The organism is Bailinhaonella thermotolerans, assembly GCF_003594875.1.
GTDB classification, from domain to species: domain Bacteria; phylum Actinomycetota; class Actinomycetes; order Streptosporangiales; family Streptosporangiaceae; genus Bailinhaonella; species Bailinhaonella thermotolerans.
The window spans coordinates 169,519-225,760 of the sequence record NZ_QZEY01000003.1 but is presented as its reverse complement, the minus strand read 5'-3'; the positions used below and the strand labels follow the sequence as shown (position 1 = coordinate 225,760).

The following is a 56,242-nucleotide window of genomic DNA, read 5'->3' as shown; positions in this document are numbered from 1 at the left end:
CCCGGCGGCGCGGCGCGCTGGAGGCCGTACGGCAGGCCTGCGAGCGAGCGGCCGCGCTCTCGGCGGATCGGGAGCGCCGGGTGCGCCGCCTGGTACGGGCGGCCGACGCGGCGCGCCTGTCCGGGCGGGCCGAGGAGGCCATGGCGCTGCTCACCCAGGCCGGGGAACCCGTGTCCGCTCGGACGCGGGGTGAGATCGAGCGGGTGCGCGCCCAGATCCTGCAGATCCGCGCCGCGCCCGCGGAGGTCGCCGAGGAACTGGCCGCGATCGCCGCCGGCCTCCGCCGCGAGGAACCCGAGGGGTCCGAAAGGTCCGAAAGGTCCGAAGGGGCCGGAGGGGCCGGAGGGGCCGGAGGGGCCGGAGGGGCCGGAGGGGCCGGAGGGGCCGGAGGGGCCGGAGGGGCCGGAGGGGCCGGAGGGGCCGGAGGGGCCGGAGGGGCCGGAGGGGCCGGAGGGGCCGGAGGGGCCGGAGGGGCCGGAGGGGCCGGAGGGGCCGGAGGGGCCGGAGGGGCCGGAGGGGCCGGAGGGGCCGGAGGGGCCGGAGGGGCCGGAGGGGCCGGAGGGGCCGGAGGGGCCGGAGGGGCCGGAGGGGCCGGAGGGGCCGGAGGGGCCGGAGGGGCCGGAGGGGCCGGAGGGGCCGGAGGGGCCGGAGGGGCCGGAGGGGCCGGAGGGGCCGGAGGGGCCGGAGGGGCCGGAGAAGCCAAACAGGCCGGGAAGTCTGATGGGTCCGGGGAATCCGGGAAGCCGGGGAAGTCCGAGGAGATCGCCGGCCTGCTCGCGACCGCGGCCTCCGCGGCGGTGATGGGGGGCCGCGTCGGCCGGGCGGCGAACCTGGCCGAGGAGGCGTACACGCTCTCCCCCGCCCTCGCGCCCGTGGTGATGCGCGCCTACACCTCGCTGCTCCAGGGGCGCGAGTCCGCTGCCTCGGACCTGCTCGGGAGGCACCGGGAGGAGCTGTTCGCCGCGGACCCGCTCCGGCACGGGGCCGAGACCTTCGGCTTCTCGTGCCTGACCCTGACCTGGCTCGACGAGCACGACACGGCGGAACGGCTCGCCGAGGCCCTGCTCGGCCGCATGGACGAGATCGGCGCCCTGGCGCAGCGGTCCGTGCTGGGCAGCGCCGTCGCGGAACTGGAGTTCCGGCGCGGACGCTGGAACTCCGCCTACGCGCGGGCCGCCCGCGCCGCCGCGCTCGCGGGCGAGCTGGGCCAGCCGGCCATCGCCGCGTTCGCGCTCACCACCCTCGCCAGGATCGAGGCGGCGCAGGGCGGCGTCCGGCGGTGTGAGGAGTACGCCTCCCGCGCGCTGGACCTGCTGGAACCCAACGGCTACACGATGGTCGCGTTCTTCGCCCACCTCGCCCTGGCGCAGTCGGCGCTGGCCGAGGGCCGGGCAGCGGACGCCGCCGAACGGCTGGCGCGCCTGCGGGAGCGGATCGCCGCCGCCGGGGTCCGGACGCCCGCGGTCTTTCCGGTGCACGCGGATCTGGTCGAGGCGTGTCTCTCGGCGGACCGGGCGGGCGAGGCGGCGGCGGCGCTGTCGGAGCTGAGGTCACAGATCGGCCCGTCGTCGCCGCCGTCCGTGCTGGCGGTGGAGGCGCGGTGCCGCGGGCTGCTGGCGGAGGACGTCCACGGCGTCCGGGAGTGCCTGGCCGCGGCGCTCGTCCTCCACGGCCGCGTCTCCGATCCGTACGGCGAGGCGCGCACCCGCCTCGCGCTGGGCCTGCGGCTGCTCCGCTACGGCGAGCCGGCCGGCGAGCATCTGGCCGCCGCCCGCCGTCTGTTCCAGGGGCTCGGCGCCGCCCCCTGGCTCGGCCGGACCGGCCCGCCGGCGACCGCCGCCCCGCCGTACAACGCCCCGCCGTACGACGGCCCGCCGGATGACGCCTCACCGTACGACGGCCCGCCGCACAACGCCCCGCCGCACAACGTCCCGTCGTACGACGCTCCGCCGTACGACGGGCTGAGCGGGCACGAGATGCAGGTGGCGAGGCTGGCGGCGCGGGGGGCGGGTCCCCGGGAGATCGCCGACGCCCTGGTGATGCCCGTGCAGGCGATCGAGGAGGACGTCGCCCGCGTGTGCTCCGTGCTCGGCGCCGCCTCGGCCGCGGATCTGGCGGCGCGGTTCGCCGACCCTCCGGCGGGCCGGTGAGGGCTTTCCGGGGGTCGCACCTGGGTCTATGAGGGCGGGGCGGGTGCGGCAGAGACCCGTGGGGCCTGTGGGGTTCGAGGGGGTTCAGGTGGGTTGGAGCTGTCTGCTGGGGGCGAAAACCTGGTGATTTTTCGGGGCACTTGCCGGAATGCTGGGGGGTGGGCGAGGAGTTTTGTCGGTGGTGCTTGGCAGTGTTGGTGGGGGCCACCACTTCTTTGACAGCCCAGGCTGCGGCGCCAGCCAGGATCAGGCCGTGTCCGACGAAACCGATTGAGGTACCGTGTCCAGCTCGTTGCTCGACTCACCAGCCAAGTCCGTGACACCCGCGTCGAAGCGGACGCCCGCAGTGATCCGGCTGCTGGTGCTCGCCACGTTCGTGGTCATTCTCAATGAGACGATCATGATCAACGCGATCCCGCGGCTGATGAGCGCGATGAACATCAGTGCGCAGACCGCGCAGTGGTTGTCGACCGCGTTCATGCTGACGATGGCGGCCGTCATCCCGATCACCGGGTGGTTCCTGCAGCGGGTCTCGACGCGCACCGCGTACACCACCGCGATGGGGTTGTTCCTGGCCGGTACGGCGCTGGCGGCGGTGGCGCCGACGTTCGCGGTGCTGCTCGGGGGCCGGATCATCCAGGCGTCGGGCACGGCGGTGATGATGCCGCTGCTGATGACGACGCTCATGCAGGTGGTGCCGGAGTCGGCCCGGGGGCGGGTGATGGGCAACGTCACCCTCGCCATCTCGGTCGCGCCGGCCATGGGGCCGACGGTCTCCGGGGTGATCCTGCAGTTCGGGTCCTGGCGGCTGCTGTTCGCCGTGGTGTTCCCCATCGCCGCGCTGATCACCTGGGGCGGGCTGCGGCAGCTCAAGAACATCGGGGAGCCCAAGTACAGCACGATCGACTGGCTGAGCGTGGTGACCGCCGCCGCCGGGTTCGGCGGGCTGGTCTACGGCCTCAGCCTGTTCGAGGGCGGTGACGCGGGGGTGGCCGTCTCGTTCACGGGGGGCGGGCTGCTCCTCATCGCCGTCTTCGTCGTCCGCCAGCTCGCGCTGCAGAAGCGCGGCGTCCCGCTGATGGACCTGCGCACGCTGCGCCACCGCACCTACACCATCGCGCTGATCCTGATGTCGGTCGCCTTCATGGCGATGCTCGGGTCGATGATCCTGCTGCCGCTGTACCTCCAGAGCGTCCGCGGCCTCAACCCGCTGGAGACGGGGCTCCTGGTGATGCCGGGCGGTCTCGCGATGGGGCTGCTCGGGCCGACCGTCGGCCGCCTCTTCGACCGGTTCGGCGGGCGGGTCCTGGTCATCCCCGGCGCCGTCGGCATCACGCTCTCCCTCGCCGGCTTCACCCAGGTCACGATGACCATGCCGTTCTGGCTGCTCCTCGGCCTGCACGCGCTGCTGATGGTGAGCCTGGCCGCGACCTTCACCCCCGTGTTCACCCTCGGGCTCGGCGCGGTCCCGCCGTCGCTCTACTCCCACGGCAGCTCCATCCTGAGCACGCTGCAGCAGGTCTCCGCGGCCATCGGCACCGCGCTCGTGGTCACCGTGATGAGCGCGCGGGCCGACTCCCTCCGGGCCACGGGCGTCGCCAAGGCGCTCGCCGACCTCGACGGCATGCGGCTGGCCTTCATCATCGGCGCGGCGCTGTCCGTGATCGTGATCGTCACCGCCGTGCTCCTGCCGGCCCGCGCCGCCGGCCACGCCGAAGCCCCCGAGGAGACCGCCGAAGCCCCCGCGTGACGCCGTAGAGACCGTCCGCGCGTGCCCGGGCCGCCGGTGAGCCGCAAGGCCCCGGCGGCCCGCGCCACGTCAGCCCGCCCGCAAGACGAAGACCCGCCGGTCCTGGAATTCACGTCCGGGGCGGGTGTCAGAGGGACGGGTTTCAGAGGGGCGGGGTTCGGAGGGGGCGGAGGCGGGTGGGGTGGGCGGCGAGGCGCTGGTGCTGCTGGAGGAGGGTGTGGGTGAGGTTCCAGGCTCGGGGGTCGCCCAGCAGGGAGCCGGTCATCCAGCCGATGGCTTCGGTGATCATGGCGACGGCCTGGTACCGGTACTGCGGGGGGTGGGGGTCGGCGGCGAGGGTCTCGGAGACGCGGCCGGAGAGGGTGGCGGCCAGGTGGGCCATGGCGGACGGGCAGCCCCGGGTGGCGGCCAGCCGGAGCAGGGAGATGGCGAACTCGGGATCGGCGACCTGAAGGCTGGTGGCCAGGCGGTACGCCGCATGGGCGGCCTCTCCGCCGGCGCAGCGGGAGGGGCGCGCGCACGTTTCCCAGGAGCGCCCGGGCACGGATCGGCGACCGGGCGGGAGCGTGGAGAGCGTCATGGAGGTACTCACGATCGGGGGCGATCGGAAGGGCACGGGGCGCCCGGGCGAGGGACCCGGGCGCCGGGTGCGGGGACCCTTAGCGGGCGATCATCCAATGGAGGAACACGCGGAGGAGGAGGCCGCTGAGCACGCCGATCACGATCGCGCTCGGCGCCTGACCCTGGAGCTGGTGGGCCATCCAGGCCGCGAGCGCTCCGCCCTGTACGGCGAAGGCGCCGATGACGGCGGCCCGGAGCGACAGCGCCCGGTGTCCGGAAGCGGACCGGTTGGGCTCATCCTCCTGACGCGAGTCCCCGATGGGACGTACAGTCATAGAACCTGTTTCCTTTCTCATCAAGCGGTGGATCGGTGACAGGCCGCGACGGCTTCCTGCTGCAGACAGGGAGCCGTCGTCCATTTCAAGGCGCATGGACGACGGCTCTCGCCGTTACGGCATCCCTCAGTGTGGAGCCCGGACACCCGGCCGCGCCACAAGAACGACACTTTTCACGAATAACAACGACATGTCCTGACACGACAAATCGGACTACAGTCGCTTTGCTTCGCCAACGTCCGGATATCCCAGCTCAGGGCACAGACCGCCCAAGGTCCGTAGATCGTGCCAATCATCGCGGGAAATAGGCGACCCTTGCACTTGCACGTGCATTTGCATGATCATATTCCCGGGAAGATCACTGCGCTTCAGGATCGGCCATCGCCGGGAATTTCATGATTTATCAGGATTAATCGCTCCCGGTCCGCGCCCCCGTGCCGGCGCCCGGCCGTACCAGGAGAAGCATGGCCAGGATGAGGGCGGCGAGGAGCGCGAAGGCCGCCGGGTAGCCGGTCGCGGTGGACAGGAGGCCGAAGGCGGTGCCGCCCAGGCCGATGCCGATGTCGAAGGCGATGTTCCAGAGCGCGCTGGTGGTGCTCGGCGTGGGCGTGCTCTCGAACATGAGCGACAGGCTGACATTCTGCGCCGCGCCGAAGCCCGCGCCGAAGAGGAGCGCGCCGGCGAGGGCGGCGGCGGGGTGCGCGGCGGCGGCCAGCAGGAGCACCCCGGCCGCCGCCAGAGCGATCGCGGGGACGAGGAGCCGCCGCTGGCCGTGCCGGTCGCCGTGGTGCCCAGACCACCAGCGGGTGAAGGTGGTGGCCACGGCCTGGGCCAGGAGCGCGATGGGGGCGATGACCGGGGTCGTCGCCAGAGGGAGGAACGTGACCAGCGCGCCGTAGGCCAGGGCGGTGGTGGCGAAGGCGAGCGCGGGGCGGGCGGTGCCCGGATCGCGGAGCGCGGTCAGCATGCCCTGGACCTGCTCGGGGCCGGAGGACCGGGCGGGCGTGGCGGGCACCGCGGGCAGGGCCGCGAGGGCGGCCCCGGCGGCGACGGCGAAGACCAGCGGATAACCGAGGTGGGTGGCCACCCAGACCCCCGCAGGCAGGGCGAGGACGGCGGGTATGCCGATCACCACGCCGTACAGCCCCAGGGCCTCGCCGCGCCGGGACGGGGGCGCCAGCTCGGCCACCAGCGCGCTGCCCAGGACCACGACCACGGCGAATCCCAGCCCGCGCACCACGCTGACCACCAGGATCGGGACGAGGGACCGGGTGGCGAGGAGGGCCAGGGCGGGGACGCCGAGGAGGAGCACCCCCGCGGCCAGGACCGGGCGGTAGCCGTACCTGGTGACCAGGGCGGGGACGAACATCTCGGCCACGACCGTGGAGAACATGAGGGCGCCGGTGGCCAGGCCCGCGCCCACCGCGCCGGCGCCGCCCGCCTCGGCGTAGAGGGGGACCGTGGACAGCAGGAGGTAGGCACTGGTCATCGCGGCGAACTGCCCCCAGAAGACCAGGAGGAGGGGGCGACTGAGGATCGCGGGACGCGCCGCCGTTGACTCGCTCATGGTCAACGACCTTACGAAACCGCCCTGACCTGCTCCGGCGCAGGGGTTGAGGATCCTCCCGCCCGGGTTGAACCGGTCCACACCCGATGTCACCCCCTCCGCACACCTCGCACATGCCGTACGGCAGGTGCATCCGGTACGGCGCACGCGGGGCGACGCGAGCCGTACGGCGGTGGCCGGCGCGAGCCGTACGGCGGGGCTTTTGCGCGCGGCGTCGGACGCGAGCCGTACGGCAAGCGGAGCGGCGGCGCCCGGCGCGGACGGCGGCGCCCGGCCGGGACGGCGGCGTCCGGCGCGGGCGGGAGCCGTACGGCGGGACGGGTCAGGCGGCGGCGCTCTTGTGGCCGTTGAACGGGTAGAAGACGGCGCGGACGCAGCCCTTCTTCTTGTTCTTGAACAGGTCGTAGCCCTTGGGGGCGTCGTCGAGCGACATCGGGTGCGTGAGGAGGTGGCGCGCCTCCAGGCGGCCCTGCGACATGAGTTCCAGGAGGCGGGGGATGTAGCGCTGGCCGTGCTGCTGGCCGCTGCGGAGCGTCAGGCTCTTGTTGACCACCGCGCCCATCGGGAACTTGTCCACCCAGCCCAGGTAGACGCCCAGCACGGATACCACCCCGCCCTTGCGGCAGGCCATGATCGCCTGGCGGAGCGTGAGGCCGCGGTCCGTCTGGAGGCGGAGGCCCTGCTTGGCGCGGTCGTAGGCGTACTGCGGGCCCTTGCCGTGCGACTCCATGCCGACGGCCTCGATGCACACGTCGGGCCCGCGCCCGCCGGTCATCTCCTTGAGCGCGTCCAGGACGTCGGTCTTCTCGTAGTCGAGGATCTCGGCGCCGGCCTTCTCGCGGGCCATGGACAGCCGCTCGGGGAACCGGTCGATGGCGATCACGCGCTCCGCGCCCATGAGGTACGCGGCCTTCATCGCCATCTGCCCGACTCCTCCGCAGCCCCAGACCGCGACCACGTCACCGGGCCCGACGTTGGCGATGTCCGCGCCCATCCAGCCGGTCGGCACCGCGTCGGAGGCGAAGACGGCGTCCTCGTCGGAGACGTTCTCCGGGACCGGGAAGGCGTTGTGGTCGGCGTACGGCACGCGCACGTACTCGGCGTGGCTGCCCGCGAAGCCGCCCATCGCGTGGGAGTAGCCGAAGATCCCGGCCCCCGCGTGGCCGATGGCCGTCTCCAGGAAGGCCGGGTTCGGGTTGGTGTTGTCGCACAGGGACCAGGTGCCCTGGCGGCAGTACCGGCAGCGCCCGCAGCCGATGATCGAGCAGACGACGACCCGCTCGCCCACCCGCCGCCTGGACACGTCCGGCCCCACCTCGACGACCTCGCCGATGAACTCGTGCCCGAGGACGTCCCCGGCCGCCATCGCCGGGACGTACCCGTCCAGCAGGTGCAGGTCCGACCCGCACACCGAGCTGGCCGTCACCTTCACGATCGCGTCCTGCCGGTTGAGCAGGCCGGGGTCCGGCACCTTCTCGACCTTGACGTCGTTCACGCCGGTCCAGCACAACGCCCGCATCACGCGCTCCTTCTCGCGAGCCGCTTCGCCGCCGGGAGCACCGCGCGCCCGACCGCGGTCCTGCGCCCTTCCGTCTGCCCCTCGACCCGCAGCACCTCGCCGGTCTCCAGCAGTTGCTTCACCGCCCGCAGCGACTCGCGCGCCTGCCCGGTCGCCGGCCGTACGGCGATCTCGCTGCCCCGTCCGCCGGGCGCGGCGGTCACGCGCACCTCGTGGTGCTCGGCCAGCCGCGCGAGCGCGTCCGGCCGGGCGTCCCCGGTGAGCTCCCGGGGTTCGCGCAAGACGGTCATCACAACCCATTCCCGCGTCTTCGCGACCCTGCGCCGCCTCACGGCCGCCGCCACACCTCCGACCGCGACCGCCGCCACGGCGAGCTTGACCTTGGCGCCCACAGCGCCCCCTTTCCTCACTCGCCCAACGCTCCTGCCCCCCCCTCCCACCCCCACAAACCCCCCACTCCCCCGCACACCGCCCAAGCCCCCCCCGCAGCGAATGCCGTACGGCCGAGCAAAGCCCGGCACCGATCCCGCCGTCCCCGCGAGCGCGAGCCTCGCCATTCCCAGCGGTAAGCCGCCCTTCACCAGGCCACCTCGAACCAGATCCTCCAGCCCTTACCGTGCCGCTCAGCGCCCCACCGCCGAGAGAGCGCTTCGACGAGGCTCAGTCCCCGGCCGCCGACCTCCTCCAGGCCGGATTGAACGGGACGAGGGATGGTTCCGGCTCCACCGAGATCCAGAACCTCAACACGAAGTCCGTCTTCAGTCGCTCTCATGCCGACGAAGACCATCCCGCCAGGGCGACCCGAATCGCTATGGCGAATCGCGTTAGCGATCAGCTCGCCCGCCATCAGCTCGATGTCGTCGGCCAGTTCGGTCCCGTGGGTTCTCAGGAGCATACGTAGGTGCAGGTCAGCGGCGCATCGGATCGTATGGCGGATCTCCGACAACGTACGAAGGTCTCCGGGGAAGGCGAGCAGGTGCTTCAGATTCGAGAAGATCCGTCCACGGTCGTACGTAGACGCAGAGCCGCTGCCGCTCTCTGCATCACCACAATCCGTCGCATTCGTCTCCAGGTGTGTCGCCACTGGTCCTCCTCGCCTGCGCAGGTGATCGCTTGCCGTTCGTCGGCATGAAAGGAGAGGCGGATAACTCGCCTCGCCATAACCCATTGCGCGGCGACGGCGTTCGCTCCAGCAGCCACGATTCCGGGTCAGGAGCATCAGGAGCAGAATCCGCCGTCCAAGCGCCCACGACCCCACGAGACGAACCTCCGTCACGCAAGGTCGTTAACTGTCACACTCATAGTGAGGGCGCACGCAGTGACTTGCAACGTGCATTCACAAACGTGCGCGCTATGCCGGAATAATCCCTGCTCGAATAAGATCGTCACAGCATCGACAGCGAGGACACTTGCCATGTCCGAGACCAACCCCACCGTCAGCCGCCGCCTACTCGCCGAGGAACTGCGAAAGCTCCGCGAAGCCCGTGGAATCACGATGGAGGATGTCGCCGCTCGCCTGGAATGGTCTCGCTTCAAGCTCCTGCGCCTGGAGAACGGCCATGCCAAGCGCCCGTATATCCACGACATCAACCTCTTGTGCGACGTCTACGGCGTCGACGACCCACGGGTCCGCGAGGCCCTGCTCACACTCGCTCGCGACGCCGGCAAGCGCGGCTGGTGGGCGGCCTATGACGACGTGCTCAAAGGTGCTTACGTGGGGCTCGAAGCCGGAGCCTCGCAGATCAGAACGTTCCAGCTTTCCGTAATTCCGGGCTTGCTACAAACGCCCGAGTATGCCGCAGCCCTCGTGCGCGCCGCCATGGTCCGCGATCCGCTGGAAATCAAGCGACGCGTGGAAGCGCGGATGGCACGACAGCGGATCCTCGAACGGGACAATCCACCGATGCTTTGGGCCGTCATCGACGAGATGGCCCTGCTGCGCTCACCCGGCGATCCCGAGGTCCATAGGCGGCAACTTCGCCGACTGATCGACACCGGCCCCCTCGAACACGTGAAGATCCAGATTCTCAAGCTGTCCGAGGGCTTCCACCCGGGTCTATCAGGGCAGTTCGTGATCCTGGACTTCCCCGGCGACGTCGAGAAGTCCGTGGTCCACCTGGAGACGGCCACCGACGGCCTGTATCTGGAGGAGCCCGAGGAGCGGAAGCGCTATAGCCTGGCTTGGCAGTACCTCTGCGCTTCCGCTCTGAGTACTGACGCGTCGATCGCGTATCTGTCCACTCTGATCGACAACCTGGGAGGATCTCGTGGATCTGTCCCGCGCCGAATGGCGCAAGAGCAGACGTAGTCAGGGCACGGGCAACGACTGCGTCGAGGTCGCCGACTTATCCGACGCCATCGCGGTCCGCGACTCCAAGAACCCGGACGGCGGAGCGCTCGTCATCTCCCGCTCCTCCTGGTCCGGGTTCATGAACGACATCAAGGCGGGCAAGCTCAGCCCGTGAGCGAGGTCCCGGCGCGTTTCGGTGATCTCGCTGCTGAATGAGGCCCTGCAAGACCCGGGCCAGAGGCTGGCGGGGAGCACGCCGGGTCCTCGACTCGGCCGTGCTTCGAGAGGAGCGTCGCATGGCAGACGAGGGCATTCGCTGGCGTAAGTCGTCCTGGAGCGGGGGCGACGCGAACTGTGTCGAGGTGGCGCGGACGGGCGATTTCGTCGCCGTCCCGCGACTCCAAGGACCCAGGTGGTCCTGCCCCGTGGTTCACCCGCGACGAATGGGCCGCGTTCCGGCGCTCCGTCGAAGACGGCGGCGCTTGACCGACTGGTCCCCTCCATCTCACTGGGGCGCCCTCCAAACCGTGCTTCCCTTATCCGGGCCGGCCTTGGCGCTGACGGCGTGCGAATGGCTCACGGGCTCGTGGCGCTCATTGGCGATTCCTTTCGCGGAGCCCTGGGCCGGGGTCGCCTCGGCGATGGTCATCAGCGCGCGTTCGCCGGGGGTGGGGATCGTCGAGGTTTGCGGGGGAGCGCGAGGGGGCGGCGGCCCCTTCGTTCGGGGGTGTGGGGGCGGAGCCCCCGCTGGGGCCGGCTGAGCTTGAACGCGCGGAGCGCTCTCACGCGAAGACCTTGCCTTTGCGCGCCCGGCTGTGCAGAGAGCACCCGGCTGTGCAGAAAAACGCGGTTTCGGGGGGCGCGCGGCGGGCGTAGGGTGCGGGTATGGCCTGGCGACATTGATCCACACCTGAGTCCCGATTGGCGCGGAGGCTGTACGCCTTCGCGTTCCTGGACGATCTCGTCCTGCTGTATCCCGTCTACGCGCTGCTGTTCGCCCGGACCGGGCTGTCGGCGGCGCAGATCTCCTCGTTGTTCGTCATCTGGTCGGTGACCTCGTTCGCGCTGGAGATCCCCTCCGGGCTGTGGGCCGACCTCTTCTCGCGGCGGCGGCTGCTGATCGCCGCGCCCCTGCTCGGCGGGGCGGGCTTCGCGCTGTGGACCTTCTTCCCGTCGTATCCGGCCTTCGCCGCCGGTTTCCTCCTGTGGGGAGCCGGTACGGCACTGCGGTCGGGCGCGCTGCAGGCCCTCGTCTACGAGGAACTGGCCAGGGCGGGCGCGACCTCGTCGTACCCCCGGCTGATCGGCCGCTCCGAGGCGGTCGCCACCACCGCGGAGATGTTCGCGGCGGGCCTGGCGGCGCCGGTGCTGGCCGCGGGCGGGTACCTCGCGGTGGGCGTGGCCAGCGTCGTGGCCACCGTGCTGACCTCCCTCGCCGCCGCCGCGCTGCCGGAGTCCCGGGCCCGGCCGGGATCGCGGGCGCGAGGGGAGTCCCGGCCGCGCGCGGAATCCCAGGCGCTCACCGGATCCGCGGCGCGAGAGGAGTCTTCCGGCCGGTCGGAGGAGGGCGGCGGGGAGGAGGGGTTCGCCGCGACGGTCCGCGCCGGGCTGGCCGGGCTGCGCGGGTCTCCCACGGTGCGGCGAGCGCTGCTCCTCGTGGCGGCCCTCATGGGCGTGACCGCGATCGATGAGTACATCCCCCTGCTCGCGGAGTCCACCGGAGCCGGCACGGCCGCCGTCCCCCTCCTGATGCTGCTGGTCCTGGCGGGGAACACGGCGGGCGGCTGGCTCGCCGGGACCGGCACCCGCTGGGCGGCCCCGGTCCTCGCGGTCGGCGCGGTCTGCCTGGCGGCCGGCGCGCTCATCCCCCACCCGGCGGGGCTGGTCCTCATCGCCGCGGCGTTCGGCGTCTTCCAGTGGACGACGGCCGCCGCCGACGCCCGGCTCCAGGCTCACCTCACCGACCGCACCCGGGCCACCATGACCTCGGTCTCCGGCCTGGGCGCCGAGGTCTTCGCCGTCCTCACCTTCGCCGCCTACGCCCTGGGCTCCACCTGGTCCGCGCCGGGGCCGCTCTTCGCGCTCGCGGCCCTGCCGTACCTCATGATCGCTCTCATCCTCCGGCGAAACCCCCATCATCCGGGCGATGGGGATTAGCCTCTTCCCGTGGCCGCGGTGGGGCGATTCCGGGTGAGTGATCTGGCGCTGGCGGGCGTCGTCCTGGTTCTCAACCTGAGCGCGCAGGCGGCGCAGGGGCATTCGGCGGCGGGCTACGCCCTCGTCGGGCCGCCCGCCCTGGCGCTGCTCCTGCGGCGGGAGCGGGCGCTCGCCGTGCTGGCGGTCGTGGCCGCGTGCGACCTGATCAGGGCGGCGGCCACGGCGTCCACGGCCGCGAACGTCGCGACGCTGGTGGCGCTCTACTCGGTGGGGCGATACCTCGCGCCCCGGGTCGCGTGGGCGGCGGCGGGCGCGGCCTTCCCGGTGTACGGCGCGATCGCGCTGCTGACCTCGCTGCGGCGGCAGGGGCGCACGCTCGGGGACGTGGAGGCGTTCGACCTCGTGCCCACGGGCGCGGTCGCGCTGTGGCCGGTGTTCGTGGTGCTCCTCGGACAGCTCGTGCGGCTCAACCTCGAACTGCGGGAGCGCCGGCGGGCCGAGGTGGCGGACGCGGCGGTGCGGGCGGAGCGGCGCCGGATCGCGCGCGAGCTGCACGATGTGGTCGCCCACCACATCACCACGATGCACGCCCTCATCGGCGGCGCGCGGCTCACCCTGGCCCGGGACCCCCGGCTGGCGGAGTCCTCCCTCACCGACGCCGAGCGCGCCGGCCGCGAGGCCCTGGCGGAGATGCGCCACCTGCTGCGCCTCCTCCGCGCCGACGACATCACGGTCTCCTCCGCCCCCGCCCGGGCCGCCGCCGGGCCCGGGACCGCCGCGGCCGGCTCCCCCGGCGCCGGACCCGCCGAGGCGGGCACCGCCGTACGGCCGGAGGCGGGGAGCGACGGGAGTACGGCGGACGCCGGCCGGGCGGGCGGTGGAACCGGGGCGGCCGGAACGGCCGGGGACGGGCGTGGCGCGCCGGGCCTGGGCGGTCCGGGCCCCCGCTCCGGCGGCGCCGGGACCGGCGCGGGCGGCCCGGGGGCCGGTGACGGCGCGGGCGGCCCGGGGTCCGGTGACGGCGCGGGCGGCCCGGGGTCCGGTGACGGCGCGGCGCGGGCCGAGTCGGGGCACTGGGGCCTGGGCGGGCGGGGCGTCGCGGAGCTGGGGGAACTGGTCGAACGGGCGCGGGGCATGGGGCTCGCGGCGCGGCTGGAGACGCGCGGGGAGCCGGTGGCGCTGCCCCGAGCCGTGGATCACACGGTCTACCGGATCGTGCAGGAGGCGCTGACCAACACGCGGAAGTACGCGGGCACCGGCGCCCGCGTCGCCGTGCGGGTCGGGCACGAGCCCGGCGCGGTCGAGGTGGAGGTCGTCGACGAGGGGCCCGCCGAGGATCGCGCCCAGGCCCGCGCGCGGGGACGCCGGGACGCGTCCGCGGCCGTCCCCGGCGGGCCCCCGGGCGGGTTCGGGCTGGTGGGCATGGCCGAACGCGTGGCGATGTGCGGCGGCGACCTGCGGAGCGGCGCCCGGCCCGAAGGCGGCTTCCGCGTCTGGGCCCGGCTGCCCGTGAGCCGGGAGACGGCCTGAGTCCCGCGCCCGGCCCCTCCGCCTGGCCTCTCTGTCTGCTCCTCCACCTGGCCCTTCTGCCGGCCCCACCGCCTGCTCCTCGCCTGGCCGCTCTGTCTGCCCTTCCGCCTGGCCGCTCTGTCCGCCCCTCCGCCTGGCCGCTCTGTCGGCCACTCCGCCTGCCGTGATCTCGCGATCCCCGCCCGACGTACGCGGGGCGGATCGCCGTCCTCGCGTGGGGCGGGCGGCTCCGCCGTACGGAGGAGGGGGATTGGGAGCCGGGGCCCGGACGGCGGGGCGCGCGGGACCTGGGGCCCAGCGGTGAAAGGGGCCGTGAGCAGGAGGGATTCGCGGAGCCGAGCCGGGATCGTGGAGGTGAGTGGAAGGAGACGCCATGCGAATCACGAGACTCGCCGCGGGCGGGCTGCTGACGGCGGCGCTGGCCGGATCGACGATCTCCGGCGGTACGGCGGCGGCGGAGACGACGAGGACGACGACGCAGGAGAAGGCTCCCCGCTGGGAGACGTGCGCGGGCCCGGGACTGCCCGCCGACATGCGGTGCGCGACGGTGCGGGTTCCGGTGGACTGGGCCCGGCCGGGCGGGCCGGCGATCGACCTGAGGGTGGCGCGGCTGGCCGCGACCGGGCCCAGGATCGGGTCGGTGCTCCTGGTGCCGGGCGGCCCGGGCAAGTCCTCGGTCCAGGATCTCGCCCAGTCCGGGCGGCACTTCGCGGGGCTGCGGCAGCGGTTCGACCTCGTGGCGTTCGACCCTCGCCACCACTACGAGCGGCTGGCCGCGCTGGCGCCCGAATGCTCGCGGCCGGGCGTCGCGCTGGTGACCGACCCGCGCGATCCCCAGGCGTACGGCAGGCAGGCCCGGGCGCTGGCCGACGCGATGGACCGGTGCCGGCGCGCCGACGGCACCGGCCTGGTCGATCACCTGGACGCGGTCTCGGTGGCGCGCGACATGGAGGCGATCCGGGCGGTGCTGGGCGAGGAGCGGCTGAGCCTCATGGCCGAGTCGTACGGGGGCTTCCCGGCGGCGGCGTACGCGCGGCTGCACCCGGGGCGGATCCGGGCGATGTACCTCGACGGCACGCCGGACCACACCGTGAGCCTGACCGAGCTGAGCCGGCTGGGGACGGAGCCGCTGGAGCGCGTGTTCGGGCGCTTCGCCGCCTGGTGCGCGGAGGACCCGGCGTGCGCGCTGCGCGGGCAGGACGTGCGCGGCGTGTGGCGGCGGCTGCTGCGGGACGCCGACCGGCGGCCGATCCCGTTCACCGGCAAGGGCCCGTTCGGCGAGGTCCGGGGCGAGATGAGCGGGATGCACCTGGCGTTCGCGGCCCCGCTCCTCCTCGCCCAGGAGGACCAGGGCCGCTGGCGGGACCTCGCCGCGGCGATCGACCGCGCGCGGCGGGGCGACGTCTCGGGGTTCGCGGACCTCGTCGCCGGTAACTCGCAGGTCTGGACGCGCCCGGCCGGGATCGCCGCCCAGTGCCCCAACTACGGGACCGGCGGCGGCTACCGCGCCCTCGCCCGCGAACGGCGCGAGCTCGGGCGCGACCTGCCCGACCTGGGCCGGTCCGCCGCCTGGCTCCGGACCGTCTGCTCCGGCCGGCCGGACCCGGCGAACCCGCCCGGGCCGATCCCGGCGCGCGAGCTGCCACCCCTCCTCGGGGCCGGGAGCCGGACGGACCACGGCATGACCGCCGCTCTGGTGGGCAACGTCCCCGGCTCCGCCACCGTCCGCTACGACGCCCCCGGTCACAGCCTCTACCTGTCCGGAGTGCGCTGCGTGATCGCCCACGCCGACCGCTACCTGACCGACCTGCGCCTTCCCCCGAAGGGCACCGTCTGCCCCAAGGAGTGACCGCCCCGGTGGCCGCCTCTGGGAGCGACCGTTCCGGCCGTCGCCGCACCGCCCGAAGGTGCGGCGGCGGCCGCTGCCGTACGGCGTGACGCCCCGCCGCGCCGCGTGACGCCTGGTCGTACGGCGTGATGCCCATCCGTGTGGCGCGTGACGCCCGGCCGTACGGCGTGACGGCCGCGCCGCGTGTCCGCGCATCCCGTACGGCGGACGCGGGCGGGAGCCGTACGGGATGCGGCGTGGGCGGCGGGGTTTGTTGACCTTGGAGGTGCGGCTGTCTCAGGGTGGGCGGATGGTTCGGATATCGCGTGATTTCGGGTTTTTCTGGGTTTCGCAGACCTTGTCGGTCGCGGGCGACTCGTTCTCCTACATCGCCCTGCCGTTGCTCGTCCTGCACGCCACCGGGTCCGTGACGCAGATGGGGCTGCTCACGGGGGTCGGCGGCGTGGCGGCGGTCGTGGCCGGGATCTTCGCGGGGCACCTGGTGGACCGGTACGACCGGCGGCGGCTGATGATCGGGGCGGACCTGGTCCGGGCGCTGCTGTACGCCGCGGTGCCGGTGGCCTGGGCGTTCTCGCCGCAGGTGTGGCTCCTCTACGTGGTCGTGCCGCTGGGCGCCGCGCTCGGGAAGGTCTTCCAGGTCGCGTACGTGACCGCCATCCCCGCGCTGGTCGAGAAAGAGCGGATCACCGAGGCCAACGGCCGCCTGTACGCGACCTACTCGGGCGCGGCCGTCGCGGGGCCCATGCTCGCGGGCGTCCTCTCCGCGAGCGCCGGGCCGGTCGCCGCCGTCGCGGTGGACGCCGCCACCTTCGCCGTCTCCGCGCTGGGCCTGGTGTTCGTACGGCTGCGCGCCTCGGGGGCGTCCGAGCCGGCGCGGGGCGGGTTCCTCGCGGGGGTGCGCTTCCTGTGGCGGCATCCGGTGCTGCGGCCGCTGACGCTGGCGCTGGCGCTGCTGACGTTCCTGATGATGGCCCTGACCGACCTGTTCATCTACCGGCTCAAGCACGACCTGGGCCAGTCCGACGCCGTGGTGGGCGTGGCGATGGCGGCGTCGGCGGCCGGGTCCGTGCTGGCCTCGCTCGTGGTCGCGCGGGCCCGCCGTACCCTCGGCTTCGGCGTCTCCTGGCTCGGCTCGTACGTCCTGTGCGGGATCGCCGTGGCCCTGCTCGCCGTCACCGGCGCGGTGCCCGCGATCGCCCTGCTGATCACCGCCTACTCCCTCGGCACGGGCGTCGCCGGGATCTGCTCCATGTCGCTGCGCCAGGAGGTCACCCCTGAACCCCTCCTCGGCCGGGTGACCAGCGCGTTCTGGACGATCCACACCGCCCCGGGCCCGATCGGCGCCGCCCTGCTCACCACGGCCGCCGCCGCGTACGGCACGCCGGCGGTGTTCGCCGCCACCGGCGCCGTGTTCCTGGTCCTCGCGGGCGCGGCCGCTCTCACCCCCGTCCGCCGGTCCCGGCCCGAGGAGGCCACCGCCTGACGGCCTCGTCACGATGGACGCCCTTGTCGCGAGATCGACGCCCTTGTCACGAGATATTCGCGACAAGGTACGGTTTGGCGCATGGAGATCCGGCGGTCCCTGGCGTTGCACGGTCCCACGCGGCGGAGGCCGCACGTCCTGCTGCGGGAGATGCTGGCGGCGCTGCCCGCCGACACCCCCGCCGACGGGCCCGACGGGCCGGTGGCCGTGCTCGAACGGCGGATGGCCGAGCTCCTCGGCAAGGAGCGGGCGCTGTTCTTCCCCAGCGGGACGATGGCCCAGCAGGCGGCGCTGCGCGTGCACGCGGAGCGGCGGGGACGGTTCGCGTTCGCGGCCCATCCGCAGACGCACCTGGACGTGTGGGAGCGGCAGGGCTACTCGGTGGTGCACGGGCTGCGGTTCCACCCCGTGGGCGACCGGAACGCCCTGATCGGCCTGGCCGACCTCGACGCGGTGGCCGAGCCGCTGGCCGCGCTGCTGCTGGAGCTGCCGCAGCGGGACATCGGCGGGCTCCTGCCCACGTGGGACGAGCTGGTCGCGCAGACCTCCTGGGCCCGCGAGCGCGGGGCGGCGGCGCACCTGGACGGCGCGCGGCTGTGGGAGGCGCAGCCGTACTACGACCGGCCCCACGCCGAGATCGCCGCCCTCTTCGACACGGTCTACGTGTCCCTCTACAAGGGGCTTGAGGGCGTGCGGGGCGCGATCCTGGCCGGTGACGCCGCCACGATCGCCCAGACCGAGGTCTGGCGGCAGCGGCTCGGCGGCGGCATCTCCGACGCGTGGCCGCTGGCCGCCGCCGCGCTCGTCCGCCTCGACGGCGCGCTCGCCCGCATGCCCGCCTACCGCGACCACGCCGTGGCCCTGGCCGCCGCGATCAACGCCGGAGGGGTCGCCCGGACGCGGCCGGCCGTACCGCTGACGCCGCTGTTCCACGTCCACGTCCCGGTCCCGGCGGCCGCCCTGGGCCGGGCCCACGACGACCTCATCGCCGAGGAAGGCGTCCAGCTCTTCCTCCGCCCACGCACCTCCCCCGACCCCGAGTCGTCCAGTTTCGAGATCGTCGTCGGCGAGAACGCCCTGGACTTCAAGCCCGCCGAGGTCGCCGCCCTCATCGAGTCCCTGGTAACCCGAGCCCGCACCTGACCCGGCAGGGGCCGGGCGGATCGCTCGCGGATTCTGTCGGCGGGGGGCTCTACTGTCCCCGGCATGATCACTTCCCCGCCGGTGTGGGAGCGTGTCCGCGCCCTCATCGACGCCAAGGACCCCGACGGCGTCGCCGCCCTCGTCGTCACCCTCTCCGACCACGAACGCCCCGAGGTCGCCAAGGCCCTGCCCGGCCACCTCACGGCGATCCGCGAGCGCGGCGGCGACTCGTGGGCCGTCGAGGAGTACGGCGCGGAGCTGCGGGCGGCCGGGGTCGGCGTGCTGGGCGGGGCGGCGGCGATCGCGACGTGGCTCAACCGGCGCGGGCTCCAGCCGGGCTGGCGGTCCGGCGACGACAGCGGGCGCCTGGCCTGGATCCTGCGGCACCGCCCCGCCGAGCTGCGGGCCGACCTGGGCCGCCGCATGGCGCTCAAGCTGCGGGGCCGCCGCGACCGCGACGCCGCGCTGGCGCTCGCCCTGCTGCGTGAGAGCGGCGAGGAGCCTCCGCTCCACGGCCCGCTCGTGCTCGCCTGGGTCACCGACGCGGGCCGGGCCGACCGGGCGGACCCCCTCCTGCCGGCGCTGCTGCCCCAGATCTTCGAGGCCGACGGCGTGGGCCGCCTCCTGCGCGAGGACCACCACGACGTCCGTTCCTGGCAGGTGATGCTCGCCGGCATGGCGCGCGACGGCGACGTGGACCGCCGCTTCCTCCTCGACGGGTGCGTCACCCGGTTCCTGCGCGGCGGCGCCGACACCGACCTGCGCTTCTTCGTCCGCCTCCACGACCTGCTGGAGCCGTCGGACGACGAGATCCGCCCCCGCCTCCTGGACTACGTGCGCCTCCTCCCCGCCGCGCCCGGCCCCGTCGCCTCCCTGGCCCTCCGCCACCTGCGCGCCCTGGGCGGCCTCCCCCCGGAACACGTCGCCGAGTGCGTCGAGGCCCTCCTCTTCCGCCCCGAGGCCGCCCTCGTCCGCGCCGGCCTGTCCTGGCTCGACAGGTGCGTACGCCACGACCCCTCCCTCATCGGGAGTCTGGCCTCCGCCTTCCACTCCACCTCGCGGGAGGTACAGGAGCGGGCCGTCCGCATCGCCCTCAAGCACGCCCCGCTCATGACCGCCGAGTCCCGCGCCGCCCTCGCCGACGCGGTACCCCTCCTCCCGCCCGACCTGGCCGTACGGCTGGCCGGCACGTTCGGCGGCGAGGTGCCGGAGGAGGAGGCGGACGGTTTCGTCCCCGGCGAGCTGCCGGGCGTGCCTCCCGACAAGGGCGTGAGCCCGCGGGAATTCACGAGGGGGGAGCTGATCAACGCGCTGCGGCGGTATCCCTCCGGCCGGGTGGCGGTCGAACGGCTCATGGCCGGACTGGTCACGCTGGCGCACCGGGATCGCCCCGGGGTCCGGGCCGCGCTGGAGCGGTCGCTCGGCCAGGCCACCAAGCCGTGGCAGAGCCGGCCGTGGGCGCAGGCCTACGACTGGTTGTGCGCGGCGGGCCACGTGATCGCCGGGACCGCCACCTGGGACTGGTCCCGGCGCATGCCCCCGGCGGATTTGGTCGCGCCGCCGCAGCTGATGCTGCTGCACCGGTGCGCGGAGATCCTGGCGGCGGTGGAGCGGGACGAGATTCCCCCCGTGCTGCTCGCGACGCCGACCCGGGCGAGCGGGCACGTGGACGCGGGCGTGCTCGTGTCGCGGATGGAGGAGCACGAGGCCGCCGGGGTGAAGCCGCTGTCCGCCGACCTTCAGCAGGCGTTGCTGCGGTTGCCCCGGACGCCCGACCCCGAGGCGGCCGAGCGGGCCGGACGGCTCACCTCGGCGGCGGGAGGGATCGTGGCGGCGTGGCTGGCCGGCACGGCGCGGCCCGAGCCCCAGGTCAGTGTCCGCTGGGCGGCGCGGGTCGGCTCGTCCGGGGAGTCGACCTGGCTCGACGACAAGGAACCGGACGTTGATTTCCACTACGTGAAACCCGTGGTCACCTCGCGGGCGCCCCGGACCGGGCTGCCGCTGATCGATCTACTGCTCAACCGCGACCCCGGAGGGTTCCACGGCGACCGAGACCAGCTCTCTGCCCTGCCCGCCGTACTGCCCTCGCACCGGGAGGTGGCCGCCGCCCACCTCGTGCCTTTCCTGCCGGCCTCGTGGGACCGGGCGACGGCGGCGGCGGAAGAGGTCGCGCGCGCCGTCACCGGGGAGGGGCCCGCGGGCGAGGCGGTGGCGCTGGCGCTGGCCTACCGGCTGGCCGAGAACGGCGACGCCTACGGCGGGCGCGCGGAGGACGAGCGGCGCATCCTGCCGGCGATCTGGGCGCTCACGGCGCGGGGCGAGCTGCCCGCCGCCGAGATGGGGCGGCAGATCGGGTTCCTGGTGACCCGCAAGGGGCTGAAGCTGGGGCGCTTCCTCCCGGCGCTGGAACGAACCGCCCAGCGCGGGGCCCACGCCGAGGTGTTCACCATGATCGTCTCCGCGATCCCGGCCCTCGCCTCCGCGCGCCGCCTGCCGCACCGGCTCGACGCGCTCCTCGTCCTGGCCCGCCGCATCGCGGTGGGAACCGGCATCCGCGGCGCGTTCCCGGAGATCGCCGCGCTGGCCGCTCGCACGGGCCGGAGCGCGGCGGTCCGAGAGGCGCGCCGCCTGCACGAATTCGTCTCGTCCACCGGCTCCGACATGAGAGGGGTCTCAGCGTGAACGGCGGGCACAAGGGCGGCCACCGCGAGCGGCTCGCGATCGGCGCGGCGGTGACGGCGGCGGCGCCCGAGGGATGGCGCGAGGCGGTCGTCGAGCGCACCCAGCTCGGGAACCACGCCCGCACCTCGGTGACGTACCGGATGGAGGACGGCGGCACGCGCGCCGGCGAGGCATTCGGGCTGGACGAGCAGTTCGACCAGATGCGCGAGAAGGCGTACGTCCCCGGAGAGGGCACCTGGGTGTCGTGCCGGCTGGAGTTCGCGCCGGGCAGCCGCGCCTACCAGGGCACGCTCGAACCGGCGGGCGAGTCGGACCCGTTCCCGGCGGGCGCCCCTCCCACGGCGTACGTCGAGGAGCTGACGTTCTTCCCGCGACGGCGGATCCCCGCCTGGCTGGCGGACGCCCTGCCGACCGCGCCGCCGATCGGGTTCAAGAACGACCCCCTGCCTCCGGAGGAGACCCACCACGAGACGGAAAGCGCCTACCACTACGAGACGGAGACTCCCTTCCGCTACGAGACGGAGACCCACTCCGACGGGCTGGAGGCGTATGTCCATCTCGTGGCGACCCGGACGCGCCCGCACGTGGCGTACGACGCCCCGGCCGTCATCGAGATCGCCCCGCGCCCGATTCCCGTCGCGCTGACCGCGCCCGAGCCGGAGCCGTGGTCCGGGGGGCCACCGATGTCGCACCCAGCCGGGATCGGCCCCGATGAGACGGGTCCGGGCGGCGTGTTCCTCTCGTTCGCCACTTCCGCGGAGCACGCCGGCCTCGTGACGACCGCGCGCAGGAGGGACGTGCCCGATCCCCCGGAGGAGGAGGCCGCCTCCCCGTGGGGCGAGGTCTCCTACGAGCCGCTGGGCCACCTGACCGTCACCGAGTGCGACTACCGCCACGACGGGCGGCGCCGCGGCCTCGGCCTGCGCGGCGCCGAGCGCGGCGACCGTTTCGGCGTGCTGGGCGACGGCGAGTCCGGCCACCTGCTGGTCCTGGGCGACCACCCGCACCGAGGCGGCCTCGTGTCCTGGAACCTCCACGGTGACCGTCTGACGCTCCGTCTCACCGCCGAGGCCGCGGCCGCCCTGGACGCCGAGACCACCGTCGAGATCACTCTGGCCCTGCCGCCCGAGGAGGTCGGGCGGGTGCGGCGGGGGCTGACGGAGCTCGTCGGCGCGGCCGGGTAGCCGCGCCCCCTCCCCGGGCGGGACGCCGTACGGCACGGCCCGGGGAGGGGGCTCATCGGGACCAGGGATCAGGGGTCCGGGGTCAGGGGTCAGCCCGGAGGGAACTGGCCGTCCTTGGCTACGGGGACGGCGAGCTGGTGGCGGGTGGTGAGGGTGGCGGGCTCGGCGGGGAGGTGGCCGAGGACCGGGTTGAGGTGGCGGAGGGTGAGGTTGACCGGGTTGATGGCCGGACCCGTGATGTCGAACTTCTCCACGTCGATCCAGCGCACGATGTTCATGATCGCCGGCGGGATGTCGTCACCGGCCTTCTGGACCGGGACGCAGAGCTGGCGGGCGGCGGTGACCTGGACCGTCGCGGGCGGGATCTGGTTGGTCAGCACGGGGTTGAGCTGGCGCAGGTTCAGGTTGCGGTTCATGGGGGTGTTCGGCGTGATCGCGTAGCACTTCAGGTCGATGTGCCGGACGAGCGACAGCACCTCGGCGGGTGGGATCACGCCGTTCTTGGCGACCGGGACGCACAGGTGCTGCGGCTGGAGCATCGTGATCGGCTGCCGCGGCAGGCCCTGGAGCACCGGGTTGAGGTGGCTGAGGACGAGGTTCCGGTTCACCGGCGGGCCGCTGATCCGGTAGCAGGACAGGTCCACGAACCTGACGAAGTCGATGACGCCGGCGGGCGGGAGCACGTTGTTCTTGGCGACCGGGACGCAGAGCTGCTCCCTCGCGCCCAGGGTGACCTGCTCGATCGGCAGGCCGCCGAGCACGGGGTTGAGGTGCCGGAGGGTCAGCCCGACGGCCGGCGGGGTGTACGGGCTGGTCTTGTAGCACTCCAGGTCCAGGTTGGACACGAAGTCCTTCGGGGTCGGCAGCGCCAGCGCGGAGGCGGGCGGCGCGATCACGGACATCGCCGCGAACACCCCGAGGAGGGCGGCGAGCAGACGCCGGAGTTCCGGCCTGACGGTGGTGCGGTTCCCGGGGGCGCGTCTTCGCATGACTCCTCCAGCGGTCGAGGATCGTGCCCGGCGCCCTGAGTTTCCGCCCGCCCACCAGCCCTGACAACGATCCTGGCTGGCCGTTGACGGCCAATCTCACACCCCTGGATCGCGCTTGTTGCGGGTGGGATTCGAGGGGGATTGGTAGGTTTTCCAGACCCTCACGCGCTGGAGTTGATCCCCCGATGCAGTCGTCGCGGTCGCAGGCACACACGGCCTTCTGGTGGTGCCTGCTCGTGGGGTGGGCGGTCTGCGACCTGGTGACCGAGGCGGCGCGCAGCGCGTTCCCCGAGGCCATGGGGGTCGAGTTCTACTCGTGCACCGCGATGACCGGTTCCGTGGAGGAATGGCGGTGGGCGGCTCAGAGCGCGCTGTGGCAGGCCAGGAACGATCTGGAGCTCGCGCGGCCGGTCCTGCTGGCCGGACTGGCCTGGCTCGTCGTCCGGCGCGGGCGGCCTGCCGTACACCTGTGGGCGGCCGGGGGCGCGGCGGTGATGTTCCTGCTCCCCGGCCTGCTGGCCTACGCGGCGGAGGCGGTGGATCCCTACCCCCCTGACGCGTACGACTGCGACTTCGACCCCGACACGGGATTCCCCTGGACGGGGTTCGCGCTGACGATGCCGCCCCTGGCGCTCGCGGTCGCGGCGGCCTGGAGCGGTGTCCGCCGGGACCCCCTCCCCCGCGTCCCCTGGCGGCCGGTCGGCGCGGCGGTCGCGGTCATCGCCGTCCTGGCCGGGGGCGTGGCGCTCGCCGTACGGCTGACGCCCGCGGGTCCGCCGAGCCCGCCGGCCGTGGCCAAGGACGGGACGCCCCGGCACGCGCTGGTCGTGACCGGGGTACGGCTGGCCGTGCTCGACGTGGAGCGGGGGGAGGAGGTGGAGCGGCTCAGCGCGCCCGACCCGCGCGTCTACCGGTTCACGGCGGTCGCCCGGGACACCTCGCCGGGCCGGTACTACGCCGCCGCGACGGACTCCGGCGACGGCTACGGCAAGTCGTACCTCTACCGGGTGACCGTGGACGGCGACGGCTCCGGCGAGATCCGTGAGCGGGTGGGGCCCGAGGTGGAAGGGGTGATCACCGACCTCGCGGTGTCCCCGGACGGCCGGATCGCCCGCTGGTCCGTGGAGGTGGACGAGCCCGGCGGCACCGGCACGGCCCGGCTCGACCTCATCGACCCGCGCGACCCGGCCACGGCCCACCGGCTCCGCACCGGCCCGGCGAGCACGTTCCGCGACCCCGGCGACACCCCCGGCCTGTACTGGGCGGACGCGCGCACCCTCGGCCTGACGCTCACCGACACCCGCACGCGCGTCGCCGAGATCGACGTGGACGCCCCCGGCGCCCCACACCGCGACGTCCTGACCCCCCAGGTCATGGGCCAGATCTCCCCCCTCCACCTGCCCGACCGCGCGAAACTCCTCGTCACCCACCGCCCCATGGCGCAGGCCCACCACGTCGCCCTCCACGACCGCGCCACCGGCGAGCCCACCGGCGTCGTCTACTCCCCGGCCTGCGGCGAGGTCGCCGCCACCACCCTCGACCCGTCCGGCCGCCACCTCCTGATCGGCGTCCGGCGGACCCCCGGCACCACCTACTCCCCCGGCCCCCACCCGCCCACCTGCGACCAGGGCCCCACCCACCTCCTCTACCGCGCCGACCTCACCACCTCCACCCCCGCCCCCACCACCCCCGCCCCGCACACCTCCCCCCGCCTCCTGGGCCACCCCATCCGCCCAACCTGGCAAACCGAAGCCCCCATCACCGACCTCGCCTGGTGACGAGGAAGCCGCGAATCGGCGGGTGCGGGGGGCGGGGAATTGAAGTACTGTCTGGCGCGCGTTTCTCGCGGCGGGGTCGCGGGCGCGCCACGGTAGGGGCGGGATCCAGGAGAGAGCGGCGATCGGCGGCGTGGCGGACTTGGGGCGGAATCAGGTTGGTGAGCTGGGTGGATGTTCGGTGGTCTTCCTGCCGGGGGATCCGCCCAGGGCGGGGCGGGTGGCCTTCTGGCGGGAGGGCGAGCCGCCGGACGGGGCCGCGGAGGAGCTGACGCTCCTGCGGCCGGAGCCGGCGACGGTGCGAGCGCTCGCGATGCCGCTGGACGAGGCGTTGCCGGTGCTCACGCGGCTGCGGGCGGGCGGCGGGTCGCCGAGCGGGGCCTTCTGGGGGGCGGTTGCGGTGCTGGGGCTCCAGCTCGTCGCGCGGGGGCGCATCCTGCCCGGGCTGTCCCCCGGGGACTTCGACGCGTGGCGCGCGGGGCCGCTGGAGCCCGAGGACGTCCGGCGGGTGCGCGAGCTCGCCGCCGCGATGCCGCCCGAGGCCCGCGCGGTCCCGGTGGCCGGGAGCGACCTACTGCCGGAGGCGGAGTCGCTGGTCAAGGCGTTCCTCGACGCCATGGCCGACGTGCTCCCGCGCACCCCGGCCGCCAAGGCCGCCGTGGGCGTGTCGCCGTACGCCTCGATGCGCCCGCACTACCTGCCGGAGCGGCGGAGCTGGGCCGAGGAGGTCACGGCGGGGCTGGACTCCGGGGTGGCCGTGTCGCTGCGGATCGAACTGCCCGGGCTGGCGGCGCTGCGGGACACCGCGAGCTGGTACGCCTACGAGGGCGGGTTCCGGGTCGTGGTGCAGCTCCAGAGCGCGGCCGATCCGGCGCTGGTCGCGGACGCGGCCGAGGTGTGGGGCGGGGCCACCGGGTTCGGGGCGGACGCGCGCATGGAGACGCTGCTGACGCTGCGGCGGGCGGCGCTCGCGTGGGAGCCGCTGGGTCCGCTGCTGTCGGCGGCGGTGCCCGACGCTGTCGAGGTGGACGCCGACGAGGTGTGGGAACTGCTCGGGGAGGCCGGGCGGCGGCTGGCCGGGGCCGGGGTGCGCGTGCTGTGGCCCCGGGAGCTGACCCGGGACCTGAAGGCGCGCGCCGTCGTCACCGGTCCCGACGTCGCGGACCCGTCGGGCTTCTTCTCCGCCGACTCCCTCCTCGACCTGAGCTGGCGGTTCACCGTCGGCGACCGCCGGCTCACGCCCGAGGAGCTGGACCGGCTCGCCGAGAGCCACCTGCCCGTCGTGCGCCTGCACGGCCAGTGGATCCTCGTGGACGAGGAGCTGGCCCGGCGCGCCCGCGAGCGCAAGGACCTGCGGCTCTCCCCCGTGGACGCCCTCGGCGCCGCCCTCACCGGCACGGTCGAGGACGCCGGGACGCTGGTCGAGGTCGAGCCCGAGGGCTGGCTCGCCACCCTGCGCGACCGGCTGGCCGAGCCGGAGAACCAGGAGCGGGTACGGCAGCCCGCCGCGCTCGCCGCGACGCTGCGCGACTACCAGCTCCGGGGCCTGTCGTGGCTGCACCGGATGACCTCGCTGGGGCTGGGCTGCTGCCTCGCCGACGACATGGGCCTGGGCAAGACGATCACGCTCATCGCGCTGCACCTGCACCGCCAGGAGAACCCCGGCACCGCAGGGCCGACGCTCGTCGTCTGCCCGACCTCGCTCCTCGGCAACTGGGAGCGCGAGATCGAGAGGTTCGCCCCCGGCACCCCGGTCCGCCGGTTCCACGGCACCGCGCGCGACCTGGACGACCTCGCCGGCGACGCGTTCGTCCTCACGACGTACGGCACCATGCGGCTGGACGCCGAACGGCTGGGCGGCCCCGTGTGGGGCATGGTCGTGGCCGACGAGGCGCAGCACGTCAAGAACCCCTTCTCGGCGACCGCCCGCGCGCTCCGCACGATCAGGGCCCGCGCCCGGATCGCGCTCACCGGCACGCCGGTCGAGAACAACCTGAGCGAGCTGTGGGCCATCCTCGACTGGACCACCCCCGGCCTGCTCGGCACGCTCGGCTCGTTCCGCGCCCGCTACGCCGACGCCGTCGAGGGCGACCTCGACCGGGAGGCCGCCGAACGGCTGTCGCGCCTGGTGCGGCCGTTCCTGCTGCGCCGCCGCAAGTCCGACCCGGGCATCGCGCCGGAGCTGCCGCCCAAGACCGAGACCGACCGGGCGGTGGCGCTCACCGACGAGCAGATCGGCCTGTACGAGGCGGTCGTGCGCGAGACCCTGGCCGAGATCCGGCAGGCGAGCGGCATGGCCCGGCGCGGCCTGGTGGTCAAGCTGCTGACCTCGCTCAAGCAGATCTGCAACCACCCCGCGCAGTACCTCAAGGAGGAGCGCCCGGTCGTCCCCGGCCGCTCCGGCAAGCTGGAACTGCTCGACGAGCTCCTCGGCACGATCCTGGCCGAGGGCGGCGGCGTGCTCGTCTTCACCCAGTACGTCCAGATGGCCCGGCTCATCGAGAAGCACCTGTCGGCGCGGGGCGTCGCCACCCAGTTCCTCCACGGCGGCACCCCGGTCAGGCGGCGCGAGGAGATGGTGCGCCGGTTCCAGGACGGCGAGGCCCCGGTCTTCCTGCTGTCCCTCAAGGCGGCGGGCACCGGCCTCAACCTCACCCGCGCCGGGCACGTGATCCACTACGACCGCTGGTGGAACCCGGCGGTCGAGGAGCAGGCCACCGACCGCGCCTACCGCATCGGCCAGACCCAGCCCGTCCAGGTGCACCGGATCATCGCCGAGGGCACGGTCGAGGACCGCATCGCCGCGCTCCTGGCGCACAAGCGCGAGCTGGCGGACGCCGTGCTGGGATCGGGCGAGGCCGCCCTGACCGAGCTGACCGACACCGAACTGGCCGAGCTGGTCGCGCTGAGAAGGGGTGACCGATGACCGCCAAGACCTTCCCCGCCTTCCCCGCCACGGGCCGGCGCACCTTCGCCACGACCTGGTGGGGCCGCGCCTGGGTCACCGCGCTGGAGCAGACCTCCCTCGACGCCGGCCGCCTCAAGAAGGGCCGCTCGTACGCCAGGGGCGGCGCGGTCGGCGCGGTCACGGTCGCCCCGGGCCGGGTCACCGCGTCGGTGCAGGGCAGCGACCGCATGCCGTACCCGGTCCAGGTGCTCGTGCCGCGCCTGCCGGACGCCGACTGGGACACGTTCCTGCGCATGGTCGCCTCGCGGGCCGGGCACCTGGCGGCGCTGCTCGACCGCGACATGCCGCCGGAGCTGGTGGAGGACGCCGAGGCCGCGGGCGTGGACCTGCTGCCGGCGGCCGGCGACCTGGAGCCCGAGTGCGGCTGCGACGACTGGGGATTCCCCTGCGTGCACGCGGCGGCGCTGTGCTACCAGGTCGCGCGGCTGCTGGACCAGGACCCGTTCGTGCTGCTGCTGATGCGCGGGCGGGGCGAGCGCGAACTCCTCGACGAACTCCGCCTCCGCACGGCCCCCGCCGCGCCGGAGCCCCACGCGGGCGTCCCGGCCGCCGAGGTCTACGCGGCGGCGCCGCCGCCCCTGCCCGAGCCCCCTCCCCCGGTGGACCGGCCGGGGCCCGGCCCCGTCCTCGCCGGGCTGTGCGAGCCCGCCGAGGCCCGCGCGCTGGAGTTCCTGGCCGCCGACGCCGCCTCCCGCGCCCGCCGCCTCCTCGCCGAGGCGCTGTCCCCCGGCCACGCCGACGCCCCGATCGAGCCGCCGCTCACCCCCTGGCAGGACGCCGTGCGGCTGGCCGCGGCCCACCCCGACCCGGAGCTGCGCGCCCGTCTCTGCGACGACCCCGGCCGGCTGGACCGCGCCGTGCTGGCCTGGGAGTACGGCGGGCCGTCGGGCCTGGAGACCCTCGAAGAGCCGTGGACCCCTGACCGCCGCGCCCTGGCCCGGGCCCGCGCGGCGATCGACTCCGCCTGGGACCCCGGGGAGCGGCCCGCCTTCCAGGTCACCCGCAACCGCTGGACCGCCTCCGGCGTCCAGCTCCGCTACGGCCGCGACGACCGCTGGCACCCGTACCGCCAGAGCTCCGGCCAGTGGACCCCCGCGGGCCCGCCCTCGCCCGACCCCGCCACCGCTCTGGCGCCCCTTCTGGGCTGACGCCGGAATCGTGCGCTGATCTCGCGATTCCCGCCGGCGTCGCCCGAGGCGCCGGGTGACGCGGGGCACGGGCGGAATCGCGAGATCGGCGCGGGGGACGGCGGCGGTCAGGTGGTCTGGAGGGTGCGGGCGGGAGCGTGCCGGCTGCCCTTGAGCCAGGCGTAGGCGGCGGGGTAGCGGCGGGACATGCGGAGGCCGGCGACCGTGAAGCGGCAGATCCCCTCCTTGATCAACGCGCCGGAGCGGCCGGAGACGAACCGGTCGTGGGGGCTGTCGTCCTCGTTCACGAACTGGACCAGGGCGTCGTGGCGGCCCAGGCTCACGCACTGGAGGACGTAGCGGAACCGGAAGGGCTTCGGCTCGCGGCCCGCCAGCCTGGCGTTGATCGAGTCGGCGGCGTGGGCGGCGATGGGCATGGCCGCCGCGCAGGACATGCGGGACTCGGCGCCGCGGATGTCCACCGCCGCCGCGTCTCCGACGACGTACACGTCGGGGCGGGACACCGAGCGCATCGTCTCGTCCACCAGGGCCCGGCCCCGGGCGTCCACCGCGAGCCCCGCCTCGGCGGCGAGCCCGGGGACCACGAAGGACCCGGCCCAGATCACGACGTCCGCCGCGATCTCGCCGTTCTCCGTGGTCAGCCCGCCCTCGTGGACCGCCGTCACGCGGCTGTGCCGTACGGTCTCGACGCCCAGCCGGTCGAGCACCCGGGCGACGTGGGCGCGCCCGCCGGCGGAGACGCCGCGGGCCAGTTCCCCGCCCGCGACCAGCTTGACCCGCCAGGACGGGTACGCCTCGGCCAGCTCCGTGGCCAGCTCGATCCCGGTGAGGCCGCCGCCGACCACCGCCAGGTCGCCCGCGCCCGCCCGCAGGCGTTCCCGCAGCTCGGCGGCGCGTTCCACGGTGTACGCGTGCTCGGCCACGCCCGGGGCGCTCACGTCCGTGCGGCTGCCCAGGGCGTACACGAGGGTGTCGTAGGAGATCGCCCGCCCGTCGGCGGTTCGGACCGTGCGGGCGTCCAGGTCGATGCCGGTGACGCGGGCGACCACGGTCTCGATGCCCGTGCCCCGGGTCAGCTCGGCGATGGGCACGGTCACGCCGGGCCGGCCGGCGATCAGCTCGTGCAGGCGGATGCGCTGGGTGAAGTCGGGGGTGGCGTTGATCAGCGTCACCTTGCGGGATGCCCGGCGGTCCAGCCGCAGCGCCGTGGTGAGGCCCGCGTAACCCGCGCCGAGTACGACGATGTGGTGCATCTCTTCTCCCTGTGCCGCGGTTTTCTTCGCTGTAAGGGGGACGACGCGGCGGCGGGAAACGTGAGGGTGATCCGCGTCACAGGGACACGTGGGTGAGCTTCTCCGGGTTCAGCACCAGATCGACCTCGGTGATCCGGCCCTCGTCGTCCACCGCGAACGCGAACACCACGCTGACCGCCCCCGAGGCGTCGAGCACGACGATCCCCGGCCAGCCGTTCACCGCGCAGGACCGAATCGACATCCCGCCCGGCAGGTACCACTTGGTCACGAGCCCGAGCACCATGCGGCTGACCCGGTCCGCGCCCTCGATCGGCTGCCGCGCGGCCCGCACCACGCCGCCGCCGTCCGCGCGCCACACGACGTCCGGGTCCAGCACCGCGACCAGCCCCGGCAGGTCACCCCGGGTGGCCGCCCCCACGAACGCCTCGACCGCCTTCCGCCGCGTCGCCACGTCGACCGTACGGCGGGGCCCGTGCTCGCGGACCCGGCGCCGGGCGCGCGAGGCCAGCCCGCGCACGGCCTCGGGGGATCGGCCGACCACCTCGGCGACCTGCTCGAACGGCAGGCTGAACACGTCGTGCAGCACGAGCGAGGTGCGCTCGGCCGGGGTCAGCCGCTCCATCATCGCGAGCAAGGCCACCTCGACCGACTCGTCCAGCTCGGCCCGCTCCTCCGGCGTCGGCTCGGCGGAGACGATCGGCTCGGGGAGCCATTCCCCGACGTACGTCTCCCGGCGGGCGCGGGCGGAGCCGAGCAGGTCGTAGCAGACCCGGCTGACCGTGGTGGTCAGGAAGGCGCGGGCGTTGTCCACCGCGTCGCGGTCGGCGCGCTCCCAGCGCAGCCAGGTCTCCTGGACCGCGTCCTCGGCGTCCCCCACCGTGCCCAGGATCCGGTAGGCCACGGCCCACAGATGCTCACGGTGCGCCTCGAACTCGTCCAGATCAGCCACGGCGCCACGATAGCCGCCCCTTCCCGGCCTCCCCTCGGCGGCCGCCACCCGTCAGCCCGCCGGCGTGTGCTCCCTCAGCCGCAGCACGAGAACCGCCTGGTCGTCGAGGTATTCGTCGGAGTCCTGCCCGTCCATGATCTGGTTGCAGAGCTCCTCCGGCGAGAGGTACGGCGCCTCGCGGGCGAGCCACTTGATCCGGGCGAGCCCGGTGTCCAGGCTCTCGTAGCGGCGCTCGATCAGCCCGTCGGTGTAGAGCACGACCGTGTCGCTGTACTCCAGCGAGACCGACGCGACCTGGTAGTCCTCCTCCTCGCTCGCCCCGAGCGGCGGCGACAGCGCGCCCTCCAGCAGCTCCTGCTCGCCGTCGCGGCGGATCAGCAGCGGCGGCGGGTGGCCGCCGTTGGAGTAGCGCAGGACGCCCCGCCGTTCGTCGAGCACCAGATAGCAGACGGTGGTGATGATGTCGGGCGTGTAGGCCGCCATGTAGCGGTCGAGCTCGCCGAGCATCTCGGCCGGGTCGCCCCCGCAGCGCAGCGCGCTCGCCCGCATCGCGCTGCGGAGCTGCCCCATCAGCGTCGCCTCGCCGGGCCCGTGCCCGGCCACGTCCCCGATGACGAAGCCCACCTGCCCGTCGGCCAGCGGGAACACGTCGTACCAGTCGCCCCCGACCTCCATCGAGTCGCTGCCCGCGGTGAACCGGCTCGCCGTCGCCACCCCGGGCAGCTCCGGCGCGGCCGGCAGCAGGCTGCGCTGAAGCCGCTCGGAGATGTCGAACTCCCGCTCCAGCACCCCGGCCCGCGCCAGCGCCTGCCCGATCTGGGCGGCCACCGTGCGCAGGTGCTCCTCCTCCAGCCGGGACGGCGGGCTCGTGCGCTCCACCGCCAGCGCCAGCACCCCGACCTTCTCGTTCTGGCAGGTGATGGGCAGCAGCAGCGCGTGGTGGTCCCGGTCGTAGGCGATCGGGCTGTACGGCGAGAGCGGCCGCTTCGGCGAGCGCACGCGGACGGCGGAGGTCACCGGCGCCAGCAGCCCCGGCTCGTCGTCGGCCAGGTCCACCCACGGGTCGTGGCGCAGGGTGAGCCGCCGGTCCGGGCTGGTGCCCTCGGGGATGAGGCGCTTCAGGTCCAGCCCCAGCACCGCCGTCAGGCAGTCGGTCGCCTCCGGCACCTTGGTCCGCACGACCTCGGCGACCTGGCGCAGCGTCGTCGCGGCGGCCAGCGCCGAGGTGAGCGTGTAGAGGCGGAAGAGCTGACGGCGGGTGTGCTGCTCCAGCTCCACCGCGCGGTCGCGCTGCCGTTCGGCGTTGCGGCGGAGCGCGGACTCCCGCGACAGCCGTTCGTTGAGCAGCATGAACCCGTCGGTGGAGTCGGCCGGGACCGCGCGGAGCTGCACGGCGGGGCCGCCCTCGAACCAGCCGGCGCGGGCGCCGTAGCAGCGGCAGCGCAGCTCGTCGCCCGTGGACCGGGAGGTGAAGGTCAGGCCGGCGGCCACCGGGTCCCCGGTGCGCATCCAGCGCCGCAGCCGCTCGCGCACGGCGTCCTCGCCTTCGCGGCTGAGCGCCTGCAGGCGGCCGCCCACCTCCAGCCCGGCCATCGCGCGGAGGGCGGCCGGGTTGTAGGCGAGGATCTCGCCGTCGTGGGTGAGCAGCAGCATCGGGTCGTTGATGACGCGCCCGACCTCGCTGAACAGGGGCCTGCTCATCTGCCGACCGGCTCCGTCTCGCTCAGGTCGCCGTAGTACTCGCGGCCGGGGGCGCGCGCCGCCTCCTCGGTGGTGCGCAGGTAGACGGCGACCCGGCAGCTCGCCGCGCCGCGCGCGATGGTCTGCCTGAGCTCGACCTTGGCGTAGCCGAGGTTCTGCGCGGCGATCACGCCGAACATGTTGGACGTGAGCATGCACATCGAGTCGCGGCCCCGGACCTCCTCGCCGAACGGGCAGGCCCGGTTGCCGAGGACGATCTTCTCGTCGCTCTCCTCGATGACGTAGAAGTCGCCCTGGATGCGGCGTTTCAGATCCACCAGCACGTCGGCGATCTGCTCGCGGTCGATCTTGTCCACCGCCAGCGCCTTGAGATAACGCTCGTTGACGGCGTCGCCGGTGCGCTGGCTGACCAGGCTGATGTAGCCCGCGGCCTCCTCGACCCCGACGATCTCCTCCAGGGTCCCGGCCAGCTCGCGGATCAGCGCCCGCATGAAGCCGTCGCGTTCGTATCCGAGGTCGAGGCTTTCGACGCCAGACATCGTCTCTCCCCTTCCAGCCCCGGGAACCACAAGGCGCGTCCACTCCCTGACGTACCGTGAGCCCCCCACGCTACGCCGACGACCGCCGACTTGCCGGAGGATTCGGTATATGAGGCATTGACGATCGTCATCTTGCCCTCATTTCCGGATATTTCCGGCGGTCGGCGGTGTGCGGCGAAATTTCCTGATTAGGTCAGCAGGACGCCAGCATCCGCAGCGTCCCCGGCCGCCGCCATTCGTAGGCGCGCGGGGCGGACCCCGGCGGCTGAGTGACGCAGGGGAAGTCCTCGCGCCGGTCGAGCACGACCCGGTAGCGCCGGGGGGCGCCGCAGGTGTTCCTCACCCAGAGCCGCTGGACCTGACCCTCGGTGCGGAGCGTGCTGGTCAGGCACCGGGGAGCGGGGGTCCAGTGATCTCCCCCGTCCGGCTCCTCGGGAGTGCCCGCGGGCAGTGCGGCGAGGAGCGCGGTCAGGGTGGTCGCGACGGCGGCGGACGCACTCAGCATAACGGTTCTCCGATTCTCAGCGCGATTTTCTCTCGCATTCGGCCACTGATTCGATCAGCGCCGACTACGACGCTCGCCGCTCAATCGAAGAGCCGCCCGCATTCGTTACAATGCACATTCCACGGCTATTTCGCTATTCCCTGTCTTCCGTACGGAGCATCCGTTCGCCCGACATAACCTGAATGTCGTGAGAAGACGCTGGGTCGGGGAGCACGGGTTCGAGGTGGAGCCGATCACGCTGGACGGCCACGGGGTGCTGCGCGTCCGGCAGCACGGCTTCCTGGTCGGCTACTGCCCCGACGTGGACTCCCTCGCCCGGCTGCTGGACCTGTCCGCCCTCGTCGAGGTGATCACGCTGCCGTCTCGCGGTGCACCTGCTCGGGAGCCTTGTCGCTCCTGAGCCCGCGCCACGAGGGGTGCCGGAGCCGCCCGTCCGCCGTCCACTCGGCGTACTGCACCTCGCCCACCAGCTCCGGCTCCACCCACCGCGCCGCCCGCGCGTGCTCGCGCGGCACCTCGTCCGCGAAGGGGCTGGTCTCCCGCTCCAGGGGCGCCAGCCGTTCGGCCAGCTCGCGCAGCGCCGCCTCGCTGAACCCGGTCCCCACGTGCCCGGCGTACCTCAGCCCGGACCCGTCGTACACCCCGAGCAGCAGCGACCCGATCGACCCGGCCCGCCGCCCCTCGCCCGGCTGCCAGCCGCCGATCACGACCTCCTGGGCCCGGTAGTTCTTCACCTTCACCCACTCGGCCGTGCGCTTCCCCGGCCGGTACGGCGAGGCCAGCCGCTTGGCGACGATGCCCTCCAGCGCCAGCCGCCGGCTCTGCCCGAGCACCTCGGCCCCGTCGCCGACGAAGAACGGCGGCACGTCCCACCGCTCCCCGCGCGACACCGCGGCCGACAGCAGCTCCCGCCGCGTCTCGTACGGCAGGCCGACCACGGGCCCGTCCTCGTGGTGCAGCAGGTCGAAGACCAGGTACGACACGGGGACGGCGCGGACCAGCTCCAGGATGCGCGCGGGATTGCGCTGGTGCATCCGCGGCTGGAGCCGTTCGAAACTGGGCCGTCCGGTCTCGTCGAACGCCACGATCTCCCCGTCCAGCACCAGGCTCCGGCCCTGGAGCGCCTTCCCCAGCCCCCCGAGCTCGGGATACGCGACGGTGACGTCCTTGCCGTTGCGCGAGACGAACCGCACCCGCCCGTCCTCGACGTACGCGAGGGCGCGCACGCCATCCCACTTCATCTCGAACCCGTACTCGTCGCCCTCGGACGGCAACGCGCCGAGCTGCGCCATCATCGGCTCATACGCCGGAAGTCCCCCCATGCCGCGCTACTAACCGATCCCCCGCCATTTGCCGTACGCGACGGGAGGAAATGGCGATTCACAGAGGAATTCCGGGCCCGGGGTTGGGGAAACCCGAAGGCGCGGCGGCCCGCGGCGGGGAGCCGGGCGACATGTCGGAATTCCGGAGGTCGGCGGCCGTCACCGGCGCCGGCGAGGCGGCGACGGCGGCCCGGCCGGGGCCGCCGCCGGTTTGGGCGGGCCGGGTGCGGGCAGGCGAGGGCGCATGCGGGTAGTGATTGCCGGAGCCACCGGGAACATCGGCACGAGTCTGGTCTCCGCCCTGGCGGCGGACCCGAAGGTCGCCTCGATCGTCGGGCTCGCGCGCAGAGTGCCGGACTGGAGTCCGCCGAAGACCGAGTGGCGGTCCGCGGACATCGCCAGGGACGACCTGACCCGCCACTTCGAGGGCGCGGACGTGGTCGTCGCGCTGTCCTGGATCTTCCAGCCCACGCACAACCCGATCACCACCTGGCGGGTGAACGTCCTGGGCAACACGCGCCTGTTCGAGGCCGCGGCCAGGGCGGGCGTCCACGCGCTCGTCTACTCCTCCTCGGTCGGGGCGTACTCCCCCGGGCCCAAGGACCGGATGGTCGCCGAGGACTGGCCCACCCACGGCTGGCCGACCGCCGCCTACGGTCGGGAGAAGGCGTACCTGGAGCGGTACCTCGACTCCTTCGAGCGGGACCACCCCGAGATGCGGGTGGTGCGCATGCGCCCCGGCTTCATCTTCAAGCGCTCCTCGGCGACCGAGCAGCGCCGCATCTTCGCCGGGCCGCTGGTGCCGCGCGTCCTGGGGAACTCCCGGGCCATCCCGGTCTTCCCCGACATCCCGGGCCTCCGCTTCCAGAGCCTGCACTCCGAGGACGCCGGTGAGGCGTTCGCGCAGGCCGTACGCCTGCCGGTGGCCGGGGCGTTCAACCTGGCCGCGGGTCCCGTGCTCGACGCGCGGCGGCTGGCCGACCTCCTCCAGGCCCGGCTGGTCCCGGTTCCGGCGGCCCTGGCCAGGGCCGCCCTGTGGGCCGCCTGGCACCTGCACCTCGCGCCGGCGTCGCCGTACCTCCTGGACCTGTTCCTCCGCGTGCCGCTCATGGACACGACGAGAGCGCGCGCCGACCTGGAGTGGTCGCCCAGGCACACCTCCGTCGAGGCGATCGAGTCCTTCCTCGCGGGTCTGCGCGCCGGCGACGACCTGGACACCCCGCCGCTGAGCGCGGGCACGAGCGGCCCGCTGCGCTCCCGGGAGTTCGCGACCGGGGTGGGTCAGCGAAACTCGGCGGAATGAACCTCCTGCTCATCTCCGACACCCACGTCCCCAAGCGCGCCCGCGACCTCCCCGCCCCGGTCTGGGCCGAGGTGGACAGGGCCGACGTGGTGGTCCACGCCGGCGACTGGGTCGACGAGGAGACGCTGGACCGCCTGGAGGCCCGCGCGAAGCGCCTGATCGCCGTCTACGGCAACAACGACGGCCCCGCGCTCCGCCGCCGCCTCCCGGAAGTGGCCCGGGCCACCCTGGACGGCGTCCGCCTGGCCGTCGTCCACGAGACCGGCCCCGCGCAGGGCCGGGAGTCCCGCTGCTCCCGCGCCTTCCCCGACACCGACGTCCTGGTCTTCGGCCACAGCCACATCCCCTGGGACACCACCACGGAGACCGGCCTGCGCCTGCTCAACCCCGGCAGCCCCACCGACCGCCGCCGCCAGCCCCACCACACCTACATGACCGCCCGAATCACAGACCACACCCTCACCTCGGTAGAACTCCACCCCCTCCCCCACCCCTGACGCCCCTGGCGAAGGCGCGGTCGTCTGGACACGACGCACGCCTGCCTCCGGCTTGGGGAACATAGGCGGGCGTCAGGAGCGAGTTCGCCGCCTGACCGTCATAGTGATCAATCGCTCTATATCCTTGCTGCGGCGACTCCCCAGGCCGATCCCCACCCCCCCTCGGAGAGACATATGGTCTTCCCCGCGCGAGAGCACGAGCAGAACGCTCTGCAGGGGGACTTCGGAGAGGCCTGGATCGAGGCGGTCGCGGCAGGCTGCGGGATCCTGCACGGTAAGCCCGCGACCCTCGACCTTCAGAAAGCGGACGTGCAGCTTTCCTTGCGGGGGCATCACGCAGGCACGTACAACCCCACAGTCCTCGTTCAGGTCAAGACCACGACGGACCTGCGCCGGGTGGGAGACGTGTACCACTTCGACCTCGACGTCGAGACCTACGAGGTGCTGAGGCGGGACGACCACTCCATCCGCAGGATTCTCGCGGTCATCGGGATGCCGAAGGACGGGGAGTACGTCCGTCTTGTGGACGACGGCACGCTCCTTGTCGGCTGCGGGGCTTGGGTCTCCCTGGAGGGGTTGCCGGCGACCACGAACGGCAAGACACAAGTGGTGCGCTTGCCCGCGGCGAACACCCTGGACCCCGACGGGCTCCGGCGCATGCTGGAGAAACACGGAGTCCGCAGGTCCACACCGGTGCCGCTCGTGGACGCGTGGGAGATAGCGTGACTACCTTGGGCAACACTGCTGGGGAGGACCTTATGGCAGTCCCCGGGCTGGCCACCTTTACCGGATACCTGCGAGGCGCCGGTTGGGACCTGGAGGATGATGACGGCCGGACGACGCTCTGGCGCCCCGGTCCGGATGCGCAAGACCAGCAGATTCGCGTCGTACTTCCGGCGAGTGAGAACGTCCGCGACTACGCGGAGCGAATAAATGAGGCGATCAGGGCTGTCGCGTATCTGGAGGAACGACTGCCCGACGAGGTGGTCTCGGACATCCGGTTCGGGGGTGCCGACAACGTCTCTGTACGACTGACGCCTGACGCGCCACCGGGAGAAGCCCCCTTGCTCCTGGCCCACGCGGCGATCTCCGCGCTGCGCTCTTATGTCATCGCCTCTGCCGCGGCCTTGGACAATGAGGTTCTCGTGCTGCCATCACGGCTCCCACAACGGGCCGAGTCGTATGCGGCGCGAACGCGCGTATCCGCCCACCCCGGAAGCTTCGTCCTATCGCTGGCACTGCCTTTGGCCGAGTCGGGCACAGACGAGTTCGGTGACGCCCTCGCGGATCAGATCCCTCTACTCGACGTTCCATCGCAGCCCTTCGGACGCAAGGTCGCCAGCAGGATGCTCGCCGTCGCGGAAACGGCGAAGCGACTGGCCGACGACGTCAGTGACGGGAGGAAGCCCATCTCATCGTTCGGGCATCCGGATGAGAGCAACGCCAACGCGACCGAACTGGAAGCGCTCAGTCTGCTCGGCGGCCCCGATCGGGACGCCTACCAGATCCGCTTCTCCCAATCTCCCCTGGCCCGCGGAGCTCAAGAGCCCAGAGGCCTCCGGATCACCCCGGGTCAGCAACGGATCCTCTCCGAGGCCGCCGATTTCCTGCGAACGAGGAAGTCCAGGCCCGCAGTGACCGTGACAGGCCTGGTCGTCCGGTTGTTCCGCGAAGGGAAGCTGGGGCCGGGCGAGGCGGTCATCCAGGGTGTGGACGACGACACCGGGCAAGCGCGACGCGTGCGGATCGAACTAGGCGAGGCCGACTACACGATGGCTCTTCGCGCGCACGAGTCAGGTCTTCAGGTCACAGCCACCGGCGACCTGGAGATCCGTGGGACTCGTCGTTCTCTCAGGCATCTCACGTCCTTCTACGTCATCCCAGGCCTGGGCGACGACTGATCGTCTCCAACGTCGCCCAGAGAGGTCAGGCCAGGTCGCGGGGTTTGGGGGTGTTGGCCAGGCGGAGGCGGACCAGGGACTGGAGGTGGTCCAGTTCCAGGGCGGTGCGGAGGCGGGCTATGACGTGGTTGCGCAGGCGGGTGCGGAAGGAGGCCACGTCGGTGGACTCGTCGATGGTGACGTTGACGCGGAGGTAGGGCTTGTCGGGGGTGCCGGCCAGGGTGGTGTGGGCGTCCTGGACCCCGGGGAGGGCCTTGAGCTCGGAGGTCACGGCGTCGGTGGCGGCGCCGGCGTTCATGCGGGTCACGCCGTCGGGGCCGTCGGCCAGGTGGAGGCCGCCGCGGACCCGGTCGGAGCCGCCCTGGGCCAGGAGCCAGCTCAGCCCCAGGACCACGAGGACCAGGAGGCCGGCCGCCACCGCCCACCAGAACCATTGGTGCTGGGCCGCGAAGCGTTCCATGGCCGGGGTCATGAGGTGGCCGGTCCGGCGGCCGAAGGCGCCCAGCGCCTTGGCCAGGGCCAGCGCGCCGGCGGCCAGGAGCACCAGGCCGACCAGGGTCAGGGCCGTTCGGTTGATGTGGGACTTGTGACGGTTCATGGTCGCCCTCAGCGCAGTCTTCCGCCGTGCCGGCGGATGTTGACCTTCACTCGGTGCTTCTGGAGGGGCTGAAGGTTGGCGAGGCGCGCCTCCACCGCCTCGGTCACGCGGTTCCGCAGGTCGTCCGTGTCCTGGACGCTTGTGTCCACGTCGACCCGGACCTTCTTGCCGCGGACGCGGGTCCGGGCGGAGCTGACGCCGCTCACGTCGCGCGCGGCGACGCCGAGCATCTGGTTCACGCTGCGCGGCGTTGCGCCCAGGATGAGGTCCGGGTCGTCGCTGACCAGCGGCACCATCCGGGTACGGCCGGGCAGCAGCGCCAGGGCCAGGAGCAGCAGGCCCAGCAGGGCCAGCACCACGCCGGTCGTGATCACCGCGGGGTCGTTCCACGGGGTGGACCGGAGCCAGTTCGCGCCCTGCCGTACGGGCAGGACGTTCACGGGCCGGCCGAACAGCGCGGACAGGACCTCCACCAGGCCCAGGACCGCGGCGGCGGTCAGCAGCAGGGCCACGATCATCGAGGTGATCATGCGGCGCGGCCGGAAGGCGCGGGTGCCGCGGCTGCCGGGGGCGCCGGACTGGGCCGGCGCGCTGACGTGGGCGCCGGGCGCGGGGACCGAGGTCATGACTGCTCCCTCGTGAATCGGTCCACGTCCACGTCCACGTGCTCCACGCGGAGCCCGGTGAGGCCGTGGACGCGGCGCGTGACGTGACGTCGTACGGCGTCGGCCACCTGGCACACCGGGGAGGGGTAGTCGACGGCGATGTGGAGCCGGAGCACCGCGACGTCGCCGGTGACCGAGGCCGCGGCCTTGGCGTCGCGGTCGTGGCCGGAGCCGAGCCTGATCACGCGCTGGTCCAGGCCGCTCGCGTGATCGACTTCCGTGGCGGCGCGGGCGGCGACCCGGGCGACGACGTTCTCGCCGACCCGGGTCCGGCCCCGCTCTTCGGGCGGCAGGGTCATTGCGTGCTCCGCTTCTGGAACAGGGCGCCCAGGTCGAGCTCGCCTTCGGCCACCCGGCCGGCGAGGAATCCCAGCACGCCGAAGATCAGCACGGCCACGAAGCCGCCGACCCCGCCGATCGCCCCGCCCAGACCGAGCGCGACTCCGAATCCGAGGCCGACCATCGGCCACAGTGAGACGTTCATGATGCTCCCCCCTCGGGCCCCGAACCCGGTCCCCCGGGCGCCGGGCCCCTTGTCTCAGACCCCCGTTTTGTCAGACCCCCGTCGCGAGAACTCCGCTCATGTCCGCGCCTTGCGGGCTCCGCCCTCGCCGGCCTCGCGCCCCGCCCGGGCGGCGGACGAGCCGCCACCGGACCCGGCGTCGCGGCTGCCGGGCTCGGCCTCGCGGCCCCGGGCGTCGGCGCCACCGCCCCGGGACTCGGCGCCGCTCCGGCCGGACTCGGCGCCGCTCCGGCCGGACTCGGCGCCGCTCCGGGCGGACCCGGCGCTCCCGCGGCCGGGCTCGGTGCCGCCGCGGCCGGGCTCCGCGCCGTCGCCGCCGGGCTCGATGTCCTCGACGTAGACGTGGACGGGGCGGCCGGGGATCTCCTTGGCCACCGCCGCGCGCACGTCCTCCGCGATCTCCGGCAGCGGCCGCTCCGGCCTGGCGACGATGTGGACCTCCACCTCGTCGTCCCGGACCATGACACCGTCCACCGTGCCGCCGGGCAGGTACGTCGCGGCCACCCCGAACATGCCGCGCGACATCCCCGCGACGCCGGGGCACGCGGTGGCGCGCTCGACGGCGCGGCGCGCGACTTCGCCGTCGTCGCTCATGCGACCCGGGACTCCTTGCCCCCGTCGCCGCCGCTCTTGTCGTCGCGGCGGTTCTGCTGCTGTTGCTGCTTCTGGTCGTCCTGGCCGGGCAGGTGCACGTCGCCGACGTTGATGTTGACCTCGACCACTTCGAGGCCGCACATCCGCTCGACCGCCTGGACCACGTTCTTCCGTACGGCCGACGCCATGTCGGGGATGGCCACGCCGTACTCGACGATCAGGTCGATGTCGACGGCGGCCTGCCGTTCGCCGACCTCGACCGACACGCCCTGGGTCGGGCTCTGGCCCTGCATGCCCGGGAGCTTGTCGCGCACCGCGCCGAACGCCCGCGCGGCCCCCGCGCCCATGTCGTGGACGCCGGAGACCTCGCGGGCCGCCATCCCGGCGATCTTGGCGACGACCGCGTCCGCGATCGTGGTCTTGCCCTGCGAGGTGACGAGGGGGCTCTGCTGGTCCCCCCGTTTGCCCTCGGCGGCCGCCCGCTGCTGCGGGAACTTCGTATCCGTCTTGGACTCGGTCATTGCTTCCCCCCTGAGATGGCCTTGTCCCCCTATGGCCACACACGTCGCGTTATACCCAGATAACTGACTGCAATGTCCCCAGCTCAAACGTCGTCGCGGGTCAGTCCTCGCCCAAGCGCTCCCGCAGGGCCGACCGCTGCGCCTCCAGGTTCGCGATGAGCGCCATCTGCTCCTCGTACGCCTGGAGGTTCTGGGAGGAGTCCACCGCGTCCACCGGCCCGTCGAGCTGCCCGCCCAGTTCCCCGCGAAGCTGCGCGATCTCCCGGTCGATCTCCGCGAGCCGCGCGCGCATGTCCTCTCGCGTCATCTCACTCATCTCAGCCCCCTTCCCACTACACCGCCCCCTACCCCGAGAAACCCCGATTTCGCCCCCCAACCCCACCCAAGATCCCCAAACCCCATCTCCCCCGGGAGGGCGTCGTCCGCCCGGGGTGATCGGGCGGGTTTGGGCGCGCCCTGGGTTCGGAAAGAGCGCTGATCATGGCGGGGTTGGGGTTCGGTTGACGTTGCGAGAGGGTCTTTGCCCGTTCGTCGGGTCTCGCGGGAGACTGGGGGCGATGAATCCTCATCGGTATTTAGATGTGTTCCGGGATGAGACGGCCTGTCTTGCCGATCTCGTCACTTATCGCGATCTCGACGCCCCGGTGCCCTGCTGTCCGGGATTCACGGCCGGGGAGGTCGTGCGGCATCTGGGGAGCGTGTACGCCCGGGTGACCGGGTGGCTGCGGGACCAGGCGCCGCCCGGCGAGTGGGAACGCCGTCCCCCCGAGGGGGCCGACCTGGTGAGCTGGTTCGCGCGGCAGGCGGCGACGCTCCACGCGACGATGGCCTCCTTCAACCCGGCCGAGCCGCGCGCGACGTGGTGGCCGCGCGACCGCACGGCCGGGTTCTGGTGGCGGCGGATGGCGCACGAGACCTCCGTGCACCGCGTGGACGTCGAGCTGGCGTACGGCGACGCGTCCGGCCTCGACGAGGACCTGGCGATCGACGGCGTGGACGAGCTGCTGGACCTGTGGCTGGGGTACCGGCTGGCGGCGCGCGTCGGGGAGGACTTCGGGCGCCCGGTGGAGGGCTCCGAGCCGATCGGGTCCGGGCAGGTGGTCGGGATCAGCGCGGGCGGCGTCGAGTGGCGCGTCTCGCTGCTCCCCCAGTCCGTCGAGGTCGTGCGCGACCCGAGCGTGGCCGAGGGCGTGAAGGACCTGGACGCGGTGGTGTCCGGCGACCCGTCCGAGGTGTGCCTGTGGATGTGGGGCCGGCGGCCGGAGAGCGCGGTGTCGATCACCGGCGACCACGGTGCGGCGGCCGCGCTGCGGGGGGCGCTGGCGAGGGCGACCAGGTGAACGTGCTGCTCGTCGTCGCGTTCGGCCTCACCTGGTGGCTCGGGCTGTACGTCGTCGCGCGGGAGCCCCGCAGCCCGGTCGCGCGGCTGACGGGGATCGGGCTGATCGCGTACGCGCTCGCGCTGGGGGTCGCGTTCGTGGACCGCCCGTACCTCGCCGGGCTCCAGATCGTGCTGATCGCGATCCCGCCGGTCGCGTGGGCGGGCGTGTGCCTGGCGCTGGTGCCGGGCGGAGAGCGCTTCCGCCGGTTCCGCCGCTGGGTCTGGCTCCCGCTGACCGCGCTCGTCGTGGTGACCGTGGCCCTCCTGCACTCGCTGAACGTGTCGGTCAGCGGCATGGCCGACGAGATACGCGCCAACGGCTACTCCGCGACGGTTCTGTCCGCTTCCCCCGACGGCCCCGAGATGTTCATCGTCGTGGACGTGGAGGGGCCGTTCGGCGCGGTGATCGACTTCCTGATGGCGGCGCTCGGCCCCTGGGTCCTCCGCTTCACGCCGGACGGCGAGCCCGGCCTCGCCCCCGGGCTGGCCATCGCGCTGGCCGTCGTGCTGCTGGTCCCCCTGGCGTACGCGCTGGTCCGGGTGGTGCGGGCTCGGGAGGCGCTGCGGCCCAGGCCGGCGGGGTGGCTGCTCCTGCTGGCCACGTTGTTCTTCGGGCTCGGGGCGGCGCTCACGCTGGCCCCGGTGGGCCCGCTCGGGAACCCGGTGTTCCTGCTCATGCTGGACTTCGACCTGCTGCTGCTGGGCGTGGCGATCGCGATGTCGAACGCCTTCGAGGCCGGGGAGACGCTGCGGCGGGACATGCTGCGGTCGCTGCTGGCGGCGGCCGTGGTGGCGGCGGTGTTCGGCGGGCAGGTCGGGCTCGTCATGCTCGCGCAGGGCGGGTCCACGCCGGCGCTCGCCGTGCTGCTGCTCGGGTCGGTGGCGGCGGCCACCGCCGTCCAGGTGCTGTCGGGGCCGCTGCACGCCGCGTTCGACCGGCTGGCGCTGCCGAAGGCGGTGGCCAGGGAGACCGCCGAGCTGCGGGAGTCGGCGGAGGCGCTGCCCCGGCGCGACGAGAGCGCCGCCCCCATGGCGTACGACGAGGTGGAGTTCGCCAAGCTGACGCGGCGCGCGCTGGCGAACTACGGGGACCTGGCCAAGCTGATGAGCAGCCCGCTGGTGAACCTGCCCGAGGTGGACGTACGGCTGGCGCGCCGCGGAGCGCCGGACCAGCCGCTGGAGCGCGCGGCGGAGCTGAAGGCGATCCTGCTGGAGGCGATCGGCCGGCTGAAGCCGCGCGACGGTGACGACGACTTCGGGACGAGCGAGGAGTGGCGGTACTACAACGCGCTCTACTGGCCGTACGTCGCGGGCATCCGGCCGTACCGGCGGGGTGCGAGCCGTACGGGACTCGGGCCGACCGAGCGGGAGGCGTTCGACTGGTTCATCCAGAAGGTGCCCGAGCGCACGCTCTACAACTGGCAGAACGCGGCCGCCAAACTCGTCGCGGCGGACCTCCGCCAGGGTCTGGCAGTGAATGGCAGTGACATCGGCAGTGGAACTGGCAGTGAAGAGTATGCGGGTGGCAGCGGTTCCCGGGGCTGAATGAGGTCATCCGAACCGCCGGGGCGCCGAAAAGCCCCGGCGCTCCCCGAGGAGGAGAAGACGATGACCGCCGTCACCACCGCCGCCCCCCGCACCGACACCTTCCTGCGCCGCGTGCTGCTCCTGGACGCGATCCTCACCGGCGCCAGCGCGCTCATGTGGGTGGGCCTGACCGGCTTCCTGCACGACCTGACCGGGCTCCCGGAGGGGCTGCTGCGCGGGGCCGGGCTCGTGCTCCTGCCGTACGTCGCCTTCCTCGCCTACATCGCGACCCGCCCGGAGGTCCCCAGGAAGGGCGCGTGGGCGGCCGTGATCATCAACGCGCTGTGGACCGTGGACAGCGTGATCGTGCTCGTGGCCGGCTGGGCGGGTGACCTGAACGCGCTGGGCGTCGGCTACGTGCTCTTCATCGCGGCGGTCGTGCTCGGCTTCGCGGAGCTCCAGTACATCGGGCTCCGCAAGGCCCGCCGCTGAACCGCCCGCCGCTGGACCGCTCACGGCTGAACCGCCCGCCGCTGAACCGCCCGCCGCTGGACCGCCCGCGGCTGGACCGCCCGCGGCTGGACCGCTTGCCGGCACCGGGCCGGCGGATCTCCGGGAGACCCCCTCTCCCGGAGATCCGCCGTTCCCGGGGCCGGCCGTCCCCGGGGGCCGGGCGGCCGGGAAGATCCGCCGTTCCCCGGGAGGCGATCTCCCTAAAACCTCGCGGATGAGGGAGTATGCGGTCATGTCGGTTCTCACAGACGCCCAAGCCATGCACGACGACCTGGTACGGCTGCGCCGCGACCTGCACCGCGAACCCGAGGTGGGGCTGAAGCTGCCGCGCACCCAGGAGAAGGTGCTGAACGCGCTCGCCGGTCTGCCGCTGGAGATCACCACGGGGACCGCCCTCAGCTCCGTCACCGGGGTCCTGCGCGGCGGGCGGCCGGGGCCGACGGTGCTGCTGCGGGCCGACATGGACGGGCTCCCCGTCACCGAGACGACCGGCGTGGACTACGCCTCCCAGACCGGCACCACCATGCACGCCTGCGGGCACGACCTGCACACCGCCGCCCTCGTCGGGGCCGCCCACCTGCTGGGTGCGCGGCGCGAGGAGATCGCCGGGAACGTGGTCCTGATGTTCCAGCCTGGCGAGGAGGGGTACCACGGCGCCCGCTACATGATCGAGGAGGGCGTGCTCGACGCGTCAGGCGAGCGGGCCGTCGCGGCGTACGGCATCCACGTCACCTCGGCCGTGCTGCCGCGCGGCTGGTGGACGACCCGCCGGGGCCCGATGATGGCCGCGGCGGACGTGCTGCGCGTGACGGTGAAGGGCGCGGGCGGGCACGCCTCGGCCCCGCACCGAGCCAAGGACCCGATCCCGGTCGCCTGCGAGATGGTCACCGCGCTCCAGACCCTGGTCACGCGCAAGTTCGACGTGTTCGACCCGGTCGTGGTCACCGTGGGCCAGTTCCACGCCGGCACCCGCGACAACGTCATCCCCGACGACGCGGCCTTCGAGGCCACGATCCGCTCCTTCAGCGAGTGGGCGCACGCGCGGGTGAAGGACGAGGTCGTACGGCTGGTGCGGGGCGTCGCCGAGGCGCACGGGCTGGGCGTCGAGGTCGACTACGCCGACGGGTACCCGGTCACGGTGAACCACGACGCGGAGACCGACTTCACCGCGAAGGTGATCGAGGAGACCTCCGAGAACTTCCTCTGGGCGCCGTACCCGATCACCGGGGCGGAGGACTTCTCGTACGTGCTCAACGCGGTGCCCGGCACGTTCGCGCTGCTCAGCGCGTGCCCGCCGGAGCTGGACCCGGGCACCGCCGCCTACAACCACTCCCCTGAGGCGGTGTTCGACGACGCGGTCCTGCCGGACGCGGCCGCCGTCCTCGCGAACCTCGCCCTGAGCCGCCTCGCCGCCTCCTGACCGCGCTCGGCGGAACCCCGGAATTGTCGGGGGCGACTGACAGAATTCTGGCTGTTCGTCCGAATCATCCGGTTTCCGCCGTCGGGGGGTCAGGTGCTCGCCTCGCTGCCGCGCGCCGCCAAGGCGCTGCTCTGCGTCCGCGTTCTCAACCAGGTCGGGGCCTACGCCATCGCGTTCCTGGCGGTGTTCGCCGGGCCCGCGCGGGCGCCGCTCGTCCTGGTCGTCTTCGGCGTCGCCACGCTGATCTCGCGCTGGGGCGGGGCGTTCCTGCTGGACCGGCTCCCGCCCCGGACCGTGGTCGCGCTCGGGCTGGCCTCGACGGGGCTGGCGCTGACCGCGCTGTCGCTCTCCTGGGAGCCGGTCCCGGTGCTGATCTCGGTCGCGCTGCTCGGGCTGTCCTTCGAGATCTACGAGCCGGCGACCTCGGAGCTGATCGCCGAGACCGCCGAGGGCGAGGTCAGGCAGGAGGTGTTCGGCCTGCTCGGCGCGTCCCTGGTCGCCGCCGGGGCCGTCGCGGGCGTGATCGCGGCGGTCCTCCTGCCGGTCGGCGTGCGCTGGCTGGTCGTCGTGGACGCGGTCACCTGCTTCGCCGCGGCGGCCGTGGCGGTGCTCTTCCTGCCGGCCGGGGGCCCGCGGGCGCGGCGGTCCGGGCCGCGCTGGCGTCCCCCGCGCGATCTGCTCAGGGACACCGCCGCCGCCACCCTCTTCGCCGTCGGCCACCTGGCGATCACCATGTTCACGCAGGCCGCCCTGCTCCAGCGCGGCGCGCCCGCCTGGGTCCCGGGCGTCACCCTCACCGCCGCGGCGCTCCTGTCGCCGCCGGTCATGTGGGCCACGCGCCGGGCCCTCACCCCGCGGCCCCACCGCCGCGTCCTGTCCGGCGGCTCGGCGGTGGCGGCGCTGCTGTCGCTGTTCCTGGCCGCGCCGCTCCCGATCCCGTTCACCATCGCCGCCTACCTGGCGTGGTCGGCGGCGATGGCCGTCCTCCTCGGCCGCTGGACCGCCCTCATCGCCGACGCCGCCCCCGAGGCCGACCGGCCCCGCTGGTTCGCGTTCTACGGCTCCTCCTGGGGCCTGGCCCAGCCCGCCGTCCCCGTCGCCGTCGCCCTCGCCACGCCCGTCCTCCCCCTCCCGGGCCAGGCGCCCTACGCCCTGGCCGCCGCCGCCTTCCTCCTGGTCCCGGCTGCCCTGCGGCGCCCCGCCGTACGCCCCGCCCCCGAACCCCAGGTCACCTGACCACCTGACCACCTGGCCACCTGGCCACCTGGCCCGCCGGGCTCCGGCCGTACGGCGGGCCGTGGCCGTACGCGCGTCAGGGGCGGAGGAGGCGGAGCATGTGGAGCTTGGCGATGGGGCGGCCGTCGACGAGGACGGCCGGGCGGAGGAGGCGGAGCATGTGGAGCTTGGCGATGGGGCGGCCGTCGACGAGGACGGCGCGCGGCTCGCGCCCCCAGGTCTCGAAGCCGCAGGAGCGGTAGAGGCGTTCGGCGCGGGTGTTGCCCTCGGAGACGGTGAGGGCGACCTGGGTGAGGCCGCCGACTCCCTCGGCGACGGCCAGGATCTCGCTCACCAGGGCCTTCCCGATCCCGCGCCCGGCGGCGCGCGGCGCGACGGCCATGCCGAAGAGGGTGGCCTTGTGGCGCTCGCGGCCACGCGAGGGGAGGGACAGGCCGGCGACGCCGAGCAGCGCGCCCTCGCCGTACGCGCCGAGCACGATCTCGCGGGTCAGCCGGTCCACGGTGGTCGAGAGCGGTTTGCCGCGTTCCTCCTCGTAGCTCGACGTGAACGCCGTGGGGGCCTCGCGCAGGGCGGCCAGGCGGAACTCGCGGTATTCCCCGGCGTCGGCCGGGGTGAGGCGGCGCAGGTGGATCGTCACGCCGCGGCCTCGCGGCGGAAGCGGCTGCACCGGGTGATGTACGGCATGGCGATCTCCTCGCGGTCGCGCAGGGCGGGGTGGGTGACGAGGAACTCCCCGACGTCGGCCAGCAGCCGGAGCCGGTCCCTCTCGGGCAGGGTGATCACGTAGCTGCGGGAGGCGACCATGTCGACGACCTCGGCGCGGGTCATGGGCTGGGTCCAGCGCACCTCCAGGCGTTCCGGCGGGCCGAACGGCTCTCCCAGCTCCGGGCGGGTGTCGAACTCCTGCGGGGTGTGGCGGTGCATGAGCGCGTCGAGCTCGGCGGACCAGGGCTCGTCGAGGTCGCGCAGGTTCCACAGCAGCGACAACGTGCCGCCGGGGACGAGCACACGCGCGACCTCGGGCACGGCGAGCGCGGGGTCCACCCAGTGCCAGGCGTGCGCCATCACGACCGCGTCCACGCTCGCGTCGTCCAGCGGGATGCGCTCCGCCGTGCCCTCACGCACGATCACCTCCGGGACCAGGGCGCCCAGCCGTTCCCGCATCGGCGCGGACGGCTCCACGGCGTACACCGTCAGCCCGGCCTCGGCCAGCAGGCGCGTGAACTGCCCCGTCCCCGCCCCGAGGTCGAGCACGCGGCGCGCCGCCCGGGGCACCGCCCACTCCACCGCCGACGCGGGGTACCCCGGCCGGCCCCGCTCGTACGCCGCGGCGGCGTCCCCGAACGACCCGGCCTGGACGGCCCGGGCCCACCGCCGGGCGGCGCCCTGCCGCGTCATGCCGCAGGCCCGGCCGATCTCCTCCCAGCTCGCCAGCCGCCCCCGCCGGAGCTCCCCGATGATCGCGGCCCGCCGTTCCTCCAGGGCCCCGATCGCCCGGGACACCCGGCGCAGCCCCGCGATCCCGCCGTCGCCCGCCACCGCGTCCGCCGTACGGCGGGCCTCCTCGTCATCGTCCACGGAGGCAACATATGTTGCCTCCGTCATCTACGTCAACATTTGTTGCTCTAATCAGAAGGCTATCACTTATCTTACCAATCGGTTATATTAATGATCGGTTATCAACGGATGGAGCGAGGAACCGGATGAGCACGAGCACGCTGGACGCCACGTTCGCCGCGCTGGCCGATCCGACGCGCCGGGCGATCCTGGCCCGGCTCCGGTCGGGCGAGGCCACGGTGACGGAGCTGGCGGCGCCGTTCGACATGACGCAGCCGGCCATCACCAAGCACCTGAAGGTGCTGGAACGGGCCGGGCTGATCTCCCGGGGCAGGGACGGGCAACGGCGGCCCTGCCGCCTGGAGGCCGCCGCGCTCAAGGAGGCCACCGACTGGCTGGAGGACTACCGCGGCTTCTGGGAGCACCGCTACCGGAACCTCGACGCCCTGCTGGACGAGCTCAAGGAGAAGGACGCCCCTCATGAGTGAGATCACCGACCGGTACCGCAGGCGGGCCGACGAGTTCGAGCGCAAGATCGCGGCGGTCCGGCCGGACCAGTGGTCCAACCCCTCGCCGTGCGCCAGGTGGACCGCCCGCGACGTCGTCGGGCACATCATCGACATGCACGCGGCGATGCTGCGCCCCCTGGGCCGCGAGCTCAGCCCCGCGCCCTCGCTCGACGACGACCCGCTCGCCGCCTTCCGCGCGGCGCGGGCGGACGTGCAGGCGGTCCTGGACGACCCAGCGCTGGCCACCCGCGAGTGCGACACCCCCTCCGGCCGCGTGACGGCCGAGCGGCACATCGACCAGGTGGTCAGCGAGGACCTGCCGCTCCACGGCTGGGACCTGGCCCGGGCGACGTCGCAGGACGACACGATCGACCCCGAGGACGTCGAGCGCGCCTGGGCCGCGATGCGGGCGCTGCCCGCCGACCTGATGGAGAAGTTCCGGACACCGGGGGCGTTCGGGCCGGACGTCGAGGTCTTCGGCCCGGAGGTGAAGGTCGCCGAGGACGCCTCGCCGCAGGACCGGCTCCTCGCCTTCATCGGCCGCGACCCCGCGTGGCGGCCGTGACCACGCCGGTCTCCGTCAGCACGCCCTCGGACCGGGCGATCGTGATGACACGGTCGTTCGACGCCCCCCGCCGCCTCGTGTTCGCCGCGTGGACCCGGCCCGAGCTGGTCTCGCGGTGGTACGGCGCGCACGGCTGGGACATCGTCGAGGCGCGCGTCGACCTGCGGCCCGGCGGCGCGTGGCAGTTCGTCTGGCGCGGTCCCGGCGGGGCGGCCATGGCCTCCTCCGGCGTCTACCGCGAGGTCGCCCCGGACTCCCGGCTGTCCTACACCGAGTCCTTCGACGATCACTGGTATCCGGGCGAGTCCCTGGTCACCCACGACTTCGACGAGCGGGACGGCGTGACCACCCTGACGACGACGCTCCTGTTCCCCTCCAGGGAGACGCGCGATCTGGTGATCGCGTCCCCGATGGCGCGCGGGGTCGCCGAGGGGTACGACCGCCTCGACGAGGTGCTGCCCGAGGCGGACGAGATTCTGCGCGCGGCCGCCCGCTGAGGTCCCCGCGCGGCCGGCCGCTGAGGTCTGCGCGCGGCCGGCCGGGAGGTCAGGGGGACTTCGCCCGTTCCAGGAGGGCCGCCGTCCGTTCGTGGCGGTCCAGTTCCTCCCGGACGGGGGCGAGGATCTGGGTCTCGGCGACCTCCTGGATCCGGGCGCGGAGGAGCCGGGCGGTCCTCCTGCGGCGGCGGGCCCCGCCCAGGGCTCCCGCCGCCCGGGCGAGGAGGGCCAGCAGGAGCCCGGCCAGGATCCCGCCGCCCAGGAGCGCCGTCGGCAGCGGAAGCTCGCCGACGGTGGGCGTCGGCGGCTCGGGCAGCCGCAGGTACCCCAGGACGGCCAGCGCCGCCAGCCACAGGGCCCCCGAGACCGCCGCCGCCAGGAACAGCCACTGCAGCGCCCCCGCCGCCCGCCACCACAGCGGCGCGCGGGAGACCTTCGGCCCGGTGGCGCTCACCACCCGGTCGAGGGCGTCGGCGAGGGTCCCCGCGTTGGACCGCGCCGCCCGCCGTACGGCCTCCGCCCACGGGCGGGACAGCAGCCGGGAGGCGGCGTCGGCGACGTCGCGCACGGCGGTGTCCACGCGGGAGCGCTGGACCGAGGTGGCGGCGGGCAGGGACGTGCGGCCGGGCGTGCCCAGGCGGAGGCGGCCCAGCGGGTCGGGACGGAGGCGGCGCAGGCCGCGGGTGACCGGCCAGCCGGCGGCCAGGACGGCGCGGTGCCGGTGGGCCCGCCCGACGGCCTGGGCCACCGCGGGGACCCCGGCCGCCTCCGACAGCGCGTCGACCAGGGCGGTTTCCAGATCGCGGCCGTCCACCCGGGGCAGCGAGGGGGCCGGCGGGTCCCCCCGGAGCCGGTCCGCGGCCACCTCCACGTCGGCCGAGAGCCGGGCCGCCCAGGTACGGCGAGCCGCCGCGCGGGCGGCGAGCAGGTCGCGGAGCTCGGGCAGGCCCTCGCCGGTCTTGGCGGACGTGGCGAGGAGGGGTACGCCGGCCAGGCCGTCCTCGTCGAGCAGCCGGCGCAGGTCGGCCAGGCAGCGGCCGGCGGCGTCGGGGCCGAGGCGGTCCACCTGGTTGAGGACGACCACGATCACGTCGCGATGAGGCGCGAGGGGGCGCAGGTAGCGCTCGTGGACGGCCGCGTCGGCGTACTTCTGCGGGTCCATGACCCACACGAGCAGGTCCACCAGCTCGACCAGCCGGTCCACCTCCAGGCGGTGGTCGAGCCGGATGGAGTCGTGGTCCGGCAGGTCGAGCAGGATGAGCCCGGCCAGGTCGCCGTCCTCCGCCTGGTGGCGCGAGGGGACCTCCAGCCAGTCCAGCAACGGCCCGCCGCCCTCCGCGCCCCACACGGCGGCGCGGGCGGCCGAGGTCGTCGGGCGGCGCACCCCCACCGGGGACAGGTCCTCCCCCGCGAGCGCGTTGAACAGCGAGGACTTGCCGCTCCCCGTCGCCCCCGCGAGCGCCGCCGCCGTGTGCGCGACGGACAGGGCCCGCCGCGCCCCGGCCCGCGCCACGACGGTCCGCGCGTGCTCGACGTCCTCCGCGTCCAGCCGTCCCTCGGCCAGGTCCGCGGCCTCCGCGAGCGCGTCCAGCCGTTCTCCCAGCGCCTCGCCGGGCGAGACCCGTCCGAGCACCTTCACCGGGCCCACCTCCCCGGCGTACCGGATCCCCTCATGTCAGGACCTCTCCCGCCGAATCGCGTACGGCTCGCGCCGCCGCCCGCAGGTCGTCCGGGGCGCGCGGGGACAGCCGCAGGCCGTGGAGTCGGTCGGTGAACCGCCGGGCCTCGCCGACCAGGAGTTCCTCGACCCGGGCGCGCAGGTCGTCGCGGGCCGTCGCGGCGAGCTGCCGCACGGCCTGGTCACCGAAGATCGCCTCCAGGACCTTCTGGCTGACCACGCTCGTGCCGCCCGCGATGCCCACCTCGACCCCGGTCAGGCCGCCCGTCTGCGCGAACACGACCAGCATGAGCAGCAGCCCCGCGCCGTTCACGCCGAAGGAGGCCAGCCGTGCGGCGCTGCGCTTGGACGCGCCCTCCTCGCGCACCAGCTCCAGGACGTACCCCTGCCAGTCGCGCACCGTCGCCGCGGCCCGCTCCGGCAGGCCGGCGGAGGCCCGCGCCAGGTGGAGGTCGTCGCCGAGCAGCGGCCGTCCCGCGGGGTGCGCCGCCCAGGCGTCCACCGTGCGCTCGGCCGCCTCGTCCGCGCAGGCCCGGATCAGCGACTCCACCCCGGTCTCCAGCGCCACCCGCAGCCGCGCCTCGGGCAGGGGCCGCCCGGTGAAGGCCGCCACGATCCGGTCCCGGAGCCGCCCGATCCGCGTCTCCAGCGACCTCATCAGCTCGCCCGTGCCGATGAACTCCTGCCAGCGCGCCAGCACCTCCCCGCGCAACAGCGACCCGTCACGCATCCCGTCGTCGAAGGACGCCATCGCCGCCTCGTACGCGCCCACCGCGTCCCGCCGCAGCGCCGCCTCCGCCGCGAGCTGCGCCTCCGCGCCCTCCGCGAGCGCCGGGACCCGCCCGGCCAGGTTCCCCAGCGCCCCCGCGAGCGTCCGCCGCACGACGTCCGCCCGCGCCTCCGCGTCGGCGGCCAGCCCGCCCAGCCACTCCCGCACCGGGCGTACGGCGGGCGCGGGCAGCAGGCCCTCCCCGGTGAGCCCCAGCTCCGCGATGGTGAACAGGGGCGTCTCGCCGAGGCCGTTCTCCGCGAGCAGCCGCCGGAAGTCCGCCGCGACCTCCTCCGCGGCCTCGGCCGGGACCCGGTCCAGCACCAGCGCGAGCGCCGTGGCCCGCTCCCGGGCGTCCCGCAGGAACCCCCACGGCACCTCGTCGGCGTACCGCGCCGCGGTGGTCAGGAAGATCCACAGGTCGGCCGCGCCCAGCAGTTGCGTCGCCAGCTCCCGGTTGGCGCGTACGACGGAGTCGATGTCGGGCGCGTCCAGCAGCGCCAGCCCGGTGGGCACGCTCTCCTCGGCCACCACCCGCAGGCTCCCCGGCTCGGCGGCCCCGGACCCGGTCACCCGGGGCAGCCCCGGCAGGATCCGCTGCGTGGAGAACCAGGGCTCGTCGGCCGGGTTGACCACGAGCGTCGGCGCGAGCGTGGTCGGCCGCAGCACCCCCGCCTCCGCCACCTCCACGCCGACCAGCGAGTTCACCAGCGTGGACTTCCCCGCCCCCGTGGACCCGCCGACCACCGCGAGCAGCGGCGCGTCCAGCGCCGCCAGCCGGGGCACGACGTAGTCGTCGAGCTGCGCCACCATCCGGTCGCGCATCCCCCGGCACTCGTCGGCCCCGGCCAGTTCCAGCGGGAACCGCACGGTCCGCAGCCCCCGCCGCAACTCCTCCAGCGCCTCCACCAGCATGGCCCCTCTATACCCACATCCCCCCGAACCGGACAGGCCTCATTCCTCGCGGGCGAGGATGTGGGCTATGTCCTTGGTGGATTCGTAGAGGCGGCGGTAGAGGTGGTAGCGGGCGTCGTAGACCTGGGCCGCCTCCGGGTCGGGGTGGAATTCCCTTGACGGGGTGTTCCAGCAGGTCTCGCGGGTGGCGCGGCCGAGGGCGCGGGCGGCGAGGTGGGCGTTGCCGTACGACGCGCCCTGGGTGACCGTGGGGAGGGTCTGGGGCTCCTGGAGCACGTCGGTGACGATCTGGGGCCAGAGGTGGCCTCTCGTGCCGCCGCCCACGGCCATCAGGCGCTTCTCGCGGGCCCCCGCCTCGCGCATCGTCTCGAGGTTGTGGCGCACGCCGAAGGCGGTGGCCTCCAGGGTGGCGCGGTACAGGTGGCCGCGGCCGTGGTGGAGGGTGAGGCCGATGAGGGTGCCCCGGGCGTCGGCGTCGAAGAGGGGGGCGCGCTCCCCGGCGAAGTACGGCAGCATCAGCAGGCCCTCGGACCCGCGCGGGACCCGCGCCGCCTCGGCGATCAGCTCCTCGTACGGGGCGCCGGTGAGGGCGTGCAGCCAGTTGGTGATCGCGCCGGAGGTGGCCATGCCCGCGCCGAAGTTGTAGGTGCCGGGGTCGATGCCGACCGTCCCCCACAGGTTCGGCGAGGTACGGCGTTCGCCGAGGACCTGCAGGAGGAACATGGTCGTGCCGTACATGACCATGACGTCGCCGGGTTCGCGGACGCCGACGCTGACCGACTCGGCCCAGGCGTCGATGGTGCCGACGGTCACCGGGGTGCCCGCGGGGATGCCGCTCTCGGCCGCCGCCTCGGGCGTCACCTCGCCGGCGAACTCGTCCGGCCAGAGCAGGCGCGGCAGTTCCACGCCCGGCGCGATCTCGTCCGCCCAGTCCTCGATCCAGCGGTGCTCCCGGCTGTCGTACAGCGGCACCGACTGGCTGGCCGAGTGGTGGTCGAGCGCGTACGCCCCGGTCAGGTGGTAGACGAGGAACGACGCGCAGGTGAAGAACCTCCGCGTCCGCGCCCACACGTCCGGCTCGTTCTCCCGGATCCACGCGAGCTTGGGGCCGACCGCCTGTGTGGTCAGCGGTGACCCACAGCGTTCGAGGACGCGCTCGGGGCCGTACCTCTCCCTCAGCTCCCGGATCTGCCGCGTCGCGCGCGTGTCCACGCCGTACAGGATCGCCGGGCGCAGCGGCTCGCCCGTCTCCGACGCCGGGAGCACGCACGGGCCCATGCCGCTCACCGCCACCGCCTCGATCCGCCGCCCCGCGCACAGCTCCGCCGAGATCGAGCAGAACTCCCGCCACCACGCCTTCTCGGCGTCCTGCTCGACCCAGCCGGGGCGCGGCCGCAGCACCTCATGGGTGCGTCTCGCGGTGGCGATCACCTCGCCCTCGGGGCCGACGAGCACGCCCTTGGACCCCGAGGTGCCGATGTCCACTCCCAGCAGCAAGCCCGGCATGAGGTGCCCTCCGTCGTCCTTGGTGGCACGGCTCACCACCTTGATCGATGCCGGTTCTCATCATGCCCTCCCGGTGCGGGGCCAGACATTCCGCGTGTTCCTGCACACTTGGCGCATGAGCCCTCGCTGTCCCGCTTGCGGGACGTCCCTCCCCGCCGCGGTGCCGCCCGCCTGCGAGTCCTGCGGTCTGCCGCTCTCCGGGCGCGCCGCGGCCG

54 protein-coding genes and 1 pseudogene (2 of these 55 running past the window's edge) are annotated in these 56,242 nt (G+C 73.9%); 30 read left to right on the top strand and 25 right to left on the bottom strand.

The genetic code is table 11. The annotated features are described in order from the left end of the window. Positions 1-2,150, top strand: partial view of an ATP-binding protein gene (locus tag D5H75_RS10285; RefSeq protein WP_119926176.1) — the 3' portion only. It extends 1,486 nt beyond the left edge of the window; only the last 2,150 of its 3,636 coding nucleotides appear in the window; the start codon falls outside the window, past its left edge; its stop codon occupies positions 2,148-2,150. A gap of 280 nt (positions 2,151-2,430) precedes the next feature. After that, positions 2,431-3,900, top strand: coding sequence for an MDR family MFS transporter (locus D5H75_RS10280; RefSeq protein WP_242454117.1), 1,470 nt, complete (start codon positions 2,431-2,433; stop codon positions 3,898-3,900). Between the two features lie 142 nt (positions 3,901-4,042). Here the strand turns inward: D5H75_RS10280 and D5H75_RS10275 are convergent, their stop codons facing one another. The 6 genes from D5H75_RS10275 to D5H75_RS10250 all read right to left on the bottom strand — a co-directional run bounded on the left by D5H75_RS10275 (position 4,043) and on the right by D5H75_RS10250 (position 8,966). Next, positions 4,043-4,480 carry a hypothetical protein gene (locus D5H75_RS10275; RefSeq protein ID WP_119926174.1) on the bottom strand — a complete coding sequence of 146 codons (438 nt, stop codon included), beginning with the start codon at positions 4,478-4,480 and terminating at the stop codon, positions 4,043-4,045. Between the two features lie 79 nt (positions 4,481-4,559). Then, positions 4,560-4,796, bottom strand: coding sequence for a hypothetical protein (locus tag D5H75_RS10270; protein WP_119926173.1), 237 nt, complete (start codon positions 4,794-4,796; stop codon positions 4,560-4,562). A gap of 409 nt (positions 4,797-5,205) precedes the next feature. Beyond that, positions 5,206-6,363, bottom strand: a complete 1,158-nt coding sequence (locus D5H75_RS10265; protein ID WP_119926172.1) for an MFS transporter — start codon at positions 6,361-6,363, stop codon at positions 5,206-5,208. 322 nt (positions 6,364-6,685) lie between these two features. Beyond that, positions 6,686-7,882: a zinc-dependent alcohol dehydrogenase gene (locus D5H75_RS10260; protein ID WP_119926171.1), complete on the bottom strand. Its 1,197-nt coding sequence runs from the start codon at positions 7,880-7,882 to the stop codon at positions 6,686-6,688. Beyond that, positions 7,882-8,274: a hypothetical protein gene (locus tag D5H75_RS10255; RefSeq protein ID WP_119926170.1), complete on the bottom strand. Its 393-nt coding sequence runs from the start codon at positions 8,272-8,274 to the stop codon at positions 7,882-7,884. Before D5H75_RS10255 ends, D5H75_RS10260 begins: the two co-directional genes overlap by 1 nt. A 185-nt stretch (positions 8,275-8,459) precedes the next feature. Then, positions 8,460-8,966, bottom strand: coding sequence for an ATP-binding protein (locus D5H75_RS10250; protein WP_202638021.1), 507 nt, complete (start codon positions 8,964-8,966; stop codon positions 8,460-8,462). Between the two features lie 330 nt (positions 8,967-9,296). On the opposite strand from D5H75_RS10250, the gene D5H75_RS10245 reads away from it, so the two are divergent. The 11 genes and pseudogenes from D5H75_RS10245 (at position 9,297) to D5H75_RS41410 (ending at position 22,200) form a co-directional block, all read left to right on the top strand. Beyond that, positions 9,297-10,190 carry a helix-turn-helix domain-containing protein gene (locus D5H75_RS10245; RefSeq protein ID WP_119926168.1) on the top strand — a complete coding sequence of 298 codons (894 nt, stop codon included), beginning with the start codon at positions 9,297-9,299 and terminating at the stop codon, positions 10,188-10,190. After that, positions 10,150-10,347: a DUF397 domain-containing protein gene (locus tag D5H75_RS10240; protein WP_119926167.1), complete on the top strand. Its 198-nt coding sequence runs from the start codon at positions 10,150-10,152 to the stop codon at positions 10,345-10,347. The genes D5H75_RS10245 and D5H75_RS10240 overlap by 41 nt, the downstream gene beginning before the upstream one ends. A 37-nt stretch (positions 10,348-10,384) precedes the next feature. Then, a pseudogene (locus D5H75_RS44580) lies at positions 10,385-10,552 on the top strand (DUF397 domain-containing protein); the annotation flags it as partial. After that, positions 10,527-10,658: a DUF397 domain-containing protein gene (locus D5H75_RS44015; protein WP_277949928.1), complete on the top strand. Its 132-nt coding sequence runs from the start codon at positions 10,527-10,529 to the stop codon at positions 10,656-10,658. The pseudogene D5H75_RS44580 and the gene D5H75_RS44015, both read left to right, overlap by 26 nt. Positions 10,659-11,093: 435 nt before the next feature. After that, a complete protein-coding gene (locus tag D5H75_RS10230) occupies positions 11,094-12,329 on the top strand; it encodes an MFS transporter (RefSeq protein WP_119926166.1) in 1,236 nt (411 codons plus the stop codon). Positions 12,330-12,362: 33 nt separating this feature from the next. Beyond that, the gene (locus tag D5H75_RS10225; RefSeq protein WP_147425107.1) at positions 12,363-13,859 is read left to right on the top strand and encodes a sensor histidine kinase; all 1,497 of its coding nucleotides are present in this window, start codon (positions 12,363-12,365) and stop codon (positions 13,857-13,859) included. Positions 13,860-14,232: 373 nt separating this feature from the next. Continuing rightward, positions 14,233-15,708, top strand: coding sequence for an alpha/beta fold hydrolase (locus tag D5H75_RS10220; protein WP_119926164.1), 1,476 nt, complete (start codon positions 14,233-14,235; stop codon positions 15,706-15,708). A gap of 229 nt (positions 15,709-15,937) precedes the next feature. Continuing rightward, positions 15,938-17,191, top strand: a complete 1,254-nt coding sequence (locus tag D5H75_RS10215) for an MFS transporter (protein WP_119926163.1) — start codon at positions 15,938-15,940, stop codon at positions 17,189-17,191. A gap of 81 nt (positions 17,192-17,272) precedes the next feature. After that, positions 17,273-18,334: a threonine aldolase family protein gene (locus tag D5H75_RS10210; protein ID WP_119926162.1), complete on the top strand. Its 1,062-nt coding sequence runs from the start codon at positions 17,273-17,275 to the stop codon at positions 18,332-18,334. A gap of 63 nt (positions 18,335-18,397) precedes the next feature. Next, positions 18,398-21,016, top strand: coding sequence for a DUF7824 domain-containing protein (locus D5H75_RS10205; protein WP_147425106.1), 2,619 nt, complete (start codon positions 18,398-18,400; stop codon positions 21,014-21,016). Then, positions 21,013-22,200, top strand: coding sequence for a hypothetical protein (locus D5H75_RS41410; RefSeq protein WP_202638019.1), 1,188 nt, complete (start codon positions 21,013-21,015; stop codon positions 22,198-22,200). Before D5H75_RS10205 ends, D5H75_RS41410 begins: the two co-directional genes overlap by 4 nt. 89 nt (positions 22,201-22,289) lie before the next feature. Here the strand turns inward: D5H75_RS41410 and D5H75_RS10195 are convergent, their stop codons facing one another. Further along, on the bottom strand, positions 22,290-23,189 hold the full coding sequence (locus D5H75_RS10195) for a hypothetical protein (RefSeq protein WP_242454116.1): 900 nt from the start codon (positions 23,187-23,189) through the stop codon (positions 22,290-22,292). A gap of 185 nt (positions 23,190-23,374) precedes the next feature. Here D5H75_RS10195 and D5H75_RS41405 point away from each other — a divergent pair, with 185 nt between their 5' ends. From D5H75_RS41405 to D5H75_RS10180, 3 genes are all read left to right on the top strand, one after another. Further along, complete coding sequence (locus tag D5H75_RS41405; RefSeq protein ID WP_202638018.1) at positions 23,375-24,967, top strand: hypothetical protein; 1,593 nt, start codon at positions 23,375-23,377, stop codon at positions 24,965-24,967. Positions 24,968-25,145: 178 nt separating this feature from the next. After that, entirely contained in the window at positions 25,146-27,890 is a 2,745-nt protein-coding gene (locus D5H75_RS10185) for a DEAD/DEAH box helicase (RefSeq protein WP_242454115.1), read from the top strand. Further along, positions 27,887-29,080: an SWIM zinc finger family protein gene (locus D5H75_RS10180; RefSeq protein ID WP_119926159.1), complete on the top strand. Its 1,194-nt coding sequence runs from the start codon at positions 27,887-27,889 to the stop codon at positions 29,078-29,080. The genes D5H75_RS10185 and D5H75_RS10180 overlap by 4 nt, the downstream gene beginning before the upstream one ends. Before the next feature lie 107 nt (positions 29,081-29,187). On the opposite strand, the gene D5H75_RS10175 is transcribed toward D5H75_RS10180, so the two are convergent. The 5 genes from D5H75_RS10175 to D5H75_RS10155 form a co-directional block, all read right to left on the bottom strand. After that, positions 29,188-30,333 (bottom strand): NAD(P)/FAD-dependent oxidoreductase, encoded by a 1,146-nt coding sequence (locus tag D5H75_RS10175; RefSeq protein WP_119926158.1) that lies wholly within the window; start codon positions 30,331-30,333, stop codon positions 29,188-29,190. 76 nt (positions 30,334-30,409) lie between these two features. After that, positions 30,410-31,282 carry an RNA polymerase sigma-70 factor gene (locus D5H75_RS10170; protein WP_119926157.1) on the bottom strand — a complete coding sequence of 291 codons (873 nt, stop codon included), beginning with the start codon at positions 31,280-31,282 and terminating at the stop codon, positions 30,410-30,412. Between the two features lie 51 nt (positions 31,283-31,333). Beyond that, entirely contained in the window at positions 31,334-32,983 is a 1,650-nt protein-coding gene (locus D5H75_RS10165; protein WP_119926156.1) for a SpoIIE family protein phosphatase, read from the bottom strand. Beyond that, complete coding sequence (locus D5H75_RS10160; RefSeq protein ID WP_119926155.1) at positions 32,980-33,522, bottom strand: methanogen output domain 1-containing protein; 543 nt, start codon at positions 33,520-33,522, stop codon at positions 32,980-32,982. Before D5H75_RS10160 ends, D5H75_RS10165 begins: the two co-directional genes overlap by 4 nt. 193 nt (positions 33,523-33,715) lie before the next feature. Continuing rightward, the gene (locus D5H75_RS10155; protein WP_119926154.1) at positions 33,716-34,027 is read right to left on the bottom strand and encodes a hypothetical protein; all 312 of its coding nucleotides are present in this window, start codon (positions 34,025-34,027) and stop codon (positions 33,716-33,718) included. Positions 34,028-34,214: 187 nt separating this feature from the next. Here D5H75_RS10155 and D5H75_RS10150 point away from each other — a divergent pair, with 187 nt between their 5' ends. Continuing rightward, positions 34,215-34,427 (top strand): transposase, encoded by a 213-nt coding sequence (locus D5H75_RS10150; RefSeq protein WP_119926153.1) that lies wholly within the window; start codon positions 34,215-34,217, stop codon positions 34,425-34,427. Here D5H75_RS10150 and ligD read toward each other — a convergent pair. Continuing rightward, entirely contained in the window at positions 34,378-35,349 is a 972-nt protein-coding gene (ligD, locus tag D5H75_RS10145) for a non-homologous end-joining DNA ligase (protein ID WP_119926152.1), read from the bottom strand. The genes D5H75_RS10150 and ligD overlap by 50 nt on opposite strands. A gap of 244 nt (positions 35,350-35,593) precedes the next feature. On the opposite strand from ligD, the gene D5H75_RS10140 reads away from it, so the two are divergent. The 4 genes from D5H75_RS10140 to D5H75_RS10125 all read left to right on the top strand — a co-directional run bounded on the left by D5H75_RS10140 (position 35,594) and on the right by D5H75_RS10125 (position 39,050). Next, complete coding sequence (locus tag D5H75_RS10140; RefSeq protein ID WP_119926151.1) at positions 35,594-36,652, top strand: NAD-dependent epimerase/dehydratase family protein; 1,059 nt, start codon at positions 35,594-35,596, stop codon at positions 36,650-36,652. Further along, the gene (locus tag D5H75_RS10135; RefSeq protein ID WP_119926150.1) at positions 36,649-37,149 is read left to right on the top strand and encodes a metallophosphoesterase family protein; all 501 of its coding nucleotides are present in this window, start codon (positions 36,649-36,651) and stop codon (positions 37,147-37,149) included. Before D5H75_RS10140 ends, D5H75_RS10135 begins: the two co-directional genes overlap by 4 nt. Positions 37,150-37,323: 174 nt before the next feature. Beyond that, on the top strand, positions 37,324-37,875 hold the full coding sequence (locus D5H75_RS10130; protein ID WP_119926149.1) for a DUF4365 domain-containing protein: 552 nt from the start codon (positions 37,324-37,326) through the stop codon (positions 37,873-37,875). Beyond that, positions 37,872-39,050: a hypothetical protein gene (locus tag D5H75_RS10125; RefSeq protein WP_242454114.1), complete on the top strand. Its 1,179-nt coding sequence runs from the start codon at positions 37,872-37,874 to the stop codon at positions 39,048-39,050. The genes D5H75_RS10130 and D5H75_RS10125 overlap by 4 nt, the downstream gene beginning before the upstream one ends. A 25-nt stretch (positions 39,051-39,075) precedes the next feature. Here D5H75_RS10125 and D5H75_RS10120 read toward each other — a convergent pair whose 3' ends face one another. The 7 genes from D5H75_RS10120 to D5H75_RS41400 all read right to left on the bottom strand — a co-directional run bounded on the left by D5H75_RS10120 (position 39,076) and on the right by D5H75_RS41400 (position 42,267). Next, on the bottom strand, positions 39,076-39,648 hold the full coding sequence (locus D5H75_RS10120) for an alkaline shock response membrane anchor protein AmaP (RefSeq protein WP_119926148.1): 573 nt from the start codon (positions 39,646-39,648) through the stop codon (positions 39,076-39,078). 8 nt (positions 39,649-39,656) lie between these two features. Further along, positions 39,657-40,274, bottom strand: a complete 618-nt coding sequence (locus tag D5H75_RS10115; RefSeq protein WP_119926147.1) for a DUF6286 domain-containing protein — start codon at positions 40,272-40,274, stop codon at positions 39,657-39,659. After that, positions 40,271-40,612: an Asp23/Gls24 family envelope stress response protein gene (locus D5H75_RS10110; protein WP_119926146.1), complete on the bottom strand. Its 342-nt coding sequence runs from the start codon at positions 40,610-40,612 to the stop codon at positions 40,271-40,273. The genes D5H75_RS10115 and D5H75_RS10110 overlap by 4 nt, the downstream gene beginning before the upstream one ends. Beyond that, complete coding sequence (locus D5H75_RS10105) at positions 40,609-40,797, bottom strand: hypothetical protein (RefSeq protein WP_119926145.1); 189 nt, start codon at positions 40,795-40,797, stop codon at positions 40,609-40,611. The genes D5H75_RS10110 and D5H75_RS10105 overlap by 4 nt, the downstream gene beginning before the upstream one ends. A gap of 96 nt (positions 40,798-40,893) precedes the next feature. Continuing rightward, a complete protein-coding gene (locus D5H75_RS42830; protein ID WP_242454113.1) occupies positions 40,894-41,430 on the bottom strand; it encodes an Asp23/Gls24 family envelope stress response protein in 537 nt (178 codons plus the stop codon). Then, positions 41,427-41,951: an Asp23/Gls24 family envelope stress response protein gene (locus D5H75_RS10095; RefSeq protein ID WP_119926144.1), complete on the bottom strand. Its 525-nt coding sequence runs from the start codon at positions 41,949-41,951 to the stop codon at positions 41,427-41,429. Before D5H75_RS10095 ends, D5H75_RS42830 begins: the two co-directional genes overlap by 4 nt. 100 nt (positions 41,952-42,051) lie before the next feature. After that, entirely contained in the window at positions 42,052-42,267 is a 216-nt protein-coding gene (locus D5H75_RS41400; RefSeq protein WP_202638016.1) for a hypothetical protein, read from the bottom strand. Here D5H75_RS41400 and D5H75_RS10090 point away from each other — a divergent pair. The 5 genes from D5H75_RS10090 (at position 42,242) to D5H75_RS44010 (ending at position 48,028) form a co-directional block, all read left to right on the top strand. Then, entirely contained in the window at positions 42,242-43,291 is a 1,050-nt protein-coding gene (locus D5H75_RS10090) for a maleylpyruvate isomerase family mycothiol-dependent enzyme (RefSeq protein ID WP_340137758.1), read from the top strand. The genes D5H75_RS41400 and D5H75_RS10090 overlap by 26 nt on opposite strands. Further along, positions 43,288-44,877: a hypothetical protein gene (locus D5H75_RS10085; RefSeq protein ID WP_119926142.1), complete on the top strand. Its 1,590-nt coding sequence runs from the start codon at positions 43,288-43,290 to the stop codon at positions 44,875-44,877. Before D5H75_RS10090 ends, D5H75_RS10085 begins: the two co-directional genes overlap by 4 nt. Before the next feature lie 63 nt (positions 44,878-44,940). Beyond that, entirely contained in the window at positions 44,941-45,351 is a 411-nt protein-coding gene (locus D5H75_RS10080; RefSeq protein ID WP_119926141.1) for a hypothetical protein, read from the top strand. A gap of 253 nt (positions 45,352-45,604) precedes the next feature. Beyond that, positions 45,605-46,792, top strand: coding sequence for a M20 metallopeptidase family protein (locus tag D5H75_RS10075; RefSeq protein WP_119926140.1), 1,188 nt, complete (start codon positions 45,605-45,607; stop codon positions 46,790-46,792). Between the two features lie 93 nt (positions 46,793-46,885). Further along, on the top strand, positions 46,886-48,028 hold the full coding sequence (locus D5H75_RS44010; protein ID WP_119926139.1) for an MFS transporter: 1,143 nt from the start codon (positions 46,886-46,888) through the stop codon (positions 48,026-48,028). A gap of 76 nt (positions 48,029-48,104) precedes the next feature. On the opposite strand, the gene D5H75_RS10065 is transcribed toward D5H75_RS44010, so the two are convergent. Beyond that, the gene (locus D5H75_RS10065; RefSeq protein WP_202638014.1) at positions 48,105-48,668 is read right to left on the bottom strand and encodes a GNAT family N-acetyltransferase; all 564 of its coding nucleotides are present in this window, start codon (positions 48,666-48,668) and stop codon (positions 48,105-48,107) included. Continuing rightward, positions 48,665-49,609 (bottom strand): class I SAM-dependent methyltransferase, encoded by a 945-nt coding sequence (locus D5H75_RS10060; RefSeq protein ID WP_242454112.1) that lies wholly within the window; start codon positions 49,607-49,609, stop codon positions 48,665-48,667. The genes D5H75_RS10065 and D5H75_RS10060 overlap by 4 nt, the downstream gene beginning before the upstream one ends. 125 nt (positions 49,610-49,734) lie before the next feature. Here D5H75_RS10060 and D5H75_RS10055 point away from each other — a divergent pair, with 125 nt between their 5' ends. Genes D5H75_RS10055 through D5H75_RS10045 form a run of 3 tightly spaced genes read left to right on the top strand, consistent with a single transcriptional unit; the run spans position 49,735 to position 51,159 of the window. Beyond that, entirely contained in the window at positions 49,735-50,076 is a 342-nt protein-coding gene (locus D5H75_RS10055; RefSeq protein ID WP_119926136.1) for an ArsR/SmtB family transcription factor, read from the top strand. Beyond that, positions 50,069-50,662, top strand: coding sequence for a TIGR03086 family metal-binding protein (locus D5H75_RS10050; RefSeq protein ID WP_119926135.1), 594 nt, complete (start codon positions 50,069-50,071; stop codon positions 50,660-50,662). Before D5H75_RS10055 ends, D5H75_RS10050 begins: the two co-directional genes overlap by 8 nt. Next, positions 50,659-51,159 (top strand): SRPBCC family protein, encoded by a 501-nt coding sequence (locus D5H75_RS10045; protein ID WP_242454111.1) that lies wholly within the window; start codon positions 50,659-50,661, stop codon positions 51,157-51,159. The genes D5H75_RS10050 and D5H75_RS10045 overlap by 4 nt, the downstream gene beginning before the upstream one ends. Positions 51,160-51,208: 49 nt before the next feature. Here D5H75_RS10045 and D5H75_RS10040 read toward each other — a convergent pair whose 3' ends face one another. The 3 genes from D5H75_RS10040 to D5H75_RS10030 are packed head-to-tail and all read right to left on the bottom strand — an operon-like array spanning position 51,209 to position 56,027. Further along, on the bottom strand, positions 51,209-52,798 hold the full coding sequence (locus tag D5H75_RS10040) for a GTPase (RefSeq protein WP_119926554.1): 1,590 nt from the start codon (positions 52,796-52,798) through the stop codon (positions 51,209-51,211). 31 nt (positions 52,799-52,829) lie between these two features. After that, positions 52,830-54,521 carry a P-loop NTPase family protein gene (locus D5H75_RS10035; RefSeq protein WP_202638012.1) on the bottom strand — a complete coding sequence of 564 codons (1,692 nt, stop codon included), beginning with the start codon at positions 54,519-54,521 and terminating at the stop codon, positions 52,830-52,832. A gap of 39 nt (positions 54,522-54,560) precedes the next feature. After that, the gene (locus D5H75_RS10030) at positions 54,561-56,027 is read right to left on the bottom strand and encodes an FGGY-family carbohydrate kinase (RefSeq protein WP_119926552.1); all 1,467 of its coding nucleotides are present in this window, start codon (positions 56,025-56,027) and stop codon (positions 54,561-54,563) included. A gap of 115 nt (positions 56,028-56,142) precedes the next feature. On the opposite strand from D5H75_RS10030, the gene D5H75_RS10025 reads away from it, so the two are divergent. Continuing rightward, a protein-coding gene (locus D5H75_RS10025) for an SCO7613 C-terminal domain-containing membrane protein (protein WP_147425105.1) crosses the window boundary here: on the top strand, positions 56,143-56,242 show its start. It continues 3,137 nt past the right edge of the window; only the first 100 of its 3,237 coding nucleotides appear in the window; its start codon is at positions 56,143-56,145; its stop codon lies off the right edge, out of view.

Coding starts and splice junctions, on each gene's coding strand:
- D5H75_RS10110 (WP_119926146.1), bottom strand. CDS start 40,612: ATGACCCTGCCGCCCGAAGAGCGGGGCCGGACCCGGGTCGGCGAGAAC.
- D5H75_RS10140 (WP_119926151.1), top strand. CDS start 35,594: ATGCGGGTAGTGATTGCCGGAGCCACCGGGAACATCGGCACGAGTCTG.
- D5H75_RS10215 (WP_119926163.1), top strand. CDS start 15,938: ATGCGGCGTGGGCGGCGGGGTTTGTTGACCTTGGAGGTGCGGCTGTCT.
- D5H75_RS10135 (WP_119926150.1), top strand. CDS start 36,649: ATGAACCTCCTGCTCATCTCCGACACCCACGTCCCCAAGCGCGCCCGC.
- D5H75_RS10160 (WP_119926155.1), bottom strand. CDS start 33,522: ATGTCTGGCGTCGAAAGCCTCGACCTCGGATACGAACGCGACGGCTTC.
- D5H75_RS10095 (WP_119926144.1), bottom strand. CDS start 41,951: ATGACCGAGTCCAAGACGGATACGAAGTTCCCGCAGCAGCGGGCGGCC.
- D5H75_RS10080 (WP_119926141.1), top strand. CDS start 44,941: ATGACCGCCGTCACCACCGCCGCCCCCCGCACCGACACCTTCCTGCGC.
- D5H75_RS10205 (WP_147425106.1), top strand. CDS start 18,398: ATGATCACTTCCCCGCCGGTGTGGGAGCGTGTCCGCGCCCTCATCGAC.
- D5H75_RS10260 (WP_119926171.1), bottom strand. CDS start 7,882: ATGCGGGCGTTGTGCTGGACCGGCGTGAACGACGTCAAGGTCGAGAAG.
- D5H75_RS10050 (WP_119926135.1), top strand. CDS start 50,069: ATGAGTGAGATCACCGACCGGTACCGCAGGCGGGCCGACGAGTTCGAG.
- D5H75_RS10275 (WP_119926174.1), bottom strand. CDS start 4,480: ATGACGCTCTCCACGCTCCCGCCCGGTCGCCGATCCGTGCCCGGGCGC.
- D5H75_RS10245 (WP_119926168.1), top strand. CDS start 9,297: ATGTCCGAGACCAACCCCACCGTCAGCCGCCGCCTACTCGCCGAGGAA.
- D5H75_RS10165 (WP_119926156.1), bottom strand. CDS start 32,983: ATGAGCAGGCCCCTGTTCAGCGAGGTCGGGCGCGTCATCAACGACCCG.
- D5H75_RS41400 (WP_202638016.1), bottom strand. CDS start 42,267: ATGAGTGAGATGACGCGAGAGGACATGCGCGCGCGGCTCGCGGAGATC.
- D5H75_RS10030 (WP_119926552.1), bottom strand. CDS start 56,027: ATGCCGGGCTTGCTGCTGGGAGTGGACATCGGCACCTCGGGGTCCAAG.
- D5H75_RS10115 (WP_119926147.1), bottom strand. CDS start 40,274: ATGACCTCGGTCCCCGCGCCCGGCGCCCACGTCAGCGCGCCGGCCCAG.
- D5H75_RS10055 (WP_119926136.1), top strand. CDS start 49,735: ATGAGCACGAGCACGCTGGACGCCACGTTCGCCGCGCTGGCCGATCCG.
- D5H75_RS10075 (WP_119926140.1), top strand. CDS start 45,605: ATGTCGGTTCTCACAGACGCCCAAGCCATGCACGACGACCTGGTACGG.
- D5H75_RS10265 (WP_119926172.1), bottom strand. CDS start 6,363: ATGAGCGAGTCAACGGCGGCGCGTCCCGCGATCCTCAGTCGCCCCCTC.
- D5H75_RS10155 (WP_119926154.1), bottom strand. CDS start 34,027: ATGCTGAGTGCGTCCGCCGCCGTCGCGACCACCCTGACCGCGCTCCTC.
- D5H75_RS10105 (WP_119926145.1), bottom strand. CDS start 40,797: ATGAACGTCTCACTGTGGCCGATGGTCGGCCTCGGATTCGGAGTCGCG.
- D5H75_RS10220 (WP_119926164.1), top strand. CDS start 14,233: ATGCGAATCACGAGACTCGCCGCGGGCGGGCTGCTGACGGCGGCGCTG.
- D5H75_RS42830 (WP_242454113.1), bottom strand. CDS start 41,430: ATGAGCGACGACGGCGAAGTCGCGCGCCGCGCCGTCGAGCGCGCCACC.
- D5H75_RS10035 (WP_202638012.1), bottom strand. CDS start 54,521: ATGCTGGTGGAGGCGCTGGAGGAGTTGCGGCGGGGGCTGCGGACCGTG.
- D5H75_RS10130 (WP_119926149.1), top strand. CDS start 37,324: ATGGTCTTCCCCGCGCGAGAGCACGAGCAGAACGCTCTGCAGGGGGAC.
- D5H75_RS10270 (WP_119926173.1), bottom strand. CDS start 4,796: ATGACTGTACGTCCCATCGGGGACTCGCGTCAGGAGGATGAGCCCAAC.
- D5H75_RS10175 (WP_119926158.1), bottom strand. CDS start 30,333: ATGCACCACATCGTCGTACTCGGCGCGGGTTACGCGGGCCTCACCACG.
- D5H75_RS10210 (WP_119926162.1), top strand. CDS start 17,273: ATGGAGATCCGGCGGTCCCTGGCGTTGCACGGTCCCACGCGGCGGAGG.
- D5H75_RS10120 (WP_119926148.1), bottom strand. CDS start 39,648: ATGAACCGTCACAAGTCCCACATCAACCGAACGGCCCTGACCCTGGTC.
- D5H75_RS10090 (WP_340137758.1), top strand. CDS start 42,242: ATGTCCTCTCGCGTCATCTCACTCATCTCAGCCCCCTTCCCACTACAC.
- ligD (WP_119926152.1), bottom strand. CDS start 35,349: ATGGGGGGACTTCCGGCGTATGAGCCGATGATGGCGCAGCTCGGCGCG.
- D5H75_RS41405 (WP_202638018.1), top strand. CDS start 23,375: ATGCAGTCGTCGCGGTCGCAGGCACACACGGCCTTCTGGTGGTGCCTG.
- D5H75_RS10195 (WP_242454116.1), bottom strand. CDS start 23,189: ATGCGAAGACGCGCCCCCGGGAACCGCACCACCGTCAGGCCGGAACTC.
- D5H75_RS10180 (WP_119926159.1), top strand. CDS start 27,887: ATGACCGCCAAGACCTTCCCCGCCTTCCCCGCCACGGGCCGGCGCACC.